Origin of the sequence: Burkholderia arboris (assembly GCF_902499125.1) — a bacterium.
Lineage (GTDB): Bacteria > Pseudomonadota > Gammaproteobacteria > Burkholderiales > Burkholderiaceae > Burkholderia > Burkholderia arboris.
The window spans coordinates 225,801-283,471 of the sequence record NZ_CABVPX010000005.1 but is presented as its reverse complement, the minus strand read 5'-3'; the positions used below and the strand labels follow the sequence as shown (position 1 = coordinate 283,471).

The window sequence follows — 57,671 nt, the reverse complement described above, 5'->3', positions numbered from 1 at the left end:
GATTTCCATGTCGCGGTGCCCGTGCATCGGGAACCCGCTGCCGACGGCGATCTCGTCGTCGTTCCATACGATCAGCGGGCCCAGCGGCGCGTGCCCGGGCGTACCGTCGGCCGTCACCGCGAAATGGAATTTCGCGCGCAGCCAGCCGTGATTCGCCGTATCCAGCGATGCCCAACGCCGATGCGTCAACATGTTCGACTCCTGTTCCTGCTGCCCGGACGGCGGGCGGTTGCCTGGCGGTGCCTTGCCGGTTTCTGCGCGGCACCGAACGTGGAATGAATGCTAATTTCGCAAAGATCGATCGCATATCTCCTGAATGGCAACGTATCATTGCCCCCAGTAGAATGATCGATTCGAACGGAGCCGCCGCCATGAACCCCATCGCCGACCTGAACGATCTCCGGCTATTCGCGGAAGTGGTGGAACACGGGAGCTTTACGGCGGCCGCCCGCAGCCTCGGCGTGCAAACGTCGAAGCTCAGCCGGCGCATTCGCGCGCTCGAGGAAGAACTGGGCGTGCGGCTGCTCAATCGCACGAGCCGCAGCCTGTCGCTGACGGAAACCGGGCGGCAGTTCCATCAGCATTGCGTCGCGCTGGTCGCCGAATCGAAAGCCGCGAAGGACATCGTGGATCGCACGCGCACGCTGCCGCAGGGCACCGTGCGCATCAGTTGCCCGGTCGGTTTGCTGAGTTCGGGTGTCGCCGCGATCGTCGCACGCTACATCGAGCGCCATCCGCAGGTTCAGGTGCGGCTCGATGCAACCAACCGGCGCGTGGACGTGATCGAGGAAGGGCTGGATTTCGCGATTCGTGCGCGGGTTCCGCCGCTGGAGAACACCGATCTCGCCGTTCGGCAGTTGGGACTGTCGTACCGGATTCTCGTTGCGAGCCCGGCACTGGCCGCCCGCTTTCCGGCGCCCGAGTCGATCGACAGCCTGAAGGACTGGCCAACGGTGTCGACGGCCGGCAGCGGCGACCGGTTCGTGTGGAGCCTGACGGACGCCGACGGGCGCGCCCTCGCCTTCGCCCACCGGCCGCGACTGGCGACCGACGATCTGGCGACCCTGCGCCTTGCCGCGCTCGACGGTATCGGCGTCGCCGAATTGCCGCGCGAACTGGTGAACGCCGACCTTCAGGCCGGCCGGCTGCTCCATCTGCTGCCCGCGCTGTCGGCACCGACGGCGCTCGTCCACGCGATCTTCCCGACCCGGCGCGGGATGGTGCCCGCCGTTCGCCATCTGCTCGACGCGCTCGTCGTGGGCTTCGAGGAACTGAACCGGGTCACGTAGCGGCCGCCAATGCAGCCGCACGCGCGCCGCAACTGCGCGCGCCGTCACCGGACGCGCGACGCGCATCGCGCCGCCGCGCACCGGGCCCCGATCATGCGCCGGGCAGGATCACCACCTTGCCCTTCACGCGCCGGTTTGCGATCCGTGCGATCGCATCGGCGGCACCGGCCAGCGACACGCGCTCGGTAATCGCCGGACGCACCTTGCCGGCCGCGAACCATTCGGCGAGCAACCGCATGTTCGCGACATGCTGCGCCGGGTCGCGGCGCATCGCATCGCCCCAGAACACGCCGAGTATGTCGCGCTCCTTGAGCAGCGCGAGGTTCAGCGCGATCTTCGGGATCTCGCCGGCCGCAAAGCCGACCACGAGGAACCGGCCGCGCCACGCGGTCGCGCGCAGCGCCGCTTCGCTGCAAGCACCGCCCACCGGATCGTAGACGACGTCGGCGCCGCGCCCGCCGGTCAGTTCGTCCACGCGGCGGCGCAGGTCTTCGGTCGCATGGTCGATCGTCTCGTCGGCACCTGCTTCGCGGCACAGCGCCAGCTTGTCCGCGCTCGACGCCGCCGCGATCACGCGCGCGCCAAGCGCCTTCGCGATCTCGATCGCGGCGATCCCGACGCCGCCCGCCGCACCCAGCACCAGCAGCGTCTCGCCCGCTTGCAGGCGCGCACGCTGCTGCAATGCGTGCAGCGACGTGCCGTAGGCCAGCACCAGCGCCGAACCCTGCTCGAACGCCATTCCCGGCGGCAGCGCGGCGATCTGGTGCACGTCGGCCACGCACTGCTCGGCGAACCCGCCGTGCCCGGTGAATGCAACCACCGAATCGCCGGGCCGCCATGCGGTGACGCCCTCGCCCACCGCGTCGATCACGCCGGCAAACTCGGCGCCCGGCGAAAACGGCAACGCCGGCTTCACCTGATACAACCCCTGCACGATCAGCGCGTCGGGAAAATTGAGCGACGCGGCCTTCACCTGGATCCGGACCTGGCCGGCAGCCGGTTCGGGAATCGCCACATCTTCGATACGCAAACTGTCGATCGGGCCGAATGCGGTACACAACAGGGCTTTCATGCGCTTCTCTCTCCTTGCGCGGCATGGCCGCGCCTCGGTGCGGCCGGCGGGATACCCCCGCGCGGCCGGTTCAAGACGAATGTCCGACGGTCACCGGAGGCGGCGTTCGCGACATCGTCAGCATTCCGGAATGTCGGTGCGATACCGTTCAGAACCACGCGTCGTGCATGTCGAGCGGCGTCGTGTCGACGCTCGACAACAGATCGAGCTGCGCATCCACCTTCGGCAATTCCCAGCGGGAAAAATAGCGGGCCGCTGCACGCTTGCCGTCGTGGAAATCATCGTCGTGCCCGTGCGCGGCGAGCGTCACGTCGAGCCAGAGCCATGCAACGACGAGATGGCCGAACGCTTCGAGATAGACGCTCGCGTTCGCCAGCCGCCGCTGCGGATCGTCGATCGTGCCCAACTGCTGCGTGACGTCGCACAACCGCGCCCAGCGCCGTGCCAGCGCATCGGCCTGCTCGCGCGTGCCGGCATCCAGCGGCCGCGCGCGTTCGACGGTCGCGCCGATCCGCCCGCCCAGCGCGCGCAACAGCGCGCCATCGTCCTGCGCGACCTTGCGGCCCAGCAGGTCGAGCGCCTGGATGCCGTGCGTGCCTTCGTGAATCGGATTCAGCCGATTGTCGCGGTAGAGCCGCTCGACCGCGTAGTCGCGCGTGTAGCCGTAGCCGCCGTGCACCTGGATCGCGAGGTCGTTCGCGGCGAGACACCACTGCGACGGCCAGCTTTTCGCGATCGGCGTGAGGATGTCGAGCAGGCGCGCGGCATGGGCGCGCACGTCCGCATCGTCATGCGCGCGCGCTTCGTCAACCAGCTTCGCGCAGTACAGGATCAGTGCAAGACCGCCTTCGACATAGGCCTTCTGCGCGAGCAGCATGCGCCGCACGTCCGGATGTTCGACGATCGGTGCCTGCGGCGCGGCCGCATCCTTGCCGGCCGGCCCGAGCGGACGCCCCTGCGGCCGGTTGCGCGCGTAGTCGAGCGCGTGCAGATAGCCGGTGTAGCCGAGCGCCACCGCGCCCGCGCCGACACCGATGCGCGCCTCGTTCATCATGTGGAACATGTAGGCGAGCCCCTGATTCGGCTTGCCGATCAGGTAGCCGATCGCGCCCGCGCGCCCTTCCGGACGATAGCGCGTGCCTTCGCCGAAATTCAGCAGGCAATTGGTCGTGCCGCGGTAGCCCATCTTGTGGTTCAGCCCGGCGAGCACGACGTCGTTGTGTTCGCCCTGCGCGCTACCGTTGGCTCCCGTCAGGAACTTTGGCACGATGAACAGCGAGATGCCACGCGTACCGGGCTGCAGCCGGCCGTGTTCGTCGGGAATCTTCGCGAGCACGAGGTGGACGATGTTCTCCGCCAGCTCGTGTTCGCCGCCGGAAATCCACATCTTGTTGCCCGTCAGCCGGTAGCGCGGCCCGAGCGACGAGTCGCCCTCGAAATCCGCGCGCGTCGCGATGTCGGACAGCGACGAGCCCGCTTGCGGCTCGGACAGGCACATCGTGCCGAGGAAACGCCCTTCCAGCTCCGGGCGCGCGAACGCGTCGATCTGCGCGGGACTGCCATGTGCGACGAGCAGGTTCGCATTGGCGACGGTCAGGAACGGATAGGCGGCCGTTGCGATGTTCGCGGCCTGGAAGAACAGGAACGACGCGGCTTCGACGAGCTTCGGCAACCGCATGCCGCCGAGCGCTTCGTCATGGCCCGCGGCGATCAGCCCGGCATCCGCGAACGCGCGCACCGCCGGTTCGACTTCGGGGATCAGCGTCACGCGCTCGCCGTCGAAATGCGGTTCCTCGCGATCGCCGCGCGCCGCATGCGGCGCGAACAGATCCTCGGCAATCCGCGCGCTGGTATCGAGCACCGCGTCGAAGGTCTCGCGGCCGTGCTCCGCGAAGCGCGGCAGCGCGACGAGCGATTCGGCGTCGAGCCAGTCATACAGCAGGAACGCGAGATCGCGTCGCGACATCAACAGGCTCATCGTGCTGCCTCCCGGGGTGCCGGCTTTGTCAGCCGAATGAAGGGTTCCGTGACCGCAAGTGCTGGCAGGAATTTAGCACGGTCGTTCGCAAACGACAACGGCAGGCAAGCTAGTCCGCGTAGCCGGGATTGCGTCGATCGAGCCGGCGCAGCAACCCGGGCCAGACGAGCGCGCCGGCGCCCATCCCGCGCGTGACCGCCGCGATCTGCTGCCTGATGCCGTCGAGAATCGGCTGCGCGATCGGCCGCAGCGCCGAGCCGCCGGCCTGCGCGCGGACCTGGATCATGCACGCCGCCTCGAAGAAGTACATCGCGACGAACGCGTCGGCCGGGCTCGCGCCGACCGTCAACAGCCCGTGGTTGCGCAGCATCAGGTTCGTGTTGCCGCCGAGGTCGTGCACGAGGCGCGCCTTCTCGCCCTCGTTGAGCGCGATGCCTTCGTAGTCGTGATAGCCGAGCGACGCCAGCACGCCGAGCGACTGCTGCGACAGCGGTAGCAAGCCCGCTTCCTGCGCCGACACGGCGACGCCGTTGATCGAATGCGTGTGCATCACGCACAGCGCGTCGTCGCGGGCCGCATGCACCGCGCTGTGAATCGTGAAGCCGGCCGGGTTGATCTCGTACGGCGATTCGGACACCTTGCGTCCGTCGAGATCGATCTTGACCAGCGACGACGCCGTGATCTCGTCGAACATCATCCCGTACGGGTTGATCAGGAAATGGTGTTCCGGGCCGGGCACGCGCACGGAGATATGGGTGAACACGAGATCGTCCCAGCCGAACAGCGCGGTGAGGCGATACGCGGCCGCCAGGTTGACTCGTGCATCCCATTCGGCGGGAGAAACCGTCTGCTTCACACTGACATCGGATGAGGCCACGTCACACTCCTTGTTCAGGGGTCGATGCGGACCGGGCCGCACGATGCGGCCCGGCGCGGGGGATATTGTGCGTCAATCCGCCGGCGGCTTCGCGAGCTGATCGGCAACCGGCAGGCTGCGGATGCGCGTGCCGGTCGCCGCGAAGATCGCATTGGTCAGCGCCGGCGCCACGGGCGGCAAGCCCGGTTCGCCGACGCCGCCGAGCGGCGTCGCGAAGTCGTCCGGCGCGACGAGATGCACGCGGATTTCACGCGGCGCCTCGTTCATTCTCAGCACCTGGAAGCCGTTGAAGTTGCGCTGTTCCGGATGGCCGTCCTTGAACGTGATCTCGCCGTGCAACGCGATGCCGAGCCCCATCACCACCGCCCCCTCGAGCTGCGAGCGCACACGCTCCGGATTGACCTGCGGCCCGCAATCGATCGCGATGTCGACGCGCGGCACCGTGATCTTGCCGTCCGCGCCGACCTGCACCTCGCACACCGCCGCCGTGTACGACACGAAGCTGCGATGCGCGGCGATCCCGAGCCCGTGCCCCTTCGGCAGCGTGCGCCCCCAGCCGGCTTCGCGCGCAACCGTCTCCACCACCCGCCGCAGCCGGCCCGTATCGACCGGATACAGCGCGGGATCCTCGCCGTAGTTCACGTTCTTCACCGCGAGGTGCGGCTCGAAACGCCGCGCGGGCCCGATCAGCTCGAGCAGGAAATCCTTCGGATCGCGGCCGGCCGCATGCGCGAGCTCCGACACGAAACTCTGGATGCCGAACGCGTGCGGAATGTTGTAGACCGAGCGAAACCAGCCGATCCGCGTGTGCGCTTCCGCGGCCGGATTCTCGATCCGCACGTTCGGAATCGCGAACGGCAGATCCACGATCCCTTGCGCGAGTTCGCCCGGCTGCTCGTGCACGACGCCCGCCCGGAACGTCGACTGGATCGACGGCGCGACCGTGCGATGCTGCCACGCGACTACCTTCCCCGATGCATCGATCCCGCCGTCGAACGCTTCGAGCGACACCGCGTGGAAGTAGTCGTGCGCGATGTCGTCCTCGCGCGTGAACGTCAGCTTCACGGGCGCGCCGGCCGCTTTCGACAGCAGCGCGGCTTCCACCACGTAGTCTGGCTTCGACTTGCGGCCGAACCCGCCGCCGAGCAGCGTGACGTTGACCGTCACGCGTTCGGCCGGCAACCCGAGCGCCTTCGCGATTTCGTCACGCGTGGTTTGCGGCGCCTGCGTGCAGGTCCACACTTCGCAGCGGCCGTCGGCCACGCGCGCGACGGCCGCGGGCGGCTCCATCGTCGCGTGTGCGAGATGCGGGATGTAATACGTCGCACGCACGCGTTTCGCGGCGCCGGCCAGCGCTGCCGTCGCGTCGCCGTCGTTGCGGATCACGTCGCCCGGCTGCGCGGCGGCCGCTTCGAGCGTCTTGCGGTATTCCGCCGAGTCGTAGTTCGCGTGGGGTCCGCGCGTCCAGTCGAGCTTCAACTGCGCGCGGGCCTGAATGGCCGTCCACGTGTCGCGCGCAATGACGGCCACGCCGCCAAGCGGCTGGAAACCGGACGGCAGCGGCGTCGATGCAAGCTGCACGACCTTGACGACGCCCGGCAGCTTCTCGGCCGCCGACGCGTCGAACGACGCTACCGTGTCGCCGTACACCGGCGGTCGCGCGACGACCGCATACAGCATGCCGTCGAGCCGCGTATCGATCCCGTAATGCGCGCGGCCGCCAACGATGTCGCGTCCGTCGATCAGCGCCGTCTTACCCTTGCCGATGAAGCGGAATTCGGCCGGCGCTTTCAACGGGAGGGTCTTCGTATCGGGCGCCGGCAGCGCGGCGGCTTGCGACGCAAGCTCGCCGAAACCGAGCTTGCGCCCGCTCTTCGTATCGACGACCTCGTGCACCGTCACCTTGGCCTGCCGGACATCGACGCCCCACGCGGTGGCGGCAGCCTGCTCGAGCATCGTGCGTGCAGCCGCACCCGCGCGGCGCAGTGCGGCAAAGCTCTGGCGCAGGCTGCGCGAACCGTCGGTGTTCTGGTTGCCGTAGCGCGGTTCGTCGCCGACGGCCTGCGCGACCTTCACGCGTGCCCAGTCCGCGCCCAGTTCGTCCGCCACCACGAGCGCGACACTCGTGCGCACGCCCTGCCCCATCTCGGAGCGGATGCAGGTAATGGTGACGGTGCCGTCCGGTGCAATCGCAACGAACAGGTTCGGATCGTCGCGCAACCCGTGCGGCATTCCCGCGCCGCCATACTGCGGATTCGCGCTGACGGGCGGCTGCACCGGCGCGGCCGCACGCGCAAGCGACGGCACGCCGAATGCGAGCAACAACCCGCCGGAAGCGAAGCCGAGCAGCAGCGCACGACGGCTTTCGTTGTGGGCGGAGAGTTCGGGCGCGCTCATGCGGCACCTCCGCGACGCACGGCCAGCCGGATCGCCGCGCGAATGCGCGTGTAGGTGCCGCAGCGGCAGATGTTGCCGGACATCGCATCGTCGATGTCGGCGTCGGTCGGATGGGGATTCGTCTTCAGCAGCGACGCGGCCTGCATGATCTGCCCGGACTGACAGTAGCCGCATTGCGCGACGTTCAGTTCCTGCCACGCCTGCTGCAGCGGATGCGTCAGGTCCGTCGACAGTCCCTCGATCGTCGTCACGCGCTTGCCGGCAGCCGCTGCGACCGGCGTGATGCACGACCGGATCGCCGCGCCGTCGAGATGCACGGTGCACGCGCCGCACAGCGCCATGCCGCAGCCGAACTTGGTGCCGGTGTGGCCGAGGACGTCGCGTAGATACCAGAGCAACGGCATGTCGGGATTGCCGTCGAAGTGCTGCTCGCTACCGTTGATGGTCAGCGTGATCATCGTTCACCTCTTGGTCGAGGCGCCCGCGTCGCACCACGGGTGCCGTGTGGGGATTCGTACGGTGCCGGGCGCGTTCGACTGCGCCGCTCCGGCACCGCCTGGTGGACTGCTGTCAATGCGTGATCGGTGCTGCAGCGTGCCGGGGACCACCGTATCGGGCGCGCCGGGCGCACGACTCCGCTCGAAAGCGGGCGCCCCGCGGGCCCGATTCTGCCCCATGCAACCCGTCACGCAAGCAACGCGACCCTGTCCGGGCTGCCAGAAACGGCGCGCCGGACCGCCGGCACCCGCGCGCGACGTCCCGCCGACGCGGCTTCGACCGCGCCCGGACGGGCGGAATCGTATGGGGAATGAGCCGGGCTCCAACTTTAACTGATGTGCTGCGGTTTTGCGCCGCCGCGCCGGATGCGCCCCGATGCGGGGTGCCACACGCGTCGATCGCTCCCGCTATCCGACGCGCACCACCGGCTTGCCGGAAAACCGCCGCTGCTTGAGCCCTTCGAGTTGCACGGGCAACATGTCGAAGTCGCCCGTGACGCGCGCTTCGGGTTGCATCCGGCCGTTCGCGATGCGGGCCAGCAGCATGCTGCCCGCCGCGGTCGTCTCGAGCCATGCTGCGTCGTCGCCATACACGTGCAACGCGTTCAGCGCGACCTCATGAAGCGACACGCTCGATGTAAACGGCGGCAGCGGCGGCGCGTCGAAGCGCCCCTGGATACAGACGATGTGCCCGTTGGCGGCAACCGCCGGCGCCCACCGGGCAGCGTGTCGCGCATCGACGCTGTCGAACACCGCATGGAAGCGCCGCGCCAGTTCATGCGTCGCGCCGATCGCTTCATCGCCCGGGCCGCTCAGGAATCGGCTTGCGCCGCGCGCGCGCAGGCGCTCCCAATGGCGCTCGTGACTCGACACCGACACCACGAACCCGCGCTCGGCGGCAAGCTGCACCAGATAGTTGCCGACCGCGCCCCCTGCTCCGCTGACGAGGATTTCCGTCGACACGCGACACGGGACTTTCTCGAGCGCCTGCCAGGCGGTCAGCGCCGGGCACGGCACGCTCGCCGCCGTTTCGAAATCCAGCGATTCGGGCACCGTCAACAGCACGGACGCGGCAATCGGCGTGTATTCCGCGAAACTCCCGTGCTCGCCGAGCGCCTGGTGATACGCCACCCGACGGCCCAGCAGATGGTTCATCGCGTCGTCCGCGACCGCGACCACCATGCCTGCGCCGTCGACGCCGGGCACATGCCCGGGATGCCAGGTCACCAGCGCACCGCCGAGCACTTTCCAGTCGACCGGATTGAGGCCGATTGCGTGGTTGCGGACCAGTACCTGGCCGCGCTTCAGTACCGGCATCGCCCGCTGTTCGAGACGCAACTGTCCGGGGTGCTCGCAGCCTTGCCAGGTCCACGCCCGATAGCGGGCCGGCAACGAAGCTTGATGATTGGATCGAGTCATGGAGATTGGGATGAAGTGAGACGCGGCAGGCGGCGAGGCCGCGCCAGTGCCGTCCGCGTCGCCACGGACGATCGGCGCTCGCGTGCAAGGAATCCCCTGCATCGCGCATCCGGTCGTCAATGCGATGTCCGGAAGATGCGGGGTGGATATCCGCTGAAGTATCGGTGCACGGCATCACACCGGAAAAGGGACTTTCCGCGAAAACACTTTTGAATGCGTCGGGAGAATTCGTTCCAGGTCGCATCAATGAAACGATCCGGCCGGCCTTGCGGCCGGACCGGATCCTTGTACGTCCGACTCCGGGTCGAATGCCCCGGAAGGCGCTACCGCGCACGCCCCATCACGGCGACCGCAACGCCTGCAGCCCCAGCGTGAGCGCGTTGAACGGCATCTCCGCTGCCCCCATCGAGAAGCTCGTCGTCTTCGTGGTCACCCCGGGCGTACGCATCAGCGCGTGAACGATCCGCTCGCTCGCATGACCGTCACCGTACGGATTGCTCGCGCGCGACATTTCCTCGTAGGCACTCTCGCTGTCGAACAGGCGCGATGCCTCCCACACGATCCGCTCCTGGTCGGTACCGACGAGCCGCGCGGTGCCCGCCTGGATCGCTTCGGGCCGCTCGGTCGTCTCGCGCGTGACGAGCACCGGCTTGCCCAGCGCCGGCCCTTCTTCCTGAATGCCGCCCGAATCGGTGATGATGAAATGCGCACGGGACATCAGGAATACGAACGACAGGTATTCCTGCGGCTCGATCAGGTAGATGTTCGGCACGCCGCCGAGCCGTGCGCGCGCCGGCTCCCTCACGTTCGGATTCATGTGCAGCGGATAGACGAACTGCGCGTCGCGATAGCGGCTCGCCAGCGTGCACAGCGCCTCGCAGAAATGCTGGAACGGTTCGCCGAAACTTTCGCGCCGATGCCCGGTGATCAGCACGACGCGCCGCGACGGCTCGAGAAACGGAAAATACGCGGCAACCTTGTCCGAGAGCGCACTGGTACGGTCCAGCATGCGTTTGACCTCGTGCAACGCATCGATCACGGTGTTGCCGGTCAGCGAGACCGCCCCACCCGGCACGCCCTCGCTCAGCAGGTTGTCGCGTGCCTGCCCGGTCGGCGCGAAATGCCATGACGACACCGCGTCGGTCACACGGCGATTCAGCTCCTCCGGCCACGGCGACCAGATGTCGCCGCTGCGCAAACCGGCCTCCACGTGGCCGACCGGAAGATAGCGATAGAACGCCGCCAGGCTGACCGCCAGCGTGGTCGTCGTATCGCCGTGCACGAGCACGACGTCCGGACGCAAGTCGTCGAAGACCATGCCGATCGCCTGAAGAATGCCGGTCGTCACGTCGGTCAGCGTCTGGCTTTGCCGCATCAGGTTGAGATCGTAGTCGGGCTTGATATCGAACAGCGTCAGCACCTGATCGAGCATTTCCCGATGCTGGGCGGTCACGCACACCCTGGCGTCGACATCCGCTTGCGCCTTCAACGCACGCACCAGCGGTGCCATCTTGATGGCCTCCGGCCGAGTCCCGAACACAAGCAAGATCTTCTTCATCGTTATCCTCGTTTAGCCACTTCGCGCCGGACGACCCTGCACGCGGCGCGAAGCATGTATTCAGGCGGCGCTTCCCGTACTCGCACGCGGTCAACACGCGGCAGTGTCGCGGGGCGAGCGCGCCGTCTTGTCCGCGCGGTCTGGGCCACGCGAATCGTCGTACTACCGGCGTCCCGTTGCACGAATCCATCACGTCATGAGTCGTTCCTCGCTGTGTCGAGCGTCACGTCAGTTCGTCACGTCACTCCCACTACAGCAATATTCAAACCAGCCGCCCCGGATCCGGGCCCGCTTCGTTCGACGCGCATCGCACACATAAGGTGCGTTACGGAATGTTTCACAACTGCTACGGGCTGTCGCATCGCACGGCGGGCACGACAACGATAAACAGCCGGCCGCTCGCGCGATCCGTCTGACGACGTCGTCCGATGAATGACGCAGGAATGCCGGTCTTCGATCGTGCCTCGAATCGCGTGCATCTTTCGAGGCGCTTTACGTCGCCTCGATTCGCCACTTTTGTCTGTGCAGCGCAAGCCGCGCGCCCGGTTGCCTGTCGCGGCCGCGCACGCCGGATTTCCCGGGCATGCGGCGGCGTTTGCGTCACACGAATCGATGCGCGGGAAATGTTGCGAATGTGTAACGCGGATCCGGAGCGGGAAAATACATCGGAGTCCGGTCTATTTTTTGCACGAGATGGCGCGACGCGCGCCGGCATTCTGGCCGACACACATTCGACGCACGACGCGCGATGTCGCGTCACGCAAGGCCGCGTCCGGCAAAGCGGCATGGACTCGTCAGACAAACCGCCCGCCGTGCGACGTATTCGATGCACCGCGCCGGCCGCTCGGGGTCGGATGTCGTGCGCAATCGCTGATTCGTCAGTGAATCAAAACACGTCGCCGCCGCTGCCGCGGCAACCGTGCTCGCCGCCCCGCCCCTTGCTGCGCGGGGCATCGCGGCCGATGGCTCACGCCTTGCTTAATGTCAGACAGGTGCGTCCCGAAGCACTCGCACGGCAGCAGACAGACGGGGACGCCAAAGCAACGAAGCCGGAAAGCGACACGACGCGTCGGTCCGGGGCGGCCGACATCCGCCCCAGCGCGACAAACGCGCCGCCGCTTTCCATTGATATCCGCGCGATCCACGGAGCGCCTTCAGCTCTCATCGGTCGTCGTCGCGGACACGGGGATCGGAACATGACGAAAACGCGGACGGCGTCACTCTGCGAGCAAGGCATTCTGCTGCTGATCGTGCTTGCCTGCTCGCTGATCGTGCGCGACACCGCATTGCAGGCGGCCGTCGAACCGGTCCGGCTCGTCATGCCTGCCGCAAACGCCGCGGTCGCGGTGGAACGCACCGCGCTCGACAGCGCCCCGCTCTCGATCCCCATGCAGGCCTCGCCCGCCGCCGATGCTTCGCTCGAGCTGCCGCCCGCCGTCGCACCGGGTATCGCGCTCGACCCCGACCTGCTGCTGATACCCTGCGTCGCCTACCTGTGGCTGTTCACGCTATTGACGTGCGTGTACGCCGCGCGGCATTACGCGTTCAGCCTCGACCGCCTGTTCAAGCCGCAACACGCGCCCTACCGGACGATTACCCACGGCGAATGGCCGCGGCTCACGGTCTTCGTCGCCGCCCACAACGAGGAAGCCGTCGTCGTCGATTGCCTGATGGCGCTGCTGGCGACGACCTACCCGCGCGACCGCCTGACGATCATTCCGGTCAACGACCGCTCGACCGACAACACGCGTGCGCTGATCGACGAGGTCCGGACACGCGCGCCCGACCTCATCCAGCCGTTTCACCGCGAATCCGGCAAGCCGGGCAAAGCGGCCGCACTGAAGGATGCGTTGCAGTTCATCCGCGGCGACATCATGGTGGTGTTCGACGCCGACTACCTGCCACGTCCGGGGCTGCTGAAGGAACTGGTCGCACCGTTCTTCGATCCGGAGGTCGGCGCGGTGATGGGCCGCGTGGTGCCGCAGAACGCCGACAGCAACCTGCTCGCGCGGCTGCTCGATCTCGAGCGCGCCGGCGGCTACCAGGTCAACCAGCAGGCCCGCAACAACCTCAGCCTGGTACCGCAGTACGGCGGTACGGTCGGCGGCATCCGCAAGGGCGCACTCGACGCGGTGGGCGGCTGGCGCGACGACACGCTCGCCGAAGATACCGACATGACCTACCGGCTGCTGTTGAGCGACTGGCGCACGGTCTATCTGAACCACGCCGAATGCTATGAGGAAGTGCCGGAGCGCTGGGCCGTGCGCGCCCGGCAATTGACGCGCTGGGCGAAGGGCCACAACCAGACGCTGCTGCGCTATCTGGTCCCGGTGCTGCGCAATCCGCTGATCTCGCGGCGCTGCCGGCTCGACGGTGCGCTGCTGCTCGGCGTGTTCGTGATGCCCGCGCTCCTCGCGATCGCATGGAGCGCCGCGCTCGCGCTCTATCTGTTCAACGGCGTCAACTCGACCGCGCTCGGCCTGATCGTGTCGCTGTTCGCGCTGTTCTCGTTCAGCACCTTCGGCAACTTCGGCGTGTTCTTCGAGATCGTCGTGGCCGCGCGGCTCGACGGCCGCGCGACGCGCCTGCGGCTCGTGCCGGTCAATGTTGTCGGCTTCTGCGTGACGATCGCCGCGGTCGTCTCCGCGCTATGGGGGCTCGCGCTCGACGCTGCATTTCGCCGCGAACTCAAATGGGACAAGACCGAGCGTTTTCGCCGGCAACTGAAACCGGAGCGATGATCGATGACGACCTTCAATGTGATGGTGCCGGTGGCCGGCGTACTCAGCCTGCCGTTCCTGCCGATGCTCCATGAACTGATCCGGCGCAGCGACGTCGCGGCCCTGCCGATCGGCGACGGCCCGTTCGTCGACCAGGCGCTGCTCGCCGCACGATGGCACGACGCGCTGCGCGCGCACGTGGCCGGCGAGCCGCCGGCCGATCCGTCCGCCGCACTGCCCTGGCAGGTGCTCGGGCTCGCCGTGCAGCACGCCGATGCGATCCACGTCGCACGCGACGAGCATCGCGACGACGTGCTCTACGCTCATCGCGCGATCACGCTCGACGACGGCGCCCGGGCCGCTTATGCGTTCGCCGACGAGCGCATCGACATTCACGCCGGCGCGACGATCGGCACGCTCGCGCACGCGCCGCAGATCGACATCGACGGCGCGGTGCTGCGCGGTGTCGTGGTCGGCAACACGGTGCACCTGCACGGCGCCGGCGGCTTCTCGTGCCTGTATGGCGAACCGGTCGTCTTCGGCGCGGCGCCGAGCGCACGGCCGGCCGGCACGCCGGCCGCTCCGCGTCGCGCAATCTCGCTCACCCGCCATTTCGCATCGCTACCGCATCGCTTCCTGCACGGCCGCTACCTGCTGAACTGCGACGTTCGCCTGCCCGCGCACACGGTCGTGCAAGGCAACCTGATCGTCGACGGCACGCTTGTACTCGGCGAAGGCTGCGTGCTGCGCGGCAGCGTCAAGGCGCATCGTGTCGAACTCGAACGTCACGCGTTGCTGCACGGCGCCGTGTTCGCGCGCGACGACGTGCTGCTCGCGAACGCGAGCTGCATCGACGGCGTCGTGTCGGCCGGTGGCCTGCTGCGGCTGACGGGCGCGCGCATCGGTGTCGCCGGTCACCCTGTCAGCGCATGCGCGCGCGACGTCTCGGTCGTCGGCCATGCCTGCGTGCACGGCGACCTCGTCGCGTGGCGCAGCGGCTGGTTCCACGCATCCCGTTAAGGAGCGCCCTCATGTCCGATCGCCCCTGCCATCGCGGCCCGCGCGTGCCGGTTGCCGCCCTCGCGATGCTGTGCGGCGTCGCCTTCGGCGCGCCCCCGGTACTGGCGGCACCGCAGGACGACGCCGCCGCGATGCCACCTGCGCAATCGCCGGACGCCGGGACCGTCATTACGCCACGGCCGCGCGACGAGTCCACGTTCGTACGCGTGAGCGCCGACGGCCTCCCGGACGGCGTATCGCTCGCCGAGTTCACGCCGGACGATACGAACCGGCCACCGCTGCCCGATGCAGTCGTCACACACGTGCAGGCGCCCAAAGAGACGCATACCGAACTGTCGCTCGGCTATTCGAGCGCACACCTGACGCACGGCTACGGCGACTGGTACGGCGTGCATCTGCGCGGCGTCTATCAGGATGGCGGCCGCACCGTGCTCGGCGAACTGGCGCAACTGCACCGCTTCGGCGAGAACACGCAGCTCGGCGCGCTGACCTACGTGCAGGACATGGGGCCCGACTGGTTCGGCGGCATCGGCTTCGCGGGCACCACGTCGGGGACGATCCTGCCGAGCGCACGCGTCGACCTGTCGATCAATCGCAAGCTATTGTCCGATCGTTCGCTGGTCGTGTCGCTGGGCGCCGGCTACGCGTGGAACCGCAGCGGCCACCGCGATCAGCTCTATCACGCCGGCGTGATCTGGTATGCGCTGCCGAAGTGGATTTTCGAGGCGGGCACGAACTACACGGTCGATTCGCCCGGTTCGGTGAAGGCGCCCGCCTACTATGGCGCCGTCACCTACGGCGAAGTCGGCAAGAGCGTGATCGTGCTGCGCGGCGGGTTCGGCCGCGAGGCCTATCAGGTCACCGGCTCCGGCTCGCAGATCGCCGATTTCCGCAGTCACGAGATCGAAGCGAAATGGCGCTACTGGTTCACGCGCAAGTGGGGCACGCAGGTCGAATTCGACTACTACCACAACCCGTACTACTCACGGATCGGCGGCGAGCTGAGCGTGTTCTATCGCTGGTAACCGGGCGGGCGCCATGCAGACGCATCCCGTCCGTCCTCCCGTCGATCGCTCGCTTCGCATCCACGCGTATCCGCAGCGCTGGCTGTCGTCGATTGCACTGCTGACGCCCGCACTGTATGCATCGCTGTGGTTCGGACTGCCGCTGGCCTGGCGCTACTGGCGCGCGGTCATGGTCTGGGGCGCGCACCAGATCGATCCGGCGCTCCATGTGGTCGTGATCGGCTATCCGCCCGATGCGCCACGCGTGCCGCTGCTGTCGATCGACGTCGCGGCCCGGATGCCAGGCGGCGTGCTGCTGGCCGTCACCGCCGCGCTCTGCGCGGCCGGCTTCGCCGCGTCGTTCATCCGGCGCACCAACTGGCTGCCCGTTGCATATCTGTTACGTATCGCGAGCTTCACCCAGTTGCTGATTTGCGCATACTTCTGGCTCTCGCCCGGCACGTTCCCGTATGTCCCGCTGCTGCACCTGCGCGACATGTTCGTGCTGAACGGCGCGGCGATCGCGCTGATCCCGCTGGTGATGGCCGCGTTGTACTACCCGCTCGATTTCTCGCTGCTGCAAAAGACCGCCGCATCGCTGCTGGTGCTCGGCTACTTCGTGCTCGCGCTGCCGTTCGTGATGCTGCTGCACGCGATGATCATCCATCACGGCTCGCTGCTGTTCTTGCCGTTCTGCTATTTCCTGCTCGGCGGGCCACTGCTGATCGGCCTGCTCGTCACGCTCTACACCTACTGCGCAAGCTGGCCCGGCGCACTGACGCGCGATCGCGATTCCGTCTGCTGATATCGCGTACAAACGCGCCGTATCAGCGATGAAACGAATCCGTTGCGTTTGCGATCACCGCATCCGCCCCGCGCCGCAAGAAGCCAGCAGGACCGGGCTTCCACGGCAAATGGCACGTTGTTCGCTTCTTTCATTTCGTCGCATCGAGTCCTCTCATCGGCGAAGGCAGCGCGGCAAACGTGCACGTTTGCGCATGTCCGGCTGCTTTCGACAAGCACCGCTCGATGCCCGACGAACCGGACAGCCGCACACACTTACGGGGCAGGATTGGACGACCTGGCCGCACGCGCATCACGGTTGCCGCGCGCCCCCATCCCTTGAGCGAGGAGCACACCATGTTGGCAAAGTCAGGCAAGTTCTTGCGGATCCTGTTCGCGTTGTTCGCGCTGGCGTTCGCATTCAGTCCGGGCGGCGTTCAGGCGGCCACCAACCAGCTCATCCTGCTGGTGCCGAATACGCTGACGCTGCCCGATCCGCGTGTGTCCGCATGGCTCGACACCGCGCAGGAGGAAGGGCTGCAGATCACGGTCATGACCGACAGCCAGTTCATGGCGGCCGGCTCGTCGCTATCGCAGTATCCCGGCCTGATCCTGCCGGACCAGGTGCACACGACGGCCGACGACACGCTCGTCACGGCGATCCAGAACTACGCGCTGAACGGCGGCAAGGTGATGCTCGTCTACGATTTCGGCGTGCTGAATTCGGCCGGCTTCTACGTGAGCCCGAAATCTCGTTTCAGCAACATGGTCGGTGTGGACTACGTACTGTATGACCAATTGGGCGGCAACATGATCGGTCTCGGCAACGTGACCGGCATGAGCAGCTGGCTGCGCACGCTCCAGGTGCCTCCCGGCAAGTCCATGACGTGGACCACGACGGCTTCGACCACGACGACCGCCAGCGTCATGGCCGCGGCGACCACCAGCAACTCGAAGTCGAACAACTCGTCGAAGCCGACGACCGGTACCGCGCTCTATCTGTCCGGCAGCCCGTCGAACCCCGGTGGCCTCGCCAACTACAACCACGGCGCATGGTTCCAGTACGACACGTCGCCTGCAGGCAGCGGCGTGCTGAACCAGACGGCCCCGAAGCTGAACGGCGTCGCGAACGGCAAGCTCGTGAAGTCCGGCACGTATAGCGCCAACTCGCTCGTCAGCACGACGACCGGCAAGGCGGCCACCGCGCTCGCGTCCACGATGGCGACGACCACCGACACGCTCGAAGGCATCTCCGGCTACGTGTACGGCTTCCTCACCTATCCGAGCTTCGTCACGCAGGGCACGTACACCGGCACGACGATCCTGACGTCTCCGACGTTCGGGCTGGTGTCCGGCTACAACACGTACGGCAACGGCGGCGTGCTGTTCGTCAACCTGCCGCTCGCCTACCTCGACGGCCAGACCGACGGCATGCTGATCCACGGCTACCTGCATTATTTCGGCACGCAGATGCTGAACCTGCCGTCGCTGTCGCCGCTGCCGAAGGCAATGGCCGGATTGGTGTTCAACTGGCACTTCTGTGCGGGCGACCAGATCCAGCCTGCGCTCCAGCTGAAGAACCTCGGCGTGTGGAACAACGGGCCGTTCTCGCTCGTGATCACGGCCGGCCCTGACGAAGCGGCCTTCGGCGACGGCGACGGCGTGAACCTCGCCAACAACCCCACCGCGCAGAGCCTCGTGAAGTACTTCCTGAGCAAGGGCCATCACGTCGGCAGCCACGGCGGCTGGATTCACGACTACTGGGGGGCAAATGCCAGCGAAACGAACGCGAGCACGTTCACGCAGTATCTGGTGATGAACCATCAGGCCATCCAGGCAGCGACGGGCCAGCCGGACGTCGAATACGCGGCGCCGGAAGGCAACACGCCGACCTGGTCGGTCAACTGGCTCGAAGCCAACGGCTTCAACGGGTACTACTTCACCGGCCACACCGGCTCGGCACCGACCCGCGCATACCGCAACGGCGCGCTGCTGAACCCGGGCCTGTGGGCTTACCCCGTGATGCCGTTCGGCAAGTACGCGACGTTCGAGGAGTTCCAGCAGTATGCGGTGCCGACGAGCGACGTGAACAACTGGTACGCAGCCCTGATGAACTTCGTGGTCGCAAACCGCACGAGCCGGCTGATCTATGCGCACCCGCTCGGCGCTTCGTCCTACACGTCGACACTGTCCGCGATCTTCTCGCAAGCCAATACGCTGAAGCTGCTCGGTCAGTTCAAGTGGTACACGATGAGTGACATCACGATCTTCGATCGCGCACGCCTGAACGTCACGTGGTCGGCCACCGACACGGGCAGTAGCTGGTCATTCGCCGCCAGCCACCCGACGAGCCTCGCGAACATGACCTGGTTGCTGCCGAAGAAGGGCTTCGCCCTGCCCGTCATCACACAAGGCATCGGCAGCGTCGTCATCACCGACTCGACATACTGGCTCGTCACCGCGAACAGCGGCACCAGCATCAAGTTCACCAGCGCCAAGGTGAACTGAGCCGCAACGTCGACCCACCCGCCGGCGCGCGACGCGGCCAACGCCGCGCCCGGCGGGATTTGCGCAGGACCACCGCGCAGGAGCCCCCGATCATGAACCGGCCCGCGCTTTTCCCGGCCGCACGCGCACGCCTGGCGGCCACCGCCCGGCTATGCCGTCTGTGGTGCGTTGCCTGCTGTGTCTCGGCATTCGGCTTCGCGCTGCATGCGAGCGCCGCCGAACTCCAGCTCAACGGGCTGTACCAGCGCCCCGACGGTGCGATCACCGTGCGCCTGAATGGCGCCGGCATCGATCCGTATTTTGCGGCGAAGGCGCTGCTCGCCGCCGCCGACGCCGGGCTCGACGCCCACCAGGCCGCACTCGCGTGGATCGCGTGGCTGTTGCCGCGTCAGCGCCCCGACGGCGGCTTCGATCGCTACTGCGTGAAGAGCGGCCAGTACAGCACATGCGCGGAAGCCGACGCCGACGACTCGATGATGGCGACGTGGATCGAACTGCTCTCCCGCTTCGCGCCGCCCGACGGCATGCCCGCCGCGTGGGAACTCAGCCTGAACCGCGCGGGCGCGCATCTGGACACGCTGCTCAGCAAGCCGGCCGGCGTCTATCAGATCTCGTCGACGCTGCACGTCGCGCTGCTGATGGACAACGTCGAGGTACACAGCGCGTTCCAGGCGCTCGCCGCGTACTACGTCCGGCATGCCGACTACACGCATGCGGGCCCGTGGAGCCAGCGCGCCGACCGGCTCTCGTCCGCGATCCTGAAGGTGTTCTGGCGCGGCACGCAATCCGGCTTTCGCGCTAGCACGCAACGCATCAGCGATACGAGCTTCTACCCGGCGAAAGTCGCGCAGATCTTCCCGCTCCTGTCCGGGATTCGTGTTCCCGACCAGTCGAACGAGACGATCTACGCGCAGTGGATGCAGAAATACGGCAAGACCTGGCTGCAACTCGCCGGCAGCGATTACCCGTGGGGACTGATCGCACTGGTCGCCTTCAAGATGAACGACTGGAGCACGGTCGCCTGCTGGCATGCGCGATCGGGCCCGTACCGGCACGGCGCGCACTGGAACGTACTGGAGGAATCGCTTTATCTCGCATTCGAAAGCAGGATGGCCGACCCCGTCGCGCCCGCTCAATGCGGCTTCACGACGGCGGAGGCAACGGAGACTGCGTCGCGCTGACACAGCGTGCATGTGGTCCAACAGGCTTGACAGGGAAGGAGACGTGTCATGTGTGGCATCGTCGGCGCGGTCGCGCAACGGGACATCGTTCCGATTCTGATTGAAGGTTTGCGCCGCCTTGAATATCGCGGCTACGATTCATGTGGGGTGGCGACGGTCGTCGACGGCCAGGCGCGCCGCGAACGAAGCATGTCGCGCGTCGCCGATCTCGACGCGCACGTACGCAGCGCCGGCCTGACCGGCAGCACCGGCATCGCGCACACGCGCTGGGCAACGCACGGCGCACCGGCAACCTGCAACGCGCACCCGATCTTTTCGCGCGACGAGATCGCACTCGTGCACAACGGCATCATCGAGAACCACGAAACGTTGCGCAAGCAACTGTCTGACGAGCACTACGAATTCGACGGGCAGACCGACACCGAGGTCGTCGCGCATCTGATCCACAGCAAGTATCGCGGCGACCTGCTCGCCGCCGTGCGCGATGCGACGTCGCAGTTGCACGGCGCCTACGCGATCGCGGTGTTCAGCAAACACGAGCCGCAGCGACTGATCGGCGCGCGGGCCGGCTCGCCGCTTGTCGTCGGCGTGAAGGACGGCGAATGCTTTCTCGCGTCCGATGCGCTCGCGCTTGCCGGCATCACCGACCGCTTCATCTTTCTCGAGGAAGGCGACATCGTCGAGTTGACGCCAGGTGGCGTGCGGGTGCTCGATCGCACCGGCGCGCCGATCGAACGCGCGATACAAACCGTTTCATCCGCGCAGGGTGTGGTCGAACTCGGGCCATACCGGCACTTCATGCAGAAGGAGATTTTCGAGCAGCCGCAGGCGGTGGCCGCGACGATCCCGGATGCCGGGTTGTTCGATCCGGCCGTATTCGGTCCTGATGCGGCGCGTGCGTTCGAGCAGATCGACAACGTGCTGATTCTCGCGTGCGGCACGAGTCATTATTCCGGTCTGACCGCGCGCCGCTGGCTCGAAACGATCGCACGCATCCCTGCTCAGGTCGAGATTGCGAGCGAGTACCGTTACAGCGATGCGCTCGCGATGCCGAACACGCTGGTGGTCAGCGTGTCCCAATCCGGCGAAACCGCCGACACGCTCGCCGCGCTCAAGTACGCGCAGGCGCTCGGCCATATCGATACGCTGGCGATCTGCAACGTGCCGACCAGCGCGATGATGCGCCAGACCGGCCTGCGCTTCCTGACGCGGGCCGGCCCGGAAATCGGTGTCGCGTCGACCAAGGCATTCACGACGCAGCTCGTCGCGCTGTTCATCCTCGCCGTGACGCTCGGACGGCTGCGCGGCTACGTCGACGACGCACAGCTCGCGCGCTACACGATGCAGTTGCGGCGACTGCCCGGTGCGCTCGAAGACGTGCTCGGGCTGGAGCCGCAGATCGAGCGTTGGGCGGCGGAATTCTCGCAGCACGAAAACGCGCTGTTTCTCGGGCGCGGGCTGCACTACCCGATCGCGCTCGAAGGCGCGCTGAAGCTGAAGGAGATTTCGTATATCCACGCGGAAGCTTATCCGGCCGGTGAGCTGAAGCACGGGCCACTCGCGCTCGTGACGCATACGATGCCCGTCGCGACCATCGCGCCGAACGACGCGCTGCTCGAAAAGCTCAAGTCGAACATGCAGGAAGTGCGGGCGCGCGGGGGGCAGCTTTATGTGTTCGCCGATGCGGATACGCGAATCGACAACAGCGAAGGCGTGTCGGTACTGCGGATGCCGGATTACTACGGCCTGTTGTCGCCGATCCTGCACGTCGTGCCGTTGCAGTTGCTCGCGTATCACGCGGCGTGCTTGCGCGGCGCGGATATCGACAAGCCGAGGAATCTGGCGAAATCGGTGACGGTGGAGTAAAAGGCCAACAAGGTGTCGGACTCGATTGCGGATACCTGATGGGATCCTATTTTGCAGCGACCTTCGCCTTGGTTGGCCGTTCGACCGGGACATCAAGCGGCAGTGGCTTGGCAAGGACGCCGGAGATGATCCCGTTGATGGTTTCGTTCGTGCTACCCCCGATGTTGTTGTAGACGCCGACCACACGCGGCTCGACATGGGTTTTGGACGTGTCGTACAACTTGGCTTTCATTGTGCCGAGTGCCTGGATCGCACTTTGAATCGAGGCGAGACTAATATCGGATGGAATGGGCAATGCAGTAGAGATGTTCTCTCCCGTCAGGCCAAGTGTCTGCACGACGAGCGTTCCTGACAATTGGCTGGCTTGCGCAGCGGCACCGATCGCGATCAGGTTGCCAAGGTTAACCCCGGCTTTCGTGGTATTGAGCGTCGCCGTTACGCGCAATCCCACACCGATATAGACAGGCACGGCGAGGTCAGCTAGCTTTCCATCGTCAACGAAGGTGGCGCGAAATGACCCGTCCGGACGTGCGTCGGTCTTCTTTACGAACAGCGGATAGGTATTGGATTTTATGTAGTCGACCGTGACGATATATCTACCATTCTCGACACTCATGCTCACGGGGCCGTAAGTTACATTTCCATTTACGTCGATTTGTCCAACGGCGAGCCTCATCGTTTCGTCGGGCAAGGCATTCAGAATGTCTTCTGGCTTGGCAGCCTTCCCGCCGATGGGCCTGACCGCTACGGGAGCTGGATCAAGGGGCTGATATCCAGAGGGTGGAGATAGCTTGCTTGCGTCGAAGTCGGCTGCGGCGCCTGCAGATAGAGCCGAATTTCGTGGATTGCCGTCGGAACTGGAAGACGCCTGCGGCCTGACGATAAACGAGGAAGCACAGCCCGACAGAAACACCACTGCAGATGCGACAACAGCAAGTGATGTGCTCGAGCATCCCTTCTTGATATTGATATTCATTATTTTCCCCGTGCGATGCCATGTTTGGACTAATCGCCAGATCTCCGGGACCGAGACTACACGTCGCGCGAATGCTGCGCAATAAGTCAAATCAATAAGAAACTGCCGCAAACCAACACTCGAATTCATCAGACGAAACGGCGCTCGACGCGAAGCATTAGAGCTTGAAATTTCGCGATACCTTCTGCCGCTCAATACACGACGGTGCGTAATGTCGCACTGGGCTCATTGAGCACACTGCATGACCAAAGCACCGCCGATACATCGTTTGCCGCGAGGTATACGCAGGATCAGTGACCGCCGTACGTCGTGCAGTAGCGGTTGAATGTATTCCCTTTCGAATTGACACCGGATATCGATCGATTTCCGTTTCCGAAATTCTGGACGGTTTCGTTTCAGCTCTGTCCGTTCGCGGCGGTCGGTGCCATTGATCGTAGTCGTGTTGCCACGCGTGCTCGCCGTCTCACGCCACGAACTGCCCGTCTGCCCGTTGTAACCGCTCACGGCCGTCAAGCCGCCCAACCTGTCGACGCTATATGTGTTACCGCTCTGGCCCGTGCATGCTTGCAAACTCGGACAGCTGATGCAGGTCGAGTACGCCGAGCAAGATGTCGCGAGAGTGACACCACGAATTTCGGCCCTGATTGTCTTTTTCATAACGGCCTCTCCAGCAACAGGCAAGAGAGAGACCTTGGGAATTCCAAACGAATTCAGACTCCAGCTTGGATCACGCGATATTTTTATGGATAATCGGCGTGATCTCACGCGCGACGGATTGCACAAACGCCATTGACCACTCTCGCCGTCGCTCTTCCGAACGACACACCCAATGCAAAGCACGACAACCCCGTCAGTTTTTCGGACACTGCTGAATCGAACCCGAAGCTGGATTCGGCATCACACCCGCGACTTCAAACGTTCGGACTTCTTGCCCCGTTGCGCTTGGAAGCAAGCCGCCATTGTTCTCGCAGCTTGGACGCTACCAGCCATAACCGGAGTAGTCTTAACTGACTGGCTCGGTAGCCATCGATCAGTCAAATATCTGCAAACAGCAATCCAGGAAGGCATTGGGCCACATATCTGGAACGTCTTTGCGGTGCTTGGGATGATCCTTGTCGGCCTGCTGATTGCGCTTCCTCGTCAGAGGTGGCTTGCGATCGCCGCATATCAGGTGCTACAGAATACCTATGCACTCGGGGCGTTGATGCTCGGGCTTCTTCTCGGCCAATGGATTTGCTTCACCGCCCCGCAGGATGCCAGCACACTGCACACCTATGTGCGTGTGACGGTATCAGGCCTGATGTTCGCGATGGCGTTCTGCTTGAATTTCTTGATCTGGTACACATCCTTTCTCATATCGCCGGCCCGCCTGAACACCGGCTTCATGCACGCAACCGTGCGGCTCGCTCCACGGTTCCGCTTGCTCATGGCCGCGGCGATAATGGCAACCGCACTTGTTTCACTCTATATCTATCTGGATAAGTAAACACGCGTCTGTTGCTCACCGATCCATAAGCTTCCGGCAGTTTGCCGGAATCGCGTGGATCCATGCGCGGCGGTTCAGCAGGTCAACTTGCGCCCCCAAATTCAGCCGGTTCGCGTAAAGCAGTTTCCCCCGGGTTTCGAGATGCGCCCGCCATTTTCCTCGTCGGCGAGTCAAGAAAAAGTCTGCAATAAGCAGCGTCGTTAATGCGAATCGCGTCGCTTGTGGTGGGCCTGGGTCTGTTGACGGCGTCTGATTTGCGCGTGCTCGAACGGCTCGCCGAAAACTTCGCTGCAGAGGTGCAATTACGCGAAATGCCGGATCGCGAAGGATGGGCAATTTCAACCGGGACGAACGGTAGCAACGCGCATCGGACGCTACGCGCAGTGAGCGATGCACGAGAAAGCCACCGGCCTGCCCGACGCATTTTGGCGTGAGTCCGCGCGGCCAGCACGCTATCGACGCGCCGCCGTTGCCAACAGAAAGTCCCTACACAGCGTTCGCTAAGCCGACGCGCACTAGCTCGCGTTGATCGAAATGCCGACACGACGCTTACACGACAACATGCGTTGAATCATCGCGGGAAGAAAACCGCCGCAACCCATTGATCTGACTGGCCCGCCCTACACGATTCGAACGTGTGACCTACGGCTTAGAAGGCCGTTGCTCTATCCAACTGAGCTAAGGGCGGTCGGGGAGAAAAGACACGGCCTGACGCGGACCGCATTCGGCGTCGGGCATTCGAGTCGCGCGTAAAGGCAACCGCACCACCTCACTCGAAGCCCCGAAACAAAACGGGCCCGGTATGGAACCGAGCCCGAAATTATACCCGATCATCGCGCCACATCACGCGAGGCGAGCCATCCCACCCTTAAAGCGGCTGCGGATGCAGCATGAACCAGCCGAGACAGAACACGCCGGCGATCACGCAATACACGCCGAACGACGCGAGCCGGCCACGCCCTTCGAAATAGCGCATCAGGAACCGCACGCTCAGGTACGCGGCGATCGCCGTCAGCACGCCGCCGAGCAGCGCATCGGCGAGCTGGCCGCGCGCATGAAACAGCTTCGGCAGTTCGAGCACACCCGCCGCGAAGATGATCGGCGTGCCGAGCAGGAACGAGAATTCCGCGGCCTTCTCGGCCGTCAACCCGGCCGCATTGCCGGCGATCATCGTCAGCCCGCTACGCGAAAAACCCGGAATCAGTGCGCCGATCTGTGCGAGACCCACGAAGAACGCCTGCTTGAAGGTCATTTTTTCGGGCGCCTGGTGCGCGCGGCTGCGCTGGATGCGATCGCCGAGCCACAGCAGCACGCCGTTCACGATCAGTGCGATCGCGACGATCCGCAGGTCGTGAAACACGCGTTCGATACGCTTCTCGAGCAGCAGCCCGACGATGCCGGTCGGGATCGTACCGATGATCAGCGCCCACATCAGGTGCCCGTCGTCGTTCTTGCGGCCGCCGAGTTGCGCGAAGAAGCCGCCGATCAACGCGATCCAGCGCGCACGGAAGTACCACAGCAACGCCAGCGCGGTGCCGAGGTGGAGAGCGACGAGGAACGGCAGCAGTTGCGGCGCGTGCTTGTCGATATGCATGCCGAACAGCGCCGGCACGAGCAGCGTATGGCCCAGACTGCTGACGGGAAAGAGTTCGGTGACGCCCTGCAGGACGCTCAGGAATACCAGAAACCAGAGACTCACGCGTCGGTCCTTTTAGTCGAGATTAAGCGGGAAGAAAGACGGACGACGCGATGCGCGTCCGAAAAAACGCGCCCCGATTATGCCGAGCCAGGATTACTGCGCCAAGGCATTTGGCAGGTTATTGCGGCAATGCACACAAACGCTTGCAATTTGTAAGCATGTAGAAAGCAAAAAGCCCGCCATTTGCATGGCGGGCCTGTCGACTTCGGCAGGAATTGCCGTCAGCGGCCGAGCTGATAGAAAAATAATACCGTGCTGCCGGTGAACATCCCGAACAGTGCGATACCCATTGCCATTGCCAGATCCATGGCCCCCTCCTCGAAGTGTCATGACCCGGCAACCTCACCGGTTTAGAGGCATTATCCGGACCGTTGACAATGTTAAAAACTCGCAATTTCCCGAGAAGGGTTTTCCCCGAGCCGTCGCGGCCCGATAATGGAACGCGCGTTGCTCCGTCCACCCGCCCAACCCGATTCGCCATGCCGACTTTCCAGCAACACGATATCCACGAACTTCACGCCGGCCCGTCGCTCGTCCGGGTCGCTCCGCAATTCGGCGGCCGCCTGCTGTCCTGGCACGTCGACGGCGAACCGGTCATCTTCTGGCCGGAAACGGCCGACTGGAGCAACCTCGCACGCGTGCGCGGCGGCAATCCGCTGTTGTTCCCGTTCCTCGGCCGCCACCGCGTCGACGGCGAACTCGGCCGCTGGCGCGACACCGCCGGCGTGGTCCGCGACCTGCCGATGCACGGCTTCGCGCGCGACCTGCCGTTCGACGCGCACCCGTCGACCGACGGCGCCGCCCTGTCGATGACGCTCGACGCAACCGACGCGCTGCGCGCGAGCTATCCGTTCGATTTCCGGTTCGAGACGACCTACCGGCTGGCCGACGCGCACACGCTCGACGTCGCGCTGACGACGACCAATCGCGGCGACACACCGCTGCCCTACTACGCCGGCCACCACTTCTATTTCGCGCTGCCGCACGGCGAACGGGCCGACACCACGCTCGAGCTGCCGCCGACCCGCCGTTGCCAGCAGCGCCCGGACGGTTCGATCAGCCCGCTCGAACCCGGCGAAGCGCACTACCGCCTCGACAATCCGGACATCCTCGACCGCTTCCACTGCCTCGACGGCGAACCGTCCACGTCGGTGCGCATCGTGATGCCGGGCCGCCGCCGCACGATCGAGATCGCGCTCGACGTACCGGGCTCGATCCCGTGGTACGCGGTCACGACCTGGACCGAAAAACCGGAGTCGGACTTCTATTGCGTCGAGCCGTGGCTCGGCCTGCCCGACGCGATCCACAACGGTCTCGGGCTGCGCATGCTCGCGCCGGGCGCGACCGAAACGGCCGCGCTGCGGATTCGCGTGACCCCGCTCGCGGGCTGATTTGCCGCGCGCCGAACCGGCACGCGACGGCCCCGGCAACGACCGAAACTGCGGTGCGCGGGTCGAACCCGTTAAAATCGGACGTTTTGTGTTGCCTGCCGCGTCACGCGCGGCAGGGTTTTGCGAGGTTCAATGTTCGGAACAACAACGAAGCGACTCTTCGCAGCCGCCTGCGCCGCCCTGCTCGCCGCGTGCGGCTCCGCGCCCGTCGGCCCCGGTTTCTATCGCGTCGAACGTGGCGACACGCTCTACAAGATCGCGCGCGACAACCGCACGTCGGTACAGAACGTCGTGCGCTGGAACCAGATGGCGAACCCCGACGCGATCGAAGTCGGCCAGGTGCTGCGCGTCGCGCCGCCGCCCGGCACGACCACTGCATCGACGCCGTCGACCACCGGCACCGGCAGCGCCGGCCGCGCGCGCCCGGCACCTTCCGCGCCGGTCGAATCGGCCGTCAAGCCGGCCACGAGCATTGCGCTGATCTGGCCGGCGGCCGGCAATGTGGTCCGCACGTTCGACGGCTCGAAATCGAAGGGGATCGACATCGCGAACGCGCCGGGCACGCCGGTGGTTGCGGCCGCGCCCGGCGTGGTGGTCTATGCCGGTAACGGGCTGCGCGGCTACGGCAACCTGATCATCCTGAAGCACAACGCGGATTACCTGACCGCCTACGCGCACAACCGCGCGCTGCTGGTGAAGGAAGGCCAGTCGGTTACACAGGGGCAGTCGATCGCGGAGATGGGCAACAGCGACAGCGAGCGCGTCGCGCTGCATTTCGAGCTGCGCTACGGCGGCCGCTCGATCGACCCGTCACGCTACCTGCCGGCGCGCTGAGCGCCCGACAGGCGACACGCGATGCCGGCGCGCATCGCGTGCCGTCGCGGCGAAAAACGGGAAAAGTTGAGTCAGCGCTTGCGCAGACGTCCGGTGAAACGGCCGGACAACGGATCGACGTGACGAGCAAACGCCACCAGCACACCGATTCCGATCAGGCTGAACCCCGCAGCTATCAGAAGCAAATCCATGGTCACATCACTGTTTTGTCGTGATCTTATGCGTCATTGTGGAATCGTGCACTGAGCCTTGGCTATTGGACGAGTCCGAACATTCCCTATCAGCAGACACCATTGTGGATTCGTCTGCGTGAAACGCTGATGTAAGCCGCGCGACCGACGCGACGTTCGACACCCAGGAGACAACGCGATGCTGCCCGACGCCGACCGCTACGACGACCTGCTCTCCCGCTTCCAGTGGGACATTCCGGCGCGCTACAACATCGGCGTGGACGTCTGCGACAAATGGGCCGACGGCAGCGGACGCCTCGCGCTGATCCACGAAACGGCGCAAGGCGACGTTTTTCGGATCACGTTCGACGACCTGAAGAATGCTTCTAACCGGCTCGCGAACAGCTTTGCGCGAGCCGGCCTGCGACGCGGCGACCGGATCGGCATCTTTCTCGCGCAGGGTCCCGAAACGGCCATTGCGCACCTCGCCGCCTACAAGCTCGGCGCGATCGCGGTGCCGCTCTTCACGCTGTTCGGCGTCGATGCGCTCGAGTACCGGCTCGCGAACAGCGAGGCCGCCGCGCTCGTGACCGACGCGGCCGGCTACGCGAAAATCGCGCCGCTGCGCGCGCAACTGCCGGCGCTGCACACCGTCTACTGCATCGGCGACGACGCGCCCGACGCACCGGGCGTACAGCGCTACGACACGGCGCTTGCCGCCGAAACGCCGGACTTCGTGCCGGCCGATACGGCCGCCGACGATCCGGCGGTGATCATCTACACGTCCGGCACGACGGGCAAACCGAAAGGCGCGCTGCACGCTCATCGCGTGCTGCTCGGCCATCTGCCGGGCGTCGAGATGTCGCAGCAATGCTTCCCGCGCGACGCGCGCCTGTTCTGGACGCCCGCCGACTGGGCATGGATCGGCGGACTGCTCGACGTGCTGCTGCCGTCATGGCATCACGGCGTGCCGGTGCTCGCGCGCCGCTTCGAAAAATTCGACGGTGACGCAGCGTTCGCGCTGATGGCGCGTCACGGCGTCACCCACGCCTTCCTGCCGCCCACCGCGCTGAAGCTGATGCGCGCCGTCGAGGCACCGCGCGAACGCTACGCGCTGTCGCTGAAATCGGTCGCGAGCGGCGGCGAATCGCTCGGCACCGAGCTGACCGCCTGGGGCCGCGACGCGCTGGGCGTGACGACCAACGAGTTCTACGGGCAAACCGAGTGCAACATGGTGCTGTCGTCGTGCGCGGCGCTGTTCGACGCGCAGCCCGGCGCGATCGGCAAGGCAGTGCCCGGGCACGCGGTCGCGATCGTCGATGCGGACGGCACGCCGCTGCCGCCCGGCATGGAAGGCCGCATCGCGGTGCGCCGCCCGGACCCGGTGATGTTCATCGAATACTGGCGTAACCCGGACGCGACGCGCGACAAGTTCGCGGGCGACTACCTGCTCACCGGCGATACGGGCACGATCGACGCCGACGGCTTCGTGCGCTTCGTCGGCCGCGACGACGACGTGATCACGAGCGCCGGCTACCGGATCGGCCCGGGGCCGATCGAGGACTGCCTGCTCACGCATCCGGCGGTGCGGATGGCGGCCGTCGTCGGCGTGCCCGACGCGACGCGTACCGAAATCGTCAAGGCGTTCGTCGTGCTGAACCCCGGCCACGCCGGCGACGACGCGCTCGTCGGCGCGCTGCAGGCGCATGTGCGCACGCGGCTCGCCGCGCACGAGTATCCGCGCGCGATCGCGTTCGTCGACAGCCTGCCGATGACCGCGACCGGGAAAATCGTGCGCCGCGCGCTGCGCGACGCGTGAGCGGCCCGCCGCACGCTCGGCCTGCCCGGCCGGATGGTTTATAGTGGCGCCACGCAGTCTTTCCAAGAATCCGATGTCCTCCGAACACCACGCCGCCGCGGGCGCGTCGCACAGCCCGCTCTACGCCAAACTCCTCGGCGAGACCGCCAAGATCGACTGGTGCGATCTCGAACGCTTCTTCGCGCAGGGCAAGCTGCTGTCCGTCGCGCGCGACCTCGATCTCGTCAGCGTCGCGGAAGCGGTCGCCAGCGACGATGCCGAACAGGTCACGCGTTGGCTGTCGGCCGGCCTCGTCGCGCGCATGCCGTCCGAAACCGCCGCCGACTACGCGGCGCGCAACCCCGAGCTGTGGGCGGTCGTCGTCTCGCCATGGGTCTGCGTGCAGGAACGCGCCTGACGCGTCCGCCATGTCCGAATCCGCGTTACCGCACGGGGCCGGCACCGGCTCGGCCACCGTCACGCACCGGCGCGTCCTCGCGCTCGCGTTCCCGATCGTCCTCGCGAACCTGACCCAGCCGATCCTCGGCGCGGTCGACACGGCCGTCGCGGGCCACCTCGACGGCGCGCAGTACCTCGGCGGCGTCGCGCTCGGCGGGCTGTTCTTCAATTTCGTGTTCTGGGGGTTCGGCTTCCTGCGGATGGGGACGACCGGCCTCGTCGCCCAGGCGCACGGCGCCGGCGACGACGCCGGGATCCGCCTGAACCTGCTGCGCGCGCTGATCGTCGCGTTCGCGCTCGGCGCCGCGGTGCTGGCGCTGCAGGTGCCGCTGCTGTCGTTCGCGCTGTCCGCGCTCGGCGGCAGCGATGCCGTGCGCGCGACGGCGCTCGCGTACAGCCATGCACGGATCTGGAGCGCACCGTTCGCGCTCGCGAACTACGTCGTGCTCGGCTATCTGCTCGGCATGCAACGCGTGCGGCTCGCGCTCGTCGCGCAGGTGTTCATCAATGCGGTGAACATCGGCGCCGTGCTGCTCTACGTGTACGGCTTCGGCTGGGGCATCGCCGGCATCGGCGCCGCGACCGCCACCGCGGACGCATGCGGCTTCGCGCTCGGCGCGTGGATACTGTGGCGGCTGCGCCCGCGCGGCCTGGCGCCGCTCGCGGTACGCGCGCTCGCCGACCGCGTCGCGCTCAAGCGGCTGATCGTACTCAATCGCGACATCTTCCTGCGCACGCTGTGCCTGCTCGGCGCCTTCGGCTGGTTCGCGCACCTCGGCGCGAAACAAGGCGACGCGACGCTTGCCGCGAACGCGCTGCTGCTGAATTTCCAGACCTTCATGGCGTATGGCCTCGACGGCTTCGCGCATGCGGCCGAGGCGCTCGTCGGCGCGGCAGCCGGCGCGCGCGACCGTCGCGCATTCCGGCAGGCCGTGCGCGTCACGCTGTTCTGGTCGGCACTCGGCGCGCTGCTGTTCGCGCTCGTCTACTGGGCGGCGGGCGGCTGGATCGTCGCGCGCCTGACCGACCAGGCCGAGATCCGTGCCGTCGCGCTGCGCTACCTGCCGTGGGCCGCGATCTCGCCGATCGTGTCGGTCTGGGGCTTCCTGCTCGACGGCGTGTTCATCGGCGCGACGCAAACGCAATCGCTGATGCGCGCGATGGTCGTGTCGTTCTCGATCTTCATCGCGGCCACGCTCGCCGCCGTCGGCACGCTCGGCAATCACGGACTCTGGTTCGCGCTGCTGCTGTTCATGGCCGCGCGCGGCGCGACGCTCGCGTGCTACCTGCCGGGGCTGTTGCGGCACATCGGCGCCGACGCGCATGCCGCGTCAACGGCACGCGCCTGATACCGGGCCCGGCGAGCGTTACTGCACCGGCTTCGGCGGCGGCGCGTCGAGCATCGACGGCGGCGTCATGTCGGTCGGCACGCCGTGATAGTCGGCCGGATCTTCCGGCGGGTGGCCACGGCGCGCCTGACGAGGATCGCTGGTGCAGGCGGCAAGGAGGGATGCGGCCAGCACGGCCAGCATGAAACGGGTCATCGGGTATGGCTCCGGAAAGCGGCGTGCCCTATCGCGCGCCGGACCGCGCCGAGTCTAGCGGAAATCCGGTTTCAGGGTCGCGCCGCGCATGTCCTACTATGTACGCATGGCGCTGTGCCGTGGAAAGGAGGCTGCCATGTCGTCTGAGGAAATTGCAGGCCTCATCGGCCTGTTCATCGGCCTGATGGTGCTGGTCGCGCTGTCGTACTTCGAGTCGCGCGAATACAAGCGGAGCCATGACGGCGAAGGGATGATCCACCACTGGATGGCGGAGCATCACCTGCTCGACTGGCGGCGCAAGCACTGAGCGAGCCGCGCTGCGGTCCGGCCCGCCCTCGGGCCGTTCGCAAACGTACCGTCCTGCGGCACGATAGCGGCTGCGTATCGCTGAAATTAACGGGGCCCGATACGCACTCGCCAACCGGATACACGAACGCCGCCGCGCGGCACTGACCGCGCGGCGGCGTTCGCTTGCGCGCGCCACGACGGGCGCGACGCGATTCGGACGGCTCAGCCCAGGAAGTGGCGGGCGTAGCGCGCGTTGATGTCCGACAGGCGGAACAGCGTCAGGAAATCCGCGCAGTTGAAATCGGGATCCCAGGCCGGTGCGCCGCAAATCTTCGCGCCGAGACGCAGGTAGCCCTTGATCAGCGGCGGCGGTGCGACGACAGTGCCCGTCTGCAGTTCGTCGACCGGCAGTGCCGTGTGCGGGAACGCGCGATATTCGGGCGCCGTCAGCGACCCGGCCGACAGCGACTGGTACAGGTTCGCCGCGTAATGGCCGCCGTCGGCCATCGACACGCTCGCGCAGCCGAGCATCGTCTCGTAGCCATTCTGCATCATGTACGCGCCCAGACCGCCCCACAGCGCCATGATGACGGCGCCGCTGCGGTAGTCGCTATGCACGCACGAGCGGCCGACCTCGACCATCTTGCCGCGCAGGTGCGTGAGGCGCGACAGGTCGAATTCGCCTTCGGCGTACAGACGGCCGACACGCGCCGCCTGGTGCGGCGGCAGCACGCGGTACGTGCCGACAACCTTCAGCGTGTCGAGATCGCGAACCAGCAGGTGGTCGCAGTACGCGTCGAACGGATCGACGTCGAGACCGGAGGGGCCACTGACCTGCGCGCCCATCTCTTCGGCGAACACGCTATAGCGCAAGCGCTGGGCTTCCCGCAACTCGTCTTCCGTACGCGCCCATGCGGCGCGCAGGCGATACTCCGATGTGACGGTTTCACTGGCGCGCGGCAGGTGGCGCCGCGACGTGTCGAGGGGCAGCGAGGCAAAAGGGAGCGTAGGCGTCGGCAGTTCTCGCATTAGGCTTTCCTGGTCGTAAGGAATAAGGCGACATGCCCGCCAATGTAGTAATCGGCCGTGACCGTTATGTGGCACGACCGTGTCCTTTCAATGACGTGTCGCCGAAATGACTTTAGCAGAAAGCTTGCGAAACCGTATGATCAATCCCTTCAAACCAATTCAGCCGGGCTTCACACCAGTTCGGGCGTCAATACCGCCCGCAAAACGGCCTGCCGGCTGCCGTCGCGCGTGCGGCTTGCGAGCCACACAATTCCGCCCTTCCTGACGCTCCAGCTGTCGTCGCCGCCGGCGATCAGCTGCGCGGCGACGCTGCCGAGCGTCGGCTGGTGTCCGACGATCACGACCGTCGGTGCGATCCCCTCCGGCCAGCCGGCCGCCGCCAGCACGTCGTCGACGCTGCCGCCCGGGGCGAGCGCGTCGACGGTCCGGTACTGGTCGGTCAGCGCCTCGACCGTCTGCACGGTGCGGGCCGCCGGGCTCGCGAGGATCACGCTGTTCGTTTCGAGCCGGCCGCGCAGCCATTTGGCCATCGCCTGCGCGTCCTTGCGGCCACGGACGGTCAGCTGGCGCGCGAGATCGCTCGTCGCGTAGTCTTCGGCTTCGGCATGGCGCCACAGGATCAGGTTCATCATGATGTTCTCCTTGCTTCGGCGAGCGGCCGCGCGCCGATGCGCACGGGCCGGCCGATCATCCGCTGGATTGTCGCAAATCGCGGTCAAATCGCGGCCGGTTCGCCGCCGCGGCATTTACCTGCAGACGGTGATTGACCGAATCGGATATGTACCGATATAATCTTTGGCTCGTCGGAGCGTAGCGCAGCCTGGTAGCGCATCTGATTTGGGATCAGAGGGTCGTAGGTTCGAATCCTATCGCTCCGACCAAGGAATCAAGGGGTTACGGTTAAACACCGTAGCCCCTTTTCCGTTTCTGGGCCCTGAACCACCCGCACGGATTCCCGGCTCGCGCACTTCAATTCATTGTAGGGATTCATTGGGGCGCCGACGCGACAACGCACGCGCCTCTGCCCGCAACCCGCGCGCGGCACTTTCGGGAACACGCGATAATGCGCGTGAACAACCCGCACCCGCGCATGAAAAACAACATTCTCAAGACCGCCCTCTGCGCGTCGCTGCTCGCGCTGGCGACCGCCGGCCACGCGTCGGCCAAGGCGCTCGACGATGCGCTCGACTGCCATTCGACCGGCCACAAGTTCGTCGCGCCGCTGCTCGCCGCCGGCGACATCCAGTCGGAGCCGATGCACGTCGAATCGAATTCCGTGAACGCGTTCCGCACGAACCGCTCGCTGACCGCATACGGTTTCGGCGTCTATGTCGTGCTGGGCTATCAGGCGAACGACCCGATCTTCCGCCCGGGCGACGGCACGCCGATTGGCGACTGGGCCTACGGCGTCGTGGTGCGCGGCACGAAGAGTTCGGTGGAAGAAGCCGTGCGCAAGGCCGGCAGCGACGCGACCGTCAAGCAGGCGTTCCCGTTCCTGACCGCGATCGTCTGCTCGCCGGATTGAGCGCGCCGTCAGGACGGCCGTGCGGCACGCCCGAGGGCGTCACCACCAACCCTCCCGTTCAACGGCCTCGCGGGCCCCGCAATCGGCCCGTTACGCGCCCGTATACACCACGCGATACGGGATACCGACCTTCTCCCACTCCGCCGCCTCCTGGCTGAGGCTGTAGTCGGTCAGCGGGTTCTGCTCGACCCATGAGCTCGGCAGACGCACTTCATACCCGCCCTTCTTCATCTGCGAAACGGAAATGTCGGGCAGCCCCGCATCGGTCCGGCGCCGGCACAGCAGCGCCGCGAGCCGCAGGCAGAACAGCAGCGGCCACTCGACCTCGCGCGCCTGCGACAGCTTGCCGAGCTTGCCTGCATGACCGAGCACGAGCGCGGCGAGCCGCGCCTGGTCGGTGCGCGAAAAACCCGGCATGTCCGCGTTGCTCGCGATATAGGCAGAATGCTTGTGATAAGCGCTGTGCGAGATCGACAGGCCGATCTCGTGCAATGCGGCCGCCCAGCCGATGAACATCCGCCCTTCCTCGCGCGCCTCGTCGTCTTCCTCCAGCTCGTCGTAGAAACGCCCCGCAAGCGCGCCGATCCGCTCGGCCTGCGCACGATCGACGCCGTAGCGGCGCGTGAAGCCCTCGACGGTTACGGCGCGCATGTCTTCGTGCTGCGTCCGGCCGAGCAGGTCGTATAGCACGCCGAGGCGCAGCGCGCCGTCGGTCGTATCGACATAGTCGACGCCGAGTTCCTCGAACACCGCGAGCATGATCGCGAGGCCGCCCGCGAGCACCGGCACGCGATCGGGCTTCAGCGCGATCAGCTTCAGCCGGTTGACGTTCTCCGACTTGATCAGCGCACGCTTCAGGCGCTCGAGGCCGCCGCGCGAAATGCCGTGCGTGATGCCCGGATCGTTGAAGCCGTTCGCCTCGACGAGTTCCGCGAGCGCACGCGCGGTGCCGGACGAACCGATCGCCTGGTCCCACCCCGCCTTCTTGTACTCGCTCGAAATGATCTGGATCTCGCGCTTGGCCGCGAGTTCGGCCTGCCGCATCGTGTATTCGTCGACGTTGCCGGCCGGAAAGAACGTGCGGCTGTGGCTCACGCAGCCGATATACAGACTCTCCATCACGATCGGCGTGTAGTGCGAGCCGATGATGAATTCGGTCGAGCCGCCGCCGATGTCGACGACGAGCCGCTTGCCGGCGCTCGCCGGCACCGAGTGCGCGGCGCCCGCATAAATCAGCCGCGCTTCTTCGCGGCCCGCGATCACTTCGATCGGGAACCCGAGTGCCGCTTCGGCCTCGCCGAGAAATTCGCCCGCGTTTTTCGCGACGCGCAGCGTATTGGTCGCCACCGCGCGCACGTGATCGGGATGGAAATCGCGCAGGCGCTCGCCGAACCGCTTGAGCGCCTCCCAGCCACGCTCCTGCGACGCGCGATCGAGCATCTTGTCGCTCGACAGGCCCGCGGCCAGCCGAACGGGCTCACGCAGCGCGTCGACGGGATAGATCTGGCTGCCCGCCGGCGTTTCCTCGACGCGGCCGACGATCAGCCGAAAGCTGTTCGAGCCGAGATCCACGGCAGCCAGCAAGTGGGGAGTTGTAACCATCAGAAGGGGGCTCCGTGCGCGTTCACCCGCGGCAGCCGGACCGGCAGCCCAGGGCGATCAATCAAAGGCGACATTTTAAGCGTGGAACGCTTGCCGTTGCCACGCTTCACGGGCATGCACACTGCTTGATTCCATATCGCCGAAACATTTATGAGACGAAAGGGTTACAGCGTAGAATTTGCCGATATAAAACCATTATTGTCATCAGCACGTCATCGTACCGTGAGAGTTTCCGAGCGTCCTTTCGAATCATCGCCTGAATCACCCCCTACTCTGCCGATGTCCGTCCGTTACCCGCTTCTCAATCGTGAACTCGGCATCCTCGGTTTCAACGAGCGCGTGCTGGCCCAAGCGGCCGATCCTCAAGTCCCGTTGCTCGAGCGCCTCCGCTTCATCTGCATCACCAGCAGCAACCTCGACGAATTCTTCGAAGTCCGCATGGCCGGCCTTCAGGAGCAGATCCGCGACAACCCCGGCGCGCTGACGCCCGACGGCATGTCGTTACAGCATGCTTACGACCTCGTCGTCGAACGCGCGCAGCGGCTCGTCCATCGACAGTACACGATGCTGCACGAAACCGTGCTGCCCGCGCTCGAACAGGAAGGCATCTACTTCCACGCGAGCGACACGTGGAACGACGAGCAGCTCGAATGGGCGCGGCACTACTTCCTCGACGAGCTGCTGCCCGTACTGACGCCGATCGGCCTCGATCCGGCCCACCCGTTCCCGCGCGTGCTGAACAAGAGCCTGAACTTCGTCGTCGAGCTCGAAGGCCGCGACGCGTTCGGCCGCCAGGCCGTGATGGGCATCGTGCAGGCGCCGCGCGCGCTGCCGCGCGTCGTGCGCATGCCGCATGCGCTGTCGGGTTTCGAGCACGGCTTCGTGCTGCTGAGCTCGTTCATGCAGCGCTTCGTCGGCGAACTCTTCCCGCAACTCGTCGTGAAGAGCTGCAACCAGTTCCGCATCACGCGCAACAGCGAGCTGTTCGTCGACGAAGACGAAATCACGAACCTGCGCGTCGCGCTGCAGGGCGAATTGCCCGCGCGCCACCTCGGCAACGCGGTGCGCCTCGAAGTGTCGGCCGACACGCCGCCGCATATCGTGCGGCGCCTGCTCGAGGAAAGCGAGCTCGGCGACAAGGACTGCTATCGCGTGGCCGGGTCCGTGAACCTCGTGCGGCTGATGCAGATTCCCGATCTCGTCGACCGCCCCGACCTGAAGTTCACGCCGTTCACCGCGTCGATTCCGGCCGCGGTCACGAACGCGCCGACGATGTTCGACGCGATCGACAACGGCGACGTCCTGCTGCACCATCCGTACGAGAGCTTCCAGCCCGTGCTCGAACTGCTGCAGCAGGCCGCGAAAGACCCGAGCGTCGTCGCGATCAAGCAGACGATCTACCGCACCGGCACCGACTCGCCGCTGATGGACGCGCTGATGGAAGCCGCGCGCAACGGCAAGGAAGTGACCGTCGTCGTCGAGCTGCTCGCGCGCTTCGACGAGGAAACCAACATCAACTGGGCGTCGCAGCTCGAAGCCGTCGGCGCGCATGTCGTGTACGGCGTGGTCGGCCACAAGTGCCACGCGAAGATGATGCTGATCGTGCGGCGCGTCGTGCAGGCCGGCAAGGCGTCGCTGCGCCGCTACGTGCACCTCGGCACCGGCAACTACCATCCGCGCACCGCACGCCTCTACACCGACTTCGGGCTGATGACGGCCGACCAGAAGATCTGCGAGGACGTCCATCACGTGTTCCAGCAACTGACGGGGATCGGCGGCGAGCTCACGCTGCACGAGCTGTGGCAGTCGCCGTTCACGCTGCATCCGCGCATCATCGACGCGATCCGCGTGGAGATCGACAATGCGCGCGCCGGCAAGCGCGCGCGCGTCGTCGCGAAGATGAACGCGCTGCTGGAGCCGTCGGTGATCGCCGCGCTGTACGAAGCGTCGCAGGCCGGCGTCAAGGTCGACCTGATCGTGCGCGGCGTCTGCGCGCTGAAGCCCGGCGTGCCGGGGCTGTCGGAAAACATCACGGTGCGCTCGATCGTCGGCCGTTTCCTCGAGCACCACCGGATCTACTACTTCCACGCGGGCGGCGCAGAGGACGTCTATCTGTCGAGCGCCGACTGGATGGATCGCAACCTGTTCCGCCGCGTCGAAGTCGCATTCCCGATCCGCGAGCGCAAGCTCAAGCGGCGCGTGATCGCCGAAGGGCTGTCGGTGTGCCTCGGCGACAACCAGTCGGCGTGGCAGATGCACAGCGACGGCCACTACCGCCGCCGCCGCGCCGGCAAGACGATCCGCAACGCGCAACTCGGGCTGCTCGCGAAATTCTGCTCGTAATGCGGCCGCGGCGCGCCGGTCGCGCGCCGCACGGCCATCGAAAAAAAAGCGCAGCCCGCGGGCTGCGCTTTTTTGTTGACCGGACATGCCGCTATGCAATCATGCTTCGTAAGCCGCCGGCCGGATCGCGATGATGCGCGAACCGGGGAACCGCGCGGTGAACGTACTGCCGCGTCCTTCCTCGCTCTGCACGTACAGATGCGCGTCGTGCCGCTGCAGCACGTGCTTGACGATCGCGAGCCCGAGGCCCGTGCCGCCCGTATCGCGCGAGCGGCTGCGATCGACACGGTAGAAGCGCTCGGTGAGCCGCGGCAGGTCGGCGGCCGGAATCCCGAAGCCGCTGTCCGTGACGGAAAACACGCCCTGCGCGCCCTCGCGCCGCCACGTGACGACGATCTTGCCGCCGTCCGGCGTATAACGGATCGCGTTCGTGACGAGATTCGCGAACGCGCTGAACAACTCCGTCTGCGCACCCGTGACGCCGAGCGTCTCGTCGATCGAGAACGCGATGTCGTGATGCCCGTTCGACAGCGTCTGCGCGTCCTCCTTCAGATGATCGAACACGGCGCGCATGTCGATCGCGCGATCGAGCGGCGGCTTGCTCTCGCCTTCCAGCTTCGCGAGCACCAGCAGGTCGGTCACGATGTGCCGCATCCGCGACGCCTGCTGCTCCATCATGTCGAGATAGCGCGCGCGGTCTTCCTCGTTCAGCGGCAGTTCGCGCATCGTCTCGAGGAAGCCCGACAGCACGGTGAGCGGTGTCTTCAGCTCGTGCGACACGTTCGCGACGAAGTCGCGCCGCATCGCGTCGGTCCGCTCGAGCTCGGTGATGTCCTGCGTGAGCAGCAGCTTGCGGTTCTCGCCGTACGGGAACACCTGCACGGCCAGCACGTTCTGTCGCGAATCGCCCATGCCGCGCATCAAGAGCGTCTCGTCGTAATGCTGCGCATTCAGGTAGCGGACGAAATCGGGATGGCGCACCAGGTTCGTGATGTGCTGGCGCAGGTCGCGCTTCGCATCGAGGCCGAAATGAACCTCGGCGATCGCGTTGCACCACTCGATCTGGTCGTGGTCGTCGAGCATCGCGACGCCGTTCGGCGACGCCTGGATCGCCTGGATGAAGCGCGAATGCTGCTGTTCGACCTGCCGCACCTGCGCATGCCACTGCTTCGCGAGCTTGTGCAGGCGATAGTAGATCTCGCCCCAGATGCCCGGCGCACTCGGCACTTCGCCGTAGACCGGCGCGTCGAGCAGGCGCCACAGACGCTGCGTATGGAAGGTGCTGAAAAAGCCCTGCGCGATCAGCATCACGACCACGAACACGAGGCCCGCGGTCGGGCCGGCGAAGACGCCGACCAATACGCCGATCAGCACGAGCAGCACGAGCGACACCAGAAAGCGCGCCCAGATGATGTTCATGATTCAGCGTCCGAAAGAATGAACGGCATGCCGCGGCACACGGCATGTCCGGATACGTTACGCGTGCTTGGCGAGCCGGTAGCCACTGCCGCGCACGGTCTCGATCATCGCATCGCAACCGGCCGGTTTCAAGGCCGCGCGCAATCGTTTGATGTGCACGTCGACGGTACGCTCCTCGACGAACACGTGGTCGCCCCACACCTGGTCGAGCAGTTGCGTGCGGCTGTGCACGCGTTCCGGATGCGTCATGAAGAAATGCAGCAGGCGGAACTCGGTCGGACCGAGATCGAGCTTGATCTCGCTGCCGTCGCCGTGCGCGGCGACGCGATGCGTGGCCGGGTCGAGACGCAGGCCGTTGATCGACACGACGTCCTCGGTCAGCTGCGGCGCGCGGCGGCGCAGCACGGCCTTGATCCGCGCCATCAGCTCCTTCGGCGAGAACGGCTTCGTCACGTAGTCGTCCGCGCCGATTTCGAGGCCGAGCACCTTGTCCTGCTCGTCGCCGCGAGCAGTCAGCATGATGATCGGAATGTGTTTGGTCCGTTCGTTGTTGCGCAGGTCGCGCGCGAACGCGATACCGGACTTGCCCGGCAGCATCCAGTCGAGCAGCACGAGATCGGGCAGCACATCGCTGATCAGGTTCTGCGCCTGTTCGGCGTTGTACGCACGGATCGGGCAGTGACCGGCGTGCTGGAGATTCACCGAGATCAGTTCGGAAATCGCGGGCTCATCTTCAACGACGAGAATGTTGCTGGGCATCGGCACCTCTTTTTTTCCTGTGCTGGGTCGTGTTAACTGTTGGCTTCACGGTCGAGCGTGTCGCGCGGCTGGTGCCGCACGTCCGTGCCCTTCACGATGTAGATGATGAATTCGGCGATGTTCTTCGCGTGGTCGCCGATCCGCTCGATCGCCTTCGCGATGAACAGGTACTCGAGACCGACCGAGATCGTGCGCGGATCTTCCTGCATGTACGACACGAGCTTGCGCACGAACGCGCGAAATTCGAGGTCGATCTCCTTGTCGTCCTTGACGATCTGCGCGGCCGCGACCGTGTCGAGGCGTGCAAACGCGTCGAGCGCGCGGCGCAGGATCGTCACGGCCATCTCGCCCGACACCTTGATCTCGGCGATGTTGACCGTGCGCGCGGCCGGCTCGTCGACCAGGCGGCGCACGCGCTTCGCGATCTTCTCGGCTTCGTCGCCGGCGCGCTCGAGGTTCGTAATCGTTTTCGAAATCGACATCAAAAGGCGCAGGTCACGCGCAGCAGGCTGCCTCCGCGCGATGATGTTGCCGCACTCCTGGTCGATGTCGACTTCCATCGTATTCAGGATCTCTTCGTTCGCGATCACCTTCTCGGCGGCATCGCGGTCGAATTCGTTCAGCGCGTGCATCGCGCCGACGATCTGCGACTCGACGAGCCCGCCCATTTCCAGCACCTTCGACGACACGGCATTCAGGTCCGCGTCGAACTGGCTCGACAGATGTTTATCCGACATGGCTGTTGTTCTCCGTCATCAGCCGAAACGGCCGGTGATGTAGTCTTCCGTTTCCTTGCGTACCGGCTTGATGAAGATCTTTTCGGTTTCGCCGAACTCGATCAGCTCGCCCAGGTACATGTAGGCCGTGTAATCCGAGCAGCGTGCGGCCTGCTGCATGTTGTGCGTGACGATCACGACCGTGTAGTCGCTCTTCAGCTCCGCGATCAGCTCTTCGATGCGGCCCGTCGAGATCGGGTCGAGTGCCGAGCACGGCTCGTCGAGCAGCAACACTTCCGGACGGATTGCAATGCCGCGCGCGATGCACAGACGCTGTTGCTGGCCGCCCGACAGGCCGTAGCCGCTCTGGCCCAGCTTGTCCTTCACTTCGTTCCACAGCGCGGCCTTCGTGAGCGCCCACTCGACGCGATCGTCCATTTCCGAACGCGTGAGCTTTTCGAACATCTTCACGCCGAACGCGATGTTGTCGTAGATCGACATCGGGAACGGGGTCGGCTTCTGGAACACCATGCCGATGCGCGCGCGCAGCAGCGAGATGTCGCGCTTCGTCGTCAGCAGGTTCTCGCCGTCCATCAGGATTTCGCCTTCGGCGCGCTGCTCCGGATAGAGCGCGAACATCTTGTTGAACGTGCGCAGCAGCGTCGACTTGCCGCAACCCGACGGACCGATGAACGCGGTCACCTTGCCGTCCGGAATGCGCAGGTTGATGTTCTTCAGCGCATGGAACTTGTTGTAGAAGAAGTTGAGGTTGTTGACCTCGATCTTCGCGTTCAGCGGCGCGAGCGGGCGATCGTTCGCCGCGTCATGCGTGCCGGCGGGCGCAGCGGTGCGCTCGACGGGATTCAGGTGGCTCTCTGCCATATTCATCGGATTGCTCCGCCGTTACTTTTTCGAGAAGATCGAGCGCGCCAGGACGTTGAGTCCGAGCACCCCGAGCGTAATCAGGAACACGCCCGCCCATGCGAGCGACTGCCATTCTGCGAACGGGCTCATCGCGAACTTGTAGATCGTGACGGGCAGGTTCGCCATCGGCTGGCTCATGTCCCACGAGAAGAACTGGTTCGACAGAGCCGTGAACAGCAGCGGCGCCGTTTCGCCGGCAATCCGTGCGACCGCGAGCAGCACGCCCGTCACGATCCCGCCGACCGATGCGCGCAGCGTAATCTTCAGCACCATGCGCCACTTCGGCGTACCGAGCGCGAAGGCCGCTTCGCGCAGCGCGTTCGGCACGAGCTTCAGCATGTTCTCGGTCGTGCGGATCACGATCGGAATCTGCAGCAGCGCGAGCGCGATCACGCCGGCCCAGCCCGAGAAGCGCCCCGACTTCGCGACGACGATCGCGTACACGAACAGGCCGATGACGATCGACGGCGCCGACAGCAGGATGTCGTTGATGAAGCGGATCGTGCTTGCCAGCAGGTTCTTCTGGCCGTATTCGGCGAGATAGACGCCCGCGAGGATGCCGATCGGCGTGCCGACCAGCGTGCCGAAACCGCACAGCAGCAGGCTGCCGACGATCGCGTTCGCGAGACCGCCGCCTTCCGTGTTCGGTGCCGGCGTCGATTCGGTGAACAGCTGCAGCGACAGGCCGCCGATACCGAGGTGGATCGTCGTGTAGAGAATCCACACGAGCCACAGCAGGCCGAATGCCATCGCACCGAGCGCCGCCGCGAGCGCGATCGCGTTGATGGCCTTGCGCTTGCGTTGCAGGCGGTTGCGCATCGCTTCGAGCACGGCGCCGTCGGCCCCCGGGAAATTCATGATGGGCTCGCTCATTTCTTGCCCTCTCCCTTCTCGAGACGAAGCAACAGCAGTTTGGAGATGGACAGCACGATGAACGTGATCACGAACAGGATCAGGCCCAGTTCCATCAGCGCGGACGTATGCAGGCCCGGTTGCGCTTCGGCGAATTCGTTCGCGAGCGCCGACGTGATGCTGTTGCCCGGCGCGAACAGCGACACGCTGTCGAGCAGGTTCGTGTTGCCGATCACGAAGGTCACGGCCATCGTCTCGCCGAGCGCGCGGCCGAGGCCGAGCATCACGCCGCCGATCACGCCGGTCTTCGTATAGGGCAGCACGACCTTCCACATCACTTCCCAGGTCGTGCAGCCGATCCCGTACGCCGATTCCTTCAGCAGCACGGGCGTGACCTCGAACACGTCGCGCATCACCGACGCGATGTACGGGATGATCATGATCGCAAGGATCACGCCGGCCGCGAGGATGCCGATGCCGATCGGCGGGCCGGACGTGAGCGGACCGAGCACCCAGACGTCCTTGAACAGGCGGCCGAGCGGCTTCTGGAAGTATTCGGCGAAGATCGGCGCGAACACGAGCAGGCCCCACATGCCGTACACGATCGACGGAATCGCGGCGAGCAGCTCGATCGCGATGCCGAGCGGGCGGCGCAGCCAGACGGGCGACAATTCGGTGAGGAACAGTGCGATGCCGAAGCTGACCGGCACCGCGATGACGAGCGCAATGACCGACGTCACGATCGTGCCGTAGATCGGCACGAGTGCGCCGTAGACGTCCGAGTTGGGATCCCACTCGGATTGCCACAGGAAGCCGAGGCCGAACTTCTGGATGGTCGGCATCGACGCAATGATCAGGGAAACGATGATCCCGCCCAGCAGCAGCAGGGTCACGATCGCGGCGAGCCGAGCGAGGCCGCCGAACAGGACATCCCCGAGACGGCTCGGCGCGTGCTGCGCACCGTCGGGCGATCGGGAGGACGTGTAGGAAATATCAGACATGGGTGCCTGCTTTTGATTGCCGGGCGCCATAACGCCCGGCTTTACCGCACACACTGCCCGACCGGCACGGCCGGGCAGCGAACCGCTGCATTGCTTACTCGGCGGCGACCGGCTTGCCCGAAGCGTCCGTCACCTTCGCCTTCCACTGCTTGCGGATTTCCGTCTCGACAGCCGACGGCAGCGAGATGTAATCGAGGCTGTCAGCAGCCTTCTCGCCATTCTTGAACGCCCAGCTGAAGAACTTCAGCGTTTCGGCGCCCTGCTCCGGCTTTTCCTGCTTCGCGTGCAGCAGCACGAACGTTGCGCCGACGACCGGCCATGCTTCCTTGCCCGGCTGGTTCGTCAGGATCTGGTAGAACGACTTCGACCAGTTCGCGCCTGCAGCAGCGGCCTTGAACGTTTCCGTCTTCGGCTCGACCACCGTGCCCGTCGAGTTCTTCAGGGCCGTGTAGATCATGTTGTTCTTCTTCGCGTACGCCCATTCGACGTAGCCGATCGCGCCCGGCAGGCGCTGCACGAAGGCTGCAACGCCGTCGTTGCCCTTGCCGCCCGTGCCCGTCGGCCAGTTGACCGTCGTGCCTTCGCCGATCTTCGACTTCCACTCGTCGTTGACCTTCGACAGGTAGTTCGTCCAGATGAAGCTCGTGCCCGAACCGTCAGCGCGGCGAACCACGGCGATGTCCGTATCCGGCAGCTTGACCTTCGGGTTCAGCGCGGCGATCGCCGGGTCGTTCCACTTCTTGATCTTGCCGAGGTAGATGTCGCCGAGCACCGGGCCCGACAGCGTCAGTTCGCCGGCCTTCAGGCCCGGCACGTTGACGACCGGCACCACGCCGCCGACCACCGTCGGGAACTGGAACAGGCCTTCCTTCGCGAGCTCGTCATCCTTCAGCGGAGCGTCCGAACCGGCAAAATCGACCGTCTTCGCGACGATCTGCTTCAGGCCGCCCGACGAGCCGATACCTTGGTAGTTGACTTTCGAACCGCCGGACTGCTGGTAGTCGGCAGCCCATTTCGTATAGATCGGCATCGCGAACGTGCTGCCTGCGCCCGTGATGTCGGCAGCGTGGGCGGCGACGGCGAAAAGCGCGCCAGCCAGGCCGGCAATCGCGGTTTGCATCAATTTCATGAGACCTCCAGTGTGTGAGCGGATGACTACGGCACCGCGAAGGTTAGGGGCTGCTCATGACGGTAATGTGACAATCGATGAAACTGGCGTGACAGTAACATGACTGGTTGAAAGGGAGTAGCGGGCGCCGCGCGGGCGCTGTCTGGACGGCGCCGAAGCGGCAATGGCGGCAAGAATTGCCTGCCCGGGAAGGACGTCGCGGGCACCCGTTTCGCGGGTGCGCCGGCGGATCGTAGCGCAGCGTCGGCAGCGCGGGAAGCCCCCGCCGGCAGCGGCCGGAGATTCGGGGTCGGAGGATTTATCTGGTCGAACGAATGCGTGCGTGGAAACGCGCTTCTATTAATATCGCAAACCTTTGCGTCTGACGAAATGACGGCGCCTCGAGGGCGCCGCTTGCCGTCTCGCGAGATGCCGGTGCGCGGGCGGCAACCCCACCCCGCACCGGCAACCTGCTTCAGGTTGTCGCAGCGCGCACCGCGTCCGCGATCGTCTCTGCGTGGCGCACCGCATCGGCGGCCTGCTGCGCTTCGACCATCACGCGCAGCACGGGCTCCGTGCCCGAGGCGCGGATCAGCACGCGGCCGCTGCCGGCGAGCGCGGCTTCGGCTGCATCGATCGCCGCGCGAATCGATGCGCTGCCCTTCCAGTCGGCGCCCGGCTTCATCCGCACGTTGATCAGCTTCTGCGGGAACAGCGTGACGCCGTCGAGCATCTGCGCGAGCGTGCGGCCGCTGCGCTTCAGCGCGGCCAGCACGAGCAGCGCCGACACAATGCCGTCGCCGGTCGAGTGCCGGTCGAGCGACAGGATGTGCCCCGACCCTTCCGCGCCGAGCTGCCAGCCGTGCTCGCGCAACTGCTCGAGCACGTAGCGGTCGCCGACCGCCGCACGGACGAACTTCACGCCCTCGCGCTGCAGCGCGACTTCGACGGCGAGGTTCGTCATCAGCGTGCCGACCGCGCCGTCGACCTTGCCGTCGGTCGCGATCCGGTCCTTCACCAGCACGTAGAGCAGCTCGTCGCCGTTGTACAGGCGCCCTGCCGCGTCGACGACCTGCAGGCGGTCCGCATCGCCGTCGAGCGCAATGCCGAGATCGGCGTGGTTCGCGCGCACCGCACGCACCAGCGCGTCCGGCGCGGTCGCCCCGACGCCGTCGTTGATGTTGAAGCCGTTCGGCGCGACGCCGATCGGGATGACATCCGCGCCGAGTTCGTGGAACACGTGCGGCGCGATCTGGTACGCGGCGCCGTGCGCGCAATCGATCACGAGCTTCAGCCCGCGCAGGTCGAACGCGGCCGGGAACGTGCTCTTGCAGAACTCGATGTAGCGTCCGGCTGCGTCGTCGAGGCGGCGCGCCTTGCCGAGACCGTCGGACGACGCGCATTCGAGCGGCTTGTCGAGCCACGCTTCGATCGCGGCTTCGGTGTCGTCGGGCAGTTTGTTGCCGTCAGCCGAGAAAAACTTGATTCCGTTGTCGTGATACGGGTTGTGCGACGCGCTGATCACGACGCCGGCCGACAGGCGCAGCGCGCGCGTCAGATAGGCGACGCCCGGCGTCGGCATCGGGCCGGCCAGCATCACGTCGACGCCGGCCGCCGAGAACCCGGCCTCGAGTGCGGCTTCGAGCATGTAGCCCGACACCCGCGTGTCCTTGCCGATCAGCACGGTCGGACGCGAGCCTGCCGCGACGTCGGCCGAGCCGGCCAGTACCTTGCCGGCCGCATAGCCGAGGCGCAATACGAAATCCGGCGTGATGGGCGCGTCGCCCACCGTGCCGCGAATGCCGTCCGTGCCGAAATATCGACGTCCCATGGGGTCCTTCCTCCTTCGTTTTCTGACTTATCGTTGCCGTGCGGCTTCGCGCACGGCATTCCAGACTTTCAGTGCATCGACCGTCGCCGCGACGTCGTGCACGCGCACGATCGCGGCGCCACGCGCGACCGCGCACAATGCGGCCGCGATACTCGCCGCGACGCGCTCCAGCGGCGGCTTGCCGCCAATCACCGCGCCGAGCATCGACTTGCGCGACATGCCCGCGAGTATCGGATACGCGCGCCCGTCGGGCCGCGCAGGCGCCGTGTCCGGCAACGCGGCCAGCAGCGCATAGTTGTCGTCGACCACTGCCTTGCCGAACCCGAAGCCGGGATCGACGCAGATCCGCTCCGCCGCCACCCCTGCATCGCGCAGCGCCTGCGCGCGCTCGGCGAGAAAGTCGCGCACGTCGGTCACGACGTCGCCGTAGTCGGGTTCGCCGATCTGCATCGTCTGCGGCTCGCCGAGCATGTGCATCGCGCACAGCCCGCTGTTGCCGTCGCGCACGGCGTCGATCGCGCCCGGCTGGCGGAACCCCCAGATGTCGTTGATCAGGTCCGCGCCGGCGGCCAGCGCCGCGCGCATCACGGCCGGCTTGTAGGTGTCGATCGACAGCGGCACGTTCAGCGGTCGCAGCGCCTCGACGAGCGGGATCACGCGCGCGAGCTCCTCGTCGAGCGGCACGGGCGGCGCGCCGGGGCGCGTCGATTCACCGCCGATGTCGAGGAGGTCCGCACCTTCGGCAATCATCCGCTCGGCCTGGCGCAACGCATCGTCGCGCGCAAGGAAGCGGCCGCCGTCGGAAAACGAATCGGGCGTAGCGTTGAGAATGCCCATCACGAGCGGGCGTTCGAACGTCAGCTCGAAGCGGCCGCACTGGAGTGGCGCGGGAATGGACGGGGACACTGCGGAATCGGACACGAGCGACTGGCGTGGATGAATGCAAAACGGGCCGGTGTGAAGCCACACCAGCCCGTGAACGGTGCTAAAGCGGAGGGATTACGCCGCCGGCGAAGCCGGCGCCGGCGCGTTGCCGGGCTTGACCTCGGCGCTGCTGCCACCGCCCGACGAATCGCCGCCAACAGCCGGCGAACTCTTCGGCGAGCGCGGCGGACGGCCTTCCATGATGTCGTTGATCTGATCGGCGTCGATCGTTTCCCACTCCATCAGCGCAGCCGTCATCGCTTCGACCTTGTCGCGGTTTTCGTCCAGCAGGCGCCGCGCAAGGCTGTACTGTTCGTCGAGCACGCGGCGGATTTCCGAGTCGACCTTCTGCTGCGTCGCTTCCGAAATCGTGCGCGTGAAACCACGGCCGAACGGCGATGCGTCGTTCTCGTCGTCGACGTAGACCATCGGCCCGAGTGCATCGGTCATGCCGAACCGGGCGACCATCGCACGCGCCGTCTGCGTTGCCTTGTTGAAGTCGTCCGACGCGCCGGTGCTGACGAGGTTCATGAACAGCTCTTCCGCCACGCGGCCACCGAACAGGATCGCGAGGCGATCCATCAGGTAGTCCTTCGAGTACGTCTCGTTGTCATGCTCCGGCAGCTGCCACGTGACGCCCAGCGCACGGCCGCGCGGAATGATCGTGACCTTGTGCACCGGGTCGGCCTTCGGCAGCAGCTTCGCGATCACCGCGTGGCCCGACTCGTGATAGGCGGTTGCGCGCTTCGCTTCCTCGCGGATCACGGCCGACTTGCGTTCCGGACCCATGAAGATCTTGTCCTTCGCGTCCTCGAAATCCTGCATCTCGACGATGCGCTTGCCACGGCGTGCGGCGAACAGCGCTGCCTCGTTCACGAGGTTCGCGAGATCGGCGCCCGAGAAGCCCGGCGTACCGCGTGCGATGACTGCGGCATCGACGTCGTTCGAGATCGGCACCTTGCGCAGGTGCACGCGCATGATCTGCTCGCGGCCGCGGATGTCCGGCAGGCCGACATAGACCTGGCGGTCGAAACGGCCCGGACGCAGCAGCGCCTTGTCGAGCACGTCGGAACGGTTGGTCGCGGCGATCACGATCACGCCCGAGTTCGCCTCGAAGCCGTCCATTTCGACGAGCATCTGGTTCAGCGTCTGTTCGCGTTCGTCGTTGCCGCCGCCCATGCCGGCGCCGCGATGACGGCCGACCGCGTCGATTTCGTCGATGAACACGATGCACGGTGCATGCTTCTTCGCCTGCTCGAACATGTCGCGCACGCGGGCCGCGCCGACGCCGACGAACATTTCGACGAAGTCCGAACCCGAGATGCTGAAGAACGGCACCTTCGCTTCACCCGCGATCGCGCGGGCCAGCAGCGTCTTGCCGGTACCCGGAGGACCGACGAGCAGCACGCCGCGCGGAATGCGACCGCCCAGCTTCTGGAATTTCTGCGGATCGCGCAGGAAGTCGACGAGCTCGGACACTTCTTCCTTCGCTTCGTCGCAGCCCGCGACGTCGGAGAAGTTCACCGCGTTGTTGTTCTCGTCGATCAGCCGCGCACGCGATTTCCCGAACGAGAATGCGCCGCCTTTGCCGCCCCCCTGCATCTGCCTCATCATGTAGAACCAGAACACGATGATCAGGATCGTCGGCCCGAGGTAGTACAGCGCGGACATCAGCGCGTTCGGCTCGTCGTCGGCCTTGCCGCTGACTTGCACGCCGTACTTCATCAGATCGCCAACCATCCAGATGTCGCCGGGCGACACGATCTGGTATTTCTGGCCATCAGCCGGAGTGACGGTGAGGTTACGCCCCTGAACGATGACGTTCTTGACCTTGCCGCTCTTGGCGTCGTCCATGAACTGCGAATAGGACACGCCTTCCTGGACGCGGGGCTTGTCGAACTGCTTGAACACCGTAAACAGCACCAGTGCGATCACCAGCCACACCGCTGCCTTCGAAAACATATTGTTGTTCAAAGCACCACTCCTTCACTCGTAGACGAGCGCCTACATTTTCCTTGCGGCGCCCCTCGGTCATTCTAATCCAGTCCGACCACCCTCGCCATAAGCATTGACAACCGGCGCGATAGCGCTTCGCTTGTCTGGCAAGGGCCGGAGCCCGTTTGCGGCATCGTGCCCCGCATCAACGCGGATGCTTCAGCTGCCGACCCAAAATGAACGTTTCGGACGATTTGTCGCGGGATGCCTTGGGCTTGCGCGGCGCGACAACCTTAAACTGCTGCTTGAACTTCTCGACGATCTGGCTGTAGCCGCTGCCGTGAAAGCATTTCACGAGCAGCGCACCGTCCGGCTTCAGATGGTTCTGCGCGAATTCGAGCGCCAGATCGCAGAGATGCTCGATGCGCGCCGCGTCTGCCGAGGCCACGCCGGAGAGGTTGGGGGCCATGTCGGAAATAACAAGGTCCACCTCGCGCCCTTCGAGCACTTCCTCGAGTTGCTGGAGGACGTCGTCCTCGCGGAAGTCGCCCTGGAGGAAGTGAACGTCGGCGATCGGCTCCATCGGCAGGATGTCGAGCGCCACGATCGTGCCGTCGATGCCGCCTTCGCGCTCCGCGTCACGCTTCTTGCCCTGCGCGAGCTTGTTGCGGGCATACTGGCTCCAGCTGCCCGGCGTGGCGCCAAGGTCGACGATCACCTGGCCCGGACGGATCAGCTTGTCCTGTTCGTCGATTTCCTTCAGCTTGTACGCGGCACGCGCGCGATAGCCCTCCCGCTGCGCCATTTTGACGTACGGGTCGTTGATGTGGTCGTGCAGCCAGTGCTGGTTGAAGCGGTTTTTTGCCATTCGAGAGAGAGAGATTGCTGCCAATTGCTTCGTGAAGCCGCGCTTTTAGCGGATAATACGCGTCTTCTTCGCGCGGCTGCGGCCCCTTTTCGGGCCCAAGCCGCGATTTTACGTGGTTTCGGCGCACGGCTGACGCGGTAACTTCCCGCAATCGCCATTCAGTCAGCGCGCCCTTATTTAGATTTCGACATTTCCATGCCCGCCCTTTCGCTTTCTCCCGCCGAGCGCTCCGCGCTGCGCTCCCAGGCCCATGCGCTCAAGCCCGTCGTGCTGATCGGCGCCGAAGGGCTGACCGACGCCGTGCTGAAGGAAATCAAGGTGCACCTCAATGCGCACCAGCTGATCAAGATCCGCGTGTTCGGCGACGAACGCGACGAACGCATCGCGATCTACGACGAGATCTGCGACCGCCTGAGCGCGGCGCCGATCCAGCACATCGGCAAGCTGCTGGTGATCTGGAAGCCGGAAGCCGCCGCAGCGGCCCCGGCCCGCGGCCGTCGTGCCGGCACGCTGCCGAGCGCGGCCGAAGCCGTCGACGACAAGAAAGGCCGCGCACCGCGCACGGTCAAGGTCGTCAAGGTGTCGCCGAACGCAAGCCCCGTGCGCCGCCCGAAGCCGACGAAGGTCGTCGTGCGCGGCAACGAGCGCGTGACGGCAGGCGGCACCGTGAAGCGTGCGAAAAAGCGCCAGGCCAGCACCAAGCGTCCGTTCCAGGACAAGTAATCACGCATGCGGCACGGGGCATCCCGTGCCGCCCTGCCCGCGCGGCGCTCAGGCGTCGCGCGCCGGCAGACGCCAGATCAGCATCAGCCCCAGCACGCTCTCGACGAGATAGAACACGCTCGAGACGCCGTGCAGCATCCCGAAGCGGCTTGCATACGGCGAGTTCGCGATATCGGTGCCCGCATCCATCGCGGCCACCCGCAGCGCGTTCATGAACGGCTGCAGCGCAAAATACCCGACCAGCACGCACACGACCATCGCGGCAACGACCCAGCGCACGCGGCGATATTCGCTGCTGCCGCGCCGTACCTGCTGGTTCGACAACGCGAGCAGCAGCACGCCGCACACGACACCGAGGATCGCCTCGATACGGAACAGCTGGGCGGCGACCGATCCGGCCGTCATCCGCTCCAGCGTCTTGAACAATACGGGCGCGACCGCATACCCGATCGTCAGCAGGCTGCCGACCCACACGGCCGACAGCAGACGGAACACGCGATGCGGCATCACGTCGCCCCGTCTCAGACGTAGCTGACCGAAATGATTTCGTACTCGCGCACGCCGCTCGGCGCCTGCACGGCCGCGACGTCGCCCTCGGACTTGCCGATCAGTGCACGCGCGATCGGCGAGCTGACCGAGATCAGGCCGTGATCGATATCGGCTTCGTCGTCGCCGACGATCTGGTACTTGACGGTGTCGCCCGACTCGAGATCCTCGAGTTCGACCGTCGCGGCAAACACCACGCGGCCATCGGCGTCGAGCACCGTGGGATCGATGACTTGCGCGGCGGACAGCTTCGATTCGAGTTCCGCGATGCGACCCTCGATGAAACCCTGCTTTTCCTTCGCGGCATCGTATTCGGCGTTTTCGGACAGATCGCCCTGTGCGCGTGCCTCCGCGATCGCGTTGATCACGGCCGGCCGCTCGACGGACTTGAGGCGCTGCAATTCATCGCGCAGTTGCCCTGCGCCACGCTTTGTCAACGGAATGGTGCTCATAAACGGCTCAATCGCTAAAAACGGCTATAAAAAAAATCACCGCGATTAAGCGCGTTTCCGATGCACTGGAAACACCGCCTAATCGCGGCACGTGTTGCTTCGACAGGTAACTGACTGCTTAGTTTAGGCGAGCGTGAAGACCTTGTAAATCATAGACTTCCAGATCCTTCAGGTAGCGCAAACCTTCGACAGCCGCGCGCGCGCCCGACATCGTCGTGTAGTACGTGACCTTGTGCGCCTGCGCGCTCATGCGGATCGAACGCGAATCGGCGATCGCCTGGCGCGTCTCGTCGACCGTCGTGAACACGAGGGCAATCTCGCCGTTCTTGATCATGTCGACGATGTGCGGACGGCCGTCCTTCACCTTGTTCACGACCTTCACCGGCACGCCGGCCGCTTCGATCGCGGCAGCCGTCCCCTTCGTCGCGACGATCGGGTAGCCGAGGTCGTGCAGCATGCGCGCGACTTCGACGGCCTTCGGTTTGTCTGCGTCCATCACGGTCAGCAGCACCGTGCCCGACTCCGGCAGGCGCGAACCGGCCGCGAGCTGCGACTTGAACAGCGCTTCGCCGAACGTCTGGCCAACGCCCATCACTTCGCCGGTCGAACGCATTTCAGGCCCGAGGACCGGATCGACGGTCGGGAACTTGACGAACGGGAACACGGCTTCCTTCACGCTGAAGTACGGCGGCTCGACTTCCTTCGTGACGCCCTGCTGCGCGAGCTTCTGGCCGACCATCGCGCGCGCCGCGATCTTCGCGAGCGGCAGGCTGGTTGCCTTCGACACGTACGGCACCGTGCGCGACGCGCGCGGGTTCACTTCCAGCACGTAGATGATGTCCTGCTTCGAACCGTCCGCCTGCGGCACCTGCTGGATCGCGAACTGCACGTTCATCAGGCCGACCACGTTCAGCGCCTTCGCCATCGCGCCCGTCTGGCGCTTCAGCTCGGCCACGGTTTCCTTCGACAGCGAGTACGGCGGCAGCGAGCATGCCGAGTCGCCCGAGTGGACGCCAGCCTGCTCGATGTGCTCCATCACGCCGCCGATGAACACGGCTTCGCCGTCGCAGATGCAGTCGACGTCGCATTCGATCGCGTCGTTCAGGAAGCGGTCGAGCAGCACCGGCGAATCGTTCGACACCTTCACGGCCTCGCGCATGTAGCGCTCGAGGTCGCGCGGCTCGTGGACGATTTCCATCGCGCGGCCGCCGAGCACGTACGACGGGCGCACGACGAGCGGGTAGCCGATTTCGTCTGCCAGCGCGAGCGCTTCGTCTTCGGCGCGCGCGGTGCGGTTCGGCGGCTGGCGCAGGCCGAGGTCCTGCAGCAGCTTCTGGAAGCGTTCGCGGTCTTCGGCCGCATCGATCATGTCCGGCGACGTGCCGACGATCGGCACGCCGTGCGCCTCGAGGTCGAGTGCAAGCTTCAGCGGCGTCTGGCCGCCGTACTGGACGATCACGCCGACCGGCTTTTCCTTGTCGACGATCTCGAGCACGTCTTCGAGCGTCAGCGGCTCGAAGTACAGGCGGTCGGACGTGTCATAGTCGGTCGACACCGTTTCCGGGTTGCAGTTGACCATGATCGTTTCGTAGCCGTCCTCGCGCATCGCGAGCGCCGCGTGCACGCAGCAGTAGTCGAACTCGATGCCCTGGCCGATCCGGTTCGGGCCGCCGCCCAGCACCATGATCTTCTTGTTCGTGGTCGGCTGCGCCTCGCACTCTTCCTCGTAGGTCGAGTACATGTATGCCGTTTTCGTCGCGAACTCGGCCGCGCAGGTATCGACGCGCTTGTAGACCGGACGCACGTTCAGTTCGACGCGGCGCTTGCGCACGTCTTCCGGCGTCGCGCCGAGCAGCTTCGCGAGGCGGCGGTCGGAGAAGCCGCTCTGCTTCACGTAGCGCAGCTCGTCGAACGTCAGCGACGCGAGCGTGCGGCCCGACAGCGCCTTTTCCTTCAGGATGATCTGCTCGATCTGCTCGAGGAACCACGGGTCGATCGCGGTTTCCGCGAAGATTTCCGCGGCCGTCATGCCGATGCGGAATGCATCGCCGACGTACCAGATGCGGTCCGGGCCCGGCTCGTGGATCTCGATCGCGATCTCGTCGCGGTTGGTCGACTTCTCGTCGAGACCGTCGACGCCCACTTCGAGGCCGCGCAGCGCCTTCTGGAACGATTCCTGGAACGTGCGGCCGATCGCCATCACTTCGCCGACCGACTTCATCTGCGTCGTCAGGCGCGAATCGGCTTCACGGAACTTCTCGAACGCGAAACGCGGGATCTTCGTGACGACGTAGTCGATCGTCGGCTCGAACGACGCCGGCGTCTGGCCGCCGGTGATTTCGTTCTTCAGCTCGTCGAGCGTGTAGCCGACCGCCAGCTTCGCGGCGACCTTCGCGATCGGGAAGCCCGTCGCCTTCGATGCGAGCGCCGACGAACGCGACACGCGCGGGTTCATCTCGATGACGACCATGCGGCCGTCCTTCGGGTTGATCGAGAACTGCACGTTCGAGCCGCCCGTGTCGACGCCGATCTCGCGCAGCACCGCGAGCGATGCGTTACGCAGGATCTGGTATTCCTTGTCGGTGAGCGTCTGCGCCGGCGCGACCGTGATCGAGTCGCCGGTGTGCACGCCCATCGGGTCGAGGTTTTCGATCGAGCAGACGATGATGCAGTTGTCGGCGCGGTCGCGCACGACTTCCATCTCGTATTCCTTCCAGCCGAGCAGCGACTCTTCGATCAGCAGCTCGCGCGTGGGCGACAGGTCGAGACCGCGCTTGCAGATCTCCTCGAACTCTTCGCGGTTGTACGCGATGCCGCCGCCCGAGCCGCCGAGCGTGAACGACGGACGGATCACGACCGGGTAGCCGCTGCCGCCGGTGAGCGCCATGATCTCGGCGTGCACCTGGGTCGCTTCTTCCAGCGAATGCGCGATGCCCGACTTCGCGGAACCGAGACCGATCTTGGTCATCGCTTCCTTGAACTTCTGACGGTCTTCCGCCTTGTCGATCGCTTCCGGCGACGCGCCGATCAGCTCGACGCCGAACTTCTCGAGCACGCCGTGGTGGTGCAGGTCGAGCGCGCAGTTCAGCGCGGTCTGGCCGCCCATCGTCGGCAGGATCGCGTCCGGGCGCTCCTTCTCGATGATGCGCGCGACGACTTCCCACGTGATCGGCTCGATGTAGGTCACGTCGGCCGTGTTCGGGTCGGTCATGATCGTCGCCGGGTTGCTGTTGACGAGAACGACCTTGTAGCCCTCCTCACGCAACGCCTTGCAAGCCTGCGCGCCCGAATAGTCGAACTCGCACGCCTGGCCGATGATGATCGGGCCGGCGCCGATGATGAGGATGCTCTTGATGTCTGTGCGTTTTGGCATGGCTTGTGAATTCAATAAGTAATCGTTGTCGTGGGTCGGCCGGCAGCGCTCAGCTCATGGTCGCGAGCGCAAGCTTCACCGAGAAACCGATGAACAGGCCGCCCACGCTGCTCGCCGCGCCTGCCGCAAGCTTGCGGCGGCGGCGGAAATGCTCGGCGAGCCGCGCGCCCGCGAAGATCAGCGTGCTCAGGTACAGGAAGCTCGCGCATTGCGCGATCGCCCCGAGCACGACGAACGACAGCGCGGGATGCGGAAATGCCGGGTCGACGAACTGGATGAAGAACGAGATGAAGAACAGGATCGCCTTCGGATTCAGCAGGCTCACGATCAGCGCCTTGCGGAACGGCCGTTCGCCGTCCACCGCGGGCGCTGCCCCGGCCGGCGCATTCGCCGGCGCGCGCAGCTTCTGCCACGCGCTGCGCAGCATGCCGGTGCCGATGTAGAGCAGATACGCGGCGCCGCCGTACTTGACGACGGAGAAGAGCAGCGGGTTCGCCTTCAGCAGCGACGCGACGCCCGCGGCGGACAGCACCATCAGCACCGTATCGCCGACGAACACGCCGCAGGCCGCGCGATAACCGGCCTTCACGCCGCGCTGCGCCGCGAGCGACAGCACGTACATCGAGTTCGGCCCCGGCAGCAGGATGATGAAGATCACGCCGAACACGTAGGTCCAGATATCCGTGATGCCGAGTGCGTGGCCGAACATGATGCGAATCTCCCGTCCTTCGGTTGCGTCAGTGACTTAAGCGTTGCGCTGCTTCGCCGCGTCCATCAGCGCGGTGAAACGGTCGAACAGATAGCCGATGTCGTGCGGGCCGGGCGACGCTTCCGGGTGGCCCTGGAAGCAGAAGGCCGGCTTGTCGGTCAGCTCGAAGCCCTGCAGCGTGCCGTCGAACAGCGACACGTGCGTCACGCGCGCGTTGG

48 protein-coding genes and 2 tRNA genes (2 of these 50 cut by a window edge) are annotated in these 57,671 nt (G+C 65.7%); 19 read left to right on the top strand and 31 right to left on the bottom strand.

Features of this window, described 5'->3' with window-relative positions:
* Nucleotides 1–192, bottom strand: the beginning of a protein-coding gene (locus BLA15945_RS08905) for a pirin family protein (RefSeq protein WP_174992075.1). 507 nt of this gene lie to the left of the window's left edge; the window shows 192 of its 699 coding nt (coding positions 1–192); its start codon is at nucleotides 190–192; the stop codon falls past the left edge of the window.
* Nucleotides 193–371: 179 nt separating this feature from the next.
* Between BLA15945_RS08905 and BLA15945_RS08900 the strand changes: the two genes are divergently transcribed.
* On the top strand, nucleotides 372–1,289 hold the full coding sequence (locus BLA15945_RS08900; RefSeq protein WP_174992111.1) for a LysR substrate-binding domain-containing protein: 918 nt from the start codon (nucleotides 372–374) through the stop codon (nucleotides 1,287–1,289).
* A 91-nt stretch (nucleotides 1,290–1,380) separates the two neighbouring features.
* Here BLA15945_RS08900 and BLA15945_RS08895 read toward each other — a convergent pair whose 3' ends face one another.
* The 7 genes from BLA15945_RS08895 to wecB form a co-directional block, all read right to left on the bottom strand.
* Entirely contained in the window at nucleotides 1,381–2,361 is a 981-nt protein-coding gene (locus BLA15945_RS08895; RefSeq protein WP_174992074.1) for an NADPH:quinone oxidoreductase family protein, read from the bottom strand.
* Nucleotides 2,362–2,509: 148 nt separating this feature from the next.
* Nucleotides 2,510–4,339, bottom strand: coding sequence for an acyl-CoA dehydrogenase (locus BLA15945_RS08890; protein ID WP_174992073.1), 1,830 nt, complete (start codon nucleotides 4,337–4,339; stop codon nucleotides 2,510–2,512).
* A 109-nt stretch (nucleotides 4,340–4,448) separates the two neighbouring features.
* Nucleotides 4,449–5,216 (bottom strand): class II aldolase/adducin family protein, encoded by a 768-nt coding sequence (locus tag BLA15945_RS08885; protein WP_174992072.1) that lies wholly within the window; start codon nucleotides 5,214–5,216, stop codon nucleotides 4,449–4,451.
* 72 nt (nucleotides 5,217–5,288) lie between these two features.
* On the bottom strand, nucleotides 5,289–7,613 hold the full coding sequence (locus tag BLA15945_RS08880) for a xanthine dehydrogenase family protein molybdopterin-binding subunit (protein WP_174992071.1): 2,325 nt from the start codon (nucleotides 7,611–7,613) through the stop codon (nucleotides 5,289–5,291).
* On the bottom strand, nucleotides 7,610–8,071 hold the full coding sequence (locus BLA15945_RS08875) for a (2Fe-2S)-binding protein (RefSeq protein ID WP_059234957.1): 462 nt from the start codon (nucleotides 8,069–8,071) through the stop codon (nucleotides 7,610–7,612). Before BLA15945_RS08875 ends, BLA15945_RS08880 begins: the two co-directional genes overlap by 4 nt.
* A 447-nt stretch (nucleotides 8,072–8,518) precedes the next feature.
* The gene (locus BLA15945_RS08870; RefSeq protein ID WP_233464156.1) at nucleotides 8,519–9,529 is read right to left on the bottom strand and encodes a zinc-binding dehydrogenase; all 1,011 of its coding nucleotides are present in this window, start codon (nucleotides 9,527–9,529) and stop codon (nucleotides 8,519–8,521) included.
* A gap of 340 nt (nucleotides 9,530–9,869) precedes the next feature.
* On the bottom strand, nucleotides 9,870–11,087 hold the full coding sequence (gene wecB / locus BLA15945_RS08865) for a non-hydrolyzing UDP-N-acetylglucosamine 2-epimerase (protein WP_059234962.1): 1,218 nt from the start codon (nucleotides 11,085–11,087) through the stop codon (nucleotides 9,870–9,872).
* Nucleotides 11,088–12,283: 1,196 nt separating this feature from the next.
* Here wecB and BLA15945_RS08860 point away from each other — a divergent pair.
* From BLA15945_RS08860 to glmS, 7 genes are all read left to right on the top strand, one after another.
* Complete coding sequence (locus BLA15945_RS08860) at nucleotides 12,284–13,828, top strand: glycosyltransferase family 2 protein (RefSeq protein ID WP_059234964.1); 1,545 nt, start codon at nucleotides 12,284–12,286, stop codon at nucleotides 13,826–13,828.
* 3 nt (nucleotides 13,829–13,831) lie between these two features.
* Nucleotides 13,832–14,827 carry a bactofilin family protein gene (locus tag BLA15945_RS08855; protein ID WP_059234966.1) on the top strand — a complete coding sequence of 332 codons (996 nt, stop codon included), beginning with the start codon at nucleotides 13,832–13,834 and terminating at the stop codon, nucleotides 14,825–14,827.
* Nucleotides 14,828–14,838: 11 nt separating this feature from the next.
* On the top strand, nucleotides 14,839–15,852 hold the full coding sequence (locus BLA15945_RS08850) for a YaiO family outer membrane beta-barrel protein (RefSeq protein ID WP_174992070.1): 1,014 nt from the start codon (nucleotides 14,839–14,841) through the stop codon (nucleotides 15,850–15,852).
* Between the two features lie 13 nt (nucleotides 15,853–15,865).
* Nucleotides 15,866–16,636, top strand: coding sequence for a hypothetical protein (locus BLA15945_RS08845; RefSeq protein ID WP_059234970.1), 771 nt, complete (start codon nucleotides 15,866–15,868; stop codon nucleotides 16,634–16,636).
* A 335-nt stretch (nucleotides 16,637–16,971) separates the two neighbouring features.
* Nucleotides 16,972–19,122, top strand: a complete 2,151-nt coding sequence (locus BLA15945_RS08840; RefSeq protein WP_174992069.1) for a polysaccharide deacetylase family protein — start codon at nucleotides 16,972–16,974, stop codon at nucleotides 19,120–19,122.
* 92 nt (nucleotides 19,123–19,214) lie between these two features.
* Nucleotides 19,215–20,303 (top strand): hypothetical protein, encoded by a 1,089-nt coding sequence (locus BLA15945_RS08835; protein WP_174992068.1) that lies wholly within the window; start codon nucleotides 19,215–19,217, stop codon nucleotides 20,301–20,303.
* A 48-nt stretch (nucleotides 20,304–20,351) separates the two neighbouring features.
* A complete protein-coding gene (gene glmS / locus BLA15945_RS08830; protein WP_059234976.1) occupies nucleotides 20,352–22,169 on the top strand; it encodes a glutamine--fructose-6-phosphate transaminase (isomerizing) in 1,818 nt (605 codons plus the stop codon).
* A gap of 46 nt (nucleotides 22,170–22,215) precedes the next feature.
* Here glmS and BLA15945_RS08825 read toward each other — a convergent pair whose 3' ends face one another.
* Nucleotides 22,216–23,145 carry a hypothetical protein gene (locus BLA15945_RS08825; RefSeq protein WP_155627160.1) on the bottom strand — a complete coding sequence of 310 codons (930 nt, stop codon included), beginning with the start codon at nucleotides 23,143–23,145 and terminating at the stop codon, nucleotides 22,216–22,218.
* 829 nt (nucleotides 23,146–23,974) lie between these two features.
* Here BLA15945_RS08825 and BLA15945_RS08820 point away from each other — a divergent pair.
* Nucleotides 23,975–24,631: a hypothetical protein gene (locus tag BLA15945_RS08820; RefSeq protein WP_059234980.1), complete on the top strand. Its 657-nt coding sequence runs from the start codon at nucleotides 23,975–23,977 to the stop codon at nucleotides 24,629–24,631.
* Nucleotides 24,632–25,242: 611 nt separating this feature from the next.
* Here the strand turns inward: BLA15945_RS08820 and BLA15945_RS08815 are convergent.
* Nucleotides 25,243–25,319 (bottom strand) — tRNA-Arg (locus BLA15945_RS08815).
* Between the two features lie 180 nt (nucleotides 25,320–25,499).
* Nucleotides 25,500–26,330, bottom strand: a complete 831-nt coding sequence (locus tag BLA15945_RS08810) for an undecaprenyl-diphosphate phosphatase (protein ID WP_059234982.1) — start codon at nucleotides 26,328–26,330, stop codon at nucleotides 25,500–25,502.
* A 479-nt stretch (nucleotides 26,331–26,809) separates the two neighbouring features.
* On the opposite strand from BLA15945_RS08810, the gene BLA15945_RS08805 reads away from it, so the two are divergent.
* From BLA15945_RS08805 to BLA15945_RS08785, 5 genes are all read left to right on the top strand, one after another.
* On the top strand, nucleotides 26,810–27,721 hold the full coding sequence (locus BLA15945_RS08805; protein ID WP_174992067.1) for an aldose epimerase family protein: 912 nt from the start codon (nucleotides 26,810–26,812) through the stop codon (nucleotides 27,719–27,721).
* A 132-nt stretch (nucleotides 27,722–27,853) separates the two neighbouring features.
* A complete protein-coding gene (locus tag BLA15945_RS08800) occupies nucleotides 27,854–28,555 on the top strand; it encodes a peptidoglycan DD-metalloendopeptidase family protein (RefSeq protein WP_059234987.1) in 702 nt (233 codons plus the stop codon).
* A 369-nt stretch (nucleotides 28,556–28,924) separates the two neighbouring features.
* Entirely contained in the window at nucleotides 28,925–30,544 is a 1,620-nt protein-coding gene (locus BLA15945_RS08795) for an acyl-CoA synthetase (protein ID WP_174992066.1), read from the top strand.
* A gap of 73 nt (nucleotides 30,545–30,617) precedes the next feature.
* Nucleotides 30,618–30,941 (top strand): DUF2288 domain-containing protein, encoded by a 324-nt coding sequence (locus BLA15945_RS08790; RefSeq protein ID WP_059234990.1) that lies wholly within the window; start codon nucleotides 30,618–30,620, stop codon nucleotides 30,939–30,941.
* 10 nt (nucleotides 30,942–30,951) lie between these two features.
* The gene (locus tag BLA15945_RS08785) at nucleotides 30,952–32,331 is read left to right on the top strand and encodes an MATE family efflux transporter (protein WP_174992065.1); all 1,380 of its coding nucleotides are present in this window, start codon (nucleotides 30,952–30,954) and stop codon (nucleotides 32,329–32,331) included.
* 18 nt (nucleotides 32,332–32,349) lie between these two features.
* Here the strand turns inward: BLA15945_RS08785 and BLA15945_RS08780 are convergent, their stop codons facing one another.
* Nucleotides 32,350–32,526, bottom strand: coding sequence for a hypothetical protein (locus tag BLA15945_RS08780; RefSeq protein ID WP_174992064.1), 177 nt, complete (start codon nucleotides 32,524–32,526; stop codon nucleotides 32,350–32,352).
* A 136-nt stretch (nucleotides 32,527–32,662) separates the two neighbouring features.
* On the opposite strand from BLA15945_RS08780, the gene BLA15945_RS08775 reads away from it, so the two are divergent.
* Entirely contained in the window at nucleotides 32,663–32,833 is a 171-nt protein-coding gene (locus BLA15945_RS08775; RefSeq protein ID WP_174380017.1) for a hypothetical protein, read from the top strand.
* Between the two features lie 203 nt (nucleotides 32,834–33,036).
* Here the strand turns inward: BLA15945_RS08775 and BLA15945_RS08770 are convergent, their stop codons facing one another.
* Nucleotides 33,037–33,843 (bottom strand): GNAT family N-acetyltransferase, encoded by an 807-nt coding sequence (locus BLA15945_RS08770; protein ID WP_034206968.1) that lies wholly within the window; start codon nucleotides 33,841–33,843, stop codon nucleotides 33,037–33,039.
* Nucleotides 33,844–34,013: 170 nt separating this feature from the next.
* On the bottom strand, nucleotides 34,014–34,475 hold the full coding sequence (gene sixA, locus BLA15945_RS08765; RefSeq protein WP_174992063.1) for a phosphohistidine phosphatase SixA: 462 nt from the start codon (nucleotides 34,473–34,475) through the stop codon (nucleotides 34,014–34,016).
* A 172-nt stretch (nucleotides 34,476–34,647) separates the two neighbouring features.
* Here sixA and BLA15945_RS08760 point away from each other — a divergent pair.
* Nucleotides 34,648–34,724 (top strand) — tRNA-Pro (locus BLA15945_RS08760).
* 209 nt (nucleotides 34,725–34,933) lie between these two features.
* Nucleotides 34,934–35,368 (top strand): hypothetical protein, encoded by a 435-nt coding sequence (locus BLA15945_RS08755; protein ID WP_174992062.1) that lies wholly within the window; start codon nucleotides 34,934–34,936, stop codon nucleotides 35,366–35,368.
* Between the two features lie 90 nt (nucleotides 35,369–35,458).
* Here the strand turns inward: BLA15945_RS08755 and ppx are convergent, their stop codons facing one another.
* Entirely contained in the window at nucleotides 35,459–36,970 is a 1,512-nt protein-coding gene (gene ppx / locus BLA15945_RS08750; protein ID WP_174992061.1) for an exopolyphosphatase, read from the bottom strand.
* A 279-nt stretch (nucleotides 36,971–37,249) separates the two neighbouring features.
* Here ppx and ppk1 point away from each other — a divergent pair, with 279 nt between their 5' ends.
* Complete coding sequence (gene ppk1, locus BLA15945_RS08745; RefSeq protein ID WP_059235001.1) at nucleotides 37,250–39,313, top strand: polyphosphate kinase 1; 2,064 nt, start codon at nucleotides 37,250–37,252, stop codon at nucleotides 39,311–39,313.
* A 99-nt stretch (nucleotides 39,314–39,412) separates the two neighbouring features.
* On the opposite strand, the gene phoR is transcribed toward ppk1, so the two are convergent.
* The 11 genes from phoR to BLA15945_RS08690 form a co-directional block, all read right to left on the bottom strand.
* Nucleotides 39,413–40,732 carry a phosphate regulon sensor histidine kinase PhoR gene (gene phoR, locus BLA15945_RS08740; protein ID WP_059235003.1) on the bottom strand — a complete coding sequence of 440 codons (1,320 nt, stop codon included), beginning with the start codon at nucleotides 40,730–40,732 and terminating at the stop codon, nucleotides 39,413–39,415.
* A 57-nt stretch (nucleotides 40,733–40,789) separates the two neighbouring features.
* Nucleotides 40,790–41,491, bottom strand: a complete 702-nt coding sequence (phoB, locus tag BLA15945_RS08735; RefSeq protein ID WP_006750313.1) for a phosphate regulon transcriptional regulator PhoB — start codon at nucleotides 41,489–41,491, stop codon at nucleotides 40,790–40,792.
* 32 nt (nucleotides 41,492–41,523) lie between these two features.
* On the bottom strand, nucleotides 41,524–42,228 hold the full coding sequence (gene phoU / locus BLA15945_RS08730; RefSeq protein ID WP_059235005.1) for a phosphate signaling complex protein PhoU: 705 nt from the start codon (nucleotides 42,226–42,228) through the stop codon (nucleotides 41,524–41,526).
* An 18-nt stretch (nucleotides 42,229–42,246) separates the two neighbouring features.
* Nucleotides 42,247–43,095, bottom strand: coding sequence for a phosphate ABC transporter ATP-binding protein PstB (pstB, locus tag BLA15945_RS08725; protein WP_034186662.1), 849 nt, complete (start codon nucleotides 43,093–43,095; stop codon nucleotides 42,247–42,249).
* A gap of 15 nt (nucleotides 43,096–43,110) precedes the next feature.
* Complete coding sequence (gene pstA / locus BLA15945_RS08720) at nucleotides 43,111–44,004, bottom strand: phosphate ABC transporter permease PstA (RefSeq protein WP_174992060.1); 894 nt, start codon at nucleotides 44,002–44,004, stop codon at nucleotides 43,111–43,113.
* Entirely contained in the window at nucleotides 44,001–44,984 is a 984-nt protein-coding gene (gene pstC / locus BLA15945_RS08715) for a phosphate ABC transporter permease PstC (protein ID WP_059235009.1), read from the bottom strand. The genes pstA and pstC overlap by 4 nt, the downstream gene beginning before the upstream one ends.
* Nucleotides 44,985–45,078: 94 nt before the next feature.
* Nucleotides 45,079–46,113: a phosphate ABC transporter substrate-binding protein PstS gene (gene pstS / locus BLA15945_RS08710; RefSeq protein ID WP_059235012.1), complete on the bottom strand. Its 1,035-nt coding sequence runs from the start codon at nucleotides 46,111–46,113 to the stop codon at nucleotides 45,079–45,081.
* 454 nt (nucleotides 46,114–46,567) lie between these two features.
* Nucleotides 46,568–47,923 (bottom strand): phosphoglucosamine mutase, encoded by a 1,356-nt coding sequence (glmM, locus tag BLA15945_RS08705; protein WP_059235014.1) that lies wholly within the window; start codon nucleotides 47,921–47,923, stop codon nucleotides 46,568–46,570.
* Nucleotides 47,924–47,950: 27 nt separating this feature from the next.
* On the bottom strand, nucleotides 47,951–48,844 hold the full coding sequence (folP, locus tag BLA15945_RS08700) for a dihydropteroate synthase (RefSeq protein WP_448007459.1): 894 nt from the start codon (nucleotides 48,842–48,844) through the stop codon (nucleotides 47,951–47,953).
* Between the two features lie 78 nt (nucleotides 48,845–48,922).
* A complete protein-coding gene (gene ftsH / locus BLA15945_RS08695) occupies nucleotides 48,923–50,821 on the bottom strand; it encodes an ATP-dependent zinc metalloprotease FtsH (protein ID WP_059235018.1) in 1,899 nt (632 codons plus the stop codon).
* Nucleotides 50,822–50,987: 166 nt separating this feature from the next.
* Nucleotides 50,988–51,650, bottom strand: coding sequence for an RlmE family RNA methyltransferase (locus BLA15945_RS08690; protein ID WP_059235021.1), 663 nt, complete (start codon nucleotides 51,648–51,650; stop codon nucleotides 50,988–50,990).
* 195 nt (nucleotides 51,651–51,845) lie between these two features.
* Here BLA15945_RS08690 and BLA15945_RS08685 point away from each other — a divergent pair, with 195 nt between their 5' ends.
* Nucleotides 51,846–52,373, top strand: coding sequence for a YhbY family RNA-binding protein (locus BLA15945_RS08685; protein WP_059235023.1), 528 nt, complete (start codon nucleotides 51,846–51,848; stop codon nucleotides 52,371–52,373).
* A gap of 48 nt (nucleotides 52,374–52,421) precedes the next feature.
* Here the strand turns inward: BLA15945_RS08685 and BLA15945_RS08680 are convergent, their stop codons facing one another.
* The 5 genes from BLA15945_RS08680 to carA form a co-directional block, all read right to left on the bottom strand.
* Complete coding sequence (locus BLA15945_RS08680) at nucleotides 52,422–52,880, bottom strand: DUF4149 domain-containing protein (RefSeq protein ID WP_021163361.1); 459 nt, start codon at nucleotides 52,878–52,880, stop codon at nucleotides 52,422–52,424.
* Between the two features lie 14 nt (nucleotides 52,881–52,894).
* The gene (greA, locus tag BLA15945_RS08675; protein ID WP_059235025.1) at nucleotides 52,895–53,371 is read right to left on the bottom strand and encodes a transcription elongation factor GreA; all 477 of its coding nucleotides are present in this window, start codon (nucleotides 53,369–53,371) and stop codon (nucleotides 52,895–52,897) included.
* A 118-nt stretch (nucleotides 53,372–53,489) separates the two neighbouring features.
* On the bottom strand, nucleotides 53,490–56,744 hold the full coding sequence (gene carB / locus BLA15945_RS08670) for a carbamoyl-phosphate synthase large subunit (RefSeq protein WP_059235027.1): 3,255 nt from the start codon (nucleotides 56,742–56,744) through the stop codon (nucleotides 53,490–53,492).
* A 49-nt stretch (nucleotides 56,745–56,793) separates the two neighbouring features.
* Nucleotides 56,794–57,453: a leucine efflux protein LeuE gene (gene leuE / locus BLA15945_RS08665; RefSeq protein WP_059235029.1), complete on the bottom strand. Its 660-nt coding sequence runs from the start codon at nucleotides 57,451–57,453 to the stop codon at nucleotides 56,794–56,796.
* A gap of 36 nt (nucleotides 57,454–57,489) precedes the next feature.
* Nucleotides 57,490–57,671: the 3' end of a glutamine-hydrolyzing carbamoyl-phosphate synthase small subunit gene (carA, locus tag BLA15945_RS08660; protein WP_059235031.1), read on the bottom strand. The gene runs 964 nt beyond the window's last position; only the last 182 of its 1,146 coding nucleotides appear in the window; the start codon falls outside the window, past its right edge; the stop codon is at nucleotides 57,490–57,492.

Excerpts from the sequence above, each read along its gene's own strand:
- pstS (WP_059235012.1), bottom strand. The coding sequence starts at position 46,113 with ATGAAATTGATGCAAACCGCGATTGCCGGCCTGGCTGGCGCGCTTTTC.
- ppx (WP_174992061.1), bottom strand. The coding sequence starts at position 36,970 with ATGGTTACAACTCCCCACTTGCTGGCTGCCGTGGATCTCGGCTCGAAC.
- ppk1 (WP_059235001.1), top strand. The coding sequence starts at position 37,250 with ATGTCCGTCCGTTACCCGCTTCTCAATCGTGAACTCGGCATCCTCGGT.
- BLA15945_RS08770 (WP_034206968.1), bottom strand. The coding sequence starts at position 33,843 with ATGCGAGAACTGCCGACGCCTACGCTCCCTTTTGCCTCGCTGCCCCTC.
- BLA15945_RS08860 (WP_059234964.1), top strand. The coding sequence starts at position 12,284 with ATGACGAAAACGCGGACGGCGTCACTCTGCGAGCAAGGCATTCTGCTG.
- BLA15945_RS08805 (WP_174992067.1), top strand. The coding sequence starts at position 26,810 with ATGCCGACTTTCCAGCAACACGATATCCACGAACTTCACGCCGGCCCG.
- phoR (WP_059235003.1), bottom strand. The coding sequence starts at position 40,732 with ATGAACATCATCTGGGCGCGCTTTCTGGTGTCGCTCGTGCTGCTCGTG.
- glmM (WP_059235014.1), bottom strand. The coding sequence starts at position 47,923 with ATGGGACGTCGATATTTCGGCACGGACGGCATTCGCGGCACGGTGGGC.
- carB (WP_059235027.1), bottom strand. The coding sequence starts at position 56,744 with ATGCCAAAACGCACAGACATCAAGAGCATCCTCATCATCGGCGCCGGC.
- BLA15945_RS08825 (WP_155627160.1), bottom strand. The coding sequence starts at position 23,145 with ATGAATATCAATATCAAGAAGGGATGCTCGAGCACATCACTTGCTGTT.
- pstB (WP_034186662.1), bottom strand. The coding sequence starts at position 43,095 with ATGAATATGGCAGAGAGCCACCTGAATCCCGTCGAGCGCACCGCTGCG.
- BLA15945_RS08790 (WP_059234990.1), top strand. The coding sequence starts at position 30,618 with ATGTCCTCCGAACACCACGCCGCCGCGGGCGCGTCGCACAGCCCGCTC.
- pstC (WP_059235009.1), bottom strand. The coding sequence starts at position 44,984 with ATGTCTGATATTTCCTACACGTCCTCCCGATCGCCCGACGGTGCGCAG.
- BLA15945_RS08800 (WP_059234987.1), top strand. The coding sequence starts at position 27,854 with ATGTTCGGAACAACAACGAAGCGACTCTTCGCAGCCGCCTGCGCCGCC.
- sixA (WP_174992063.1), bottom strand. The coding sequence starts at position 34,475 with ATGATGAACCTGATCCTGTGGCGCCATGCCGAAGCCGAAGACTACGCG.
- BLA15945_RS08685 (WP_059235023.1), top strand. The coding sequence starts at position 51,846 with ATGCCCGCCCTTTCGCTTTCTCCCGCCGAGCGCTCCGCGCTGCGCTCC.
- phoB (WP_006750313.1), bottom strand. The coding sequence starts at position 41,491 with ATGCCCAGCAACATTCTCGTCGTTGAAGATGAGCCCGCGATTTCCGAA.
- BLA15945_RS08870 (WP_233464156.1), bottom strand. The coding sequence starts at position 9,529 with ATGACTCGATCCAATCATCAAGCTTCGTTGCCGGCCCGCTATCGGGCG.
- BLA15945_RS08880 (WP_174992071.1), bottom strand. The coding sequence starts at position 7,613 with ATGAGCGCGCCCGAACTCTCCGCCCACAACGAAAGCCGTCGTGCGCTG.
- leuE (WP_059235029.1), bottom strand. The coding sequence starts at position 57,453 with ATGTTCGGCCACGCACTCGGCATCACGGATATCTGGACCTACGTGTTC.
- BLA15945_RS08690 (WP_059235021.1), bottom strand. The coding sequence starts at position 51,650 with ATGGCAAAAAACCGCTTCAACCAGCACTGGCTGCACGACCACATCAAC.
- BLA15945_RS08900 (WP_174992111.1), top strand. The coding sequence starts at position 372 with ATGAACCCCATCGCCGACCTGAACGATCTCCGGCTATTCGCGGAAGTG.
- BLA15945_RS08775 (WP_174380017.1), top strand. The coding sequence starts at position 32,663 with ATGTCGTCTGAGGAAATTGCAGGCCTCATCGGCCTGTTCATCGGCCTG.
- BLA15945_RS08845 (WP_059234970.1), top strand. The coding sequence starts at position 15,866 with ATGCAGACGCATCCCGTCCGTCCTCCCGTCGATCGCTCGCTTCGCATC.
- wecB (WP_059234962.1), bottom strand. The coding sequence starts at position 11,087 with ATGAAGAAGATCTTGCTTGTGTTCGGGACTCGGCCGGAGGCCATCAAG.
- BLA15945_RS08795 (WP_174992066.1), top strand. The coding sequence starts at position 28,925 with ATGCTGCCCGACGCCGACCGCTACGACGACCTGCTCTCCCGCTTCCAG.
- pstA (WP_174992060.1), bottom strand. The coding sequence starts at position 44,004 with ATGAGCGAGCCCATCATGAATTTCCCGGGGGCCGACGGCGCCGTGCTC.
- phoU (WP_059235005.1), bottom strand. The coding sequence starts at position 42,228 with ATGTCGGATAAACATCTGTCGAGCCAGTTCGACGCGGACCTGAATGCC.
- BLA15945_RS08890 (WP_174992073.1), bottom strand. The coding sequence starts at position 4,339 with ATGAGCCTGTTGATGTCGCGACGCGATCTCGCGTTCCTGCTGTATGAC.
- BLA15945_RS08680 (WP_021163361.1), bottom strand. The coding sequence starts at position 52,880 with ATGCCGCATCGCGTGTTCCGTCTGCTGTCGGCCGTGTGGGTCGGCAGC.
- greA (WP_059235025.1), bottom strand. The coding sequence starts at position 53,371 with ATGAGCACCATTCCGTTGACAAAGCGTGGCGCAGGGCAACTGCGCGAT.
- BLA15945_RS08755 (WP_174992062.1), top strand. The coding sequence starts at position 34,934 with ATGAAAAACAACATTCTCAAGACCGCCCTCTGCGCGTCGCTGCTCGCG.
- BLA15945_RS08855 (WP_059234966.1), top strand. The coding sequence starts at position 13,832 with ATGACGACCTTCAATGTGATGGTGCCGGTGGCCGGCGTACTCAGCCTG.
- BLA15945_RS08850 (WP_174992070.1), top strand. The coding sequence starts at position 14,839 with ATGTCCGATCGCCCCTGCCATCGCGGCCCGCGCGTGCCGGTTGCCGCC.
- BLA15945_RS08875 (WP_059234957.1), bottom strand. The coding sequence starts at position 8,071 with ATGATCACGCTGACCATCAACGGTAGCGAGCAGCACTTCGACGGCAAT.
- BLA15945_RS08895 (WP_174992074.1), bottom strand. The coding sequence starts at position 2,361 with ATGAAAGCCCTGTTGTGTACCGCATTCGGCCCGATCGACAGTTTGCGT.
- BLA15945_RS08820 (WP_059234980.1), top strand. The coding sequence starts at position 23,975 with ATGCAAAGCACGACAACCCCGTCAGTTTTTCGGACACTGCTGAATCGA.
- BLA15945_RS08840 (WP_174992069.1), top strand. The coding sequence starts at position 16,972 with ATGTTGGCAAAGTCAGGCAAGTTCTTGCGGATCCTGTTCGCGTTGTTC.
- glmS (WP_059234976.1), top strand. The coding sequence starts at position 20,352 with ATGTGTGGCATCGTCGGCGCGGTCGCGCAACGGGACATCGTTCCGATT.
- BLA15945_RS08785 (WP_174992065.1), top strand. The coding sequence starts at position 30,952 with ATGTCCGAATCCGCGTTACCGCACGGGGCCGGCACCGGCTCGGCCACC.
- BLA15945_RS08835 (WP_174992068.1), top strand. The coding sequence starts at position 19,215 with ATGAACCGGCCCGCGCTTTTCCCGGCCGCACGCGCACGCCTGGCGGCC.
- BLA15945_RS08780 (WP_174992064.1), bottom strand. The coding sequence starts at position 32,526 with ATGACCCGTTTCATGCTGGCCGTGCTGGCCGCATCCCTCCTTGCCGCC.